43 protein-coding genes (2 of these 43 cut by a window edge) are annotated in these 57,671 nt (G+C 45.1%); 20 read left to right on the top strand and 23 right to left on the bottom strand.

Annotated elements, in window-relative coordinates; genetic code table 11:
- The 3 genes from SIO70_RS18710 to SIO70_RS18700 all read right to left on the bottom strand — a co-directional run.
- A protein-coding gene (locus SIO70_RS18710) for a TonB-dependent receptor plug domain-containing protein (RefSeq protein WP_320573194.1) crosses the window boundary here: on the bottom strand, positions 1–1,891 show its 5' portion. The gene continues 44 nt to the left of window position 1, outside the view; only the first 1,891 of its 1,935 coding nucleotides appear in the window; it begins with the start codon at positions 1,889–1,891; its stop codon lies off the left edge, out of view.
- 128 nt (positions 1,892–2,019) lie between these two features.
- The gene (locus tag SIO70_RS18705; RefSeq protein WP_320573193.1) at positions 2,020–2,835 is read right to left on the bottom strand and encodes a hypothetical protein; all 816 of its coding nucleotides are present in this window, start codon (positions 2,833–2,835) and stop codon (positions 2,020–2,022) included.
- 184 nt (positions 2,836–3,019) lie between these two features.
- Complete coding sequence (locus SIO70_RS18700; RefSeq protein WP_320573191.1) at positions 3,020–3,343, bottom strand: hypothetical protein; 324 nt, start codon at positions 3,341–3,343, stop codon at positions 3,020–3,022.
- A 221-nt stretch (positions 3,344–3,564) separates the two neighbouring features.
- Between SIO70_RS18700 and SIO70_RS18695 the strand changes: the two genes are divergently transcribed.
- The 5 genes from SIO70_RS18695 to SIO70_RS18685 all read left to right on the top strand — a co-directional run bounded on the left by SIO70_RS18695 (position 3,565) and on the right by SIO70_RS18685 (position 7,255).
- Positions 3,565–4,149, top strand: a complete 585-nt coding sequence (locus tag SIO70_RS18695; RefSeq protein ID WP_320573189.1) for a hypothetical protein — start codon at positions 3,565–3,567, stop codon at positions 4,147–4,149.
- A gap of 558 nt (positions 4,150–4,707) precedes the next feature.
- Positions 4,708–6,345 carry an FAD-dependent oxidoreductase gene (locus tag SIO70_RS18690; RefSeq protein ID WP_320573187.1) on the top strand — a complete coding sequence of 546 codons (1,638 nt, stop codon included), beginning with the start codon at positions 4,708–4,710 and terminating at the stop codon, positions 6,343–6,345.
- Positions 6,346–6,463: 118 nt separating this feature from the next.
- Positions 6,464–6,709: a hypothetical protein gene (locus SIO70_RS33435; RefSeq protein ID WP_414017932.1), complete on the top strand. Its 246-nt coding sequence runs from the start codon at positions 6,464–6,466 to the stop codon at positions 6,707–6,709.
- The gene (locus SIO70_RS33430) at positions 6,651–6,776 is read left to right on the top strand and encodes a hypothetical protein (protein ID WP_414017931.1); all 126 of its coding nucleotides are present in this window, start codon (positions 6,651–6,653) and stop codon (positions 6,774–6,776) included. The genes SIO70_RS33435 and SIO70_RS33430 overlap by 59 nt, the downstream gene beginning before the upstream one ends.
- Entirely contained in the window at positions 6,773–7,255 is a 483-nt protein-coding gene (locus SIO70_RS18685) for a GNAT family N-acetyltransferase (RefSeq protein WP_320573185.1), read from the top strand. Before SIO70_RS33430 ends, SIO70_RS18685 begins: the two co-directional genes overlap by 4 nt.
- Positions 7,256–7,624: 369 nt before the next feature.
- Here SIO70_RS18685 and SIO70_RS18680 read toward each other — a convergent pair whose 3' ends face one another.
- The 5 genes from SIO70_RS18680 to SIO70_RS18660 form a co-directional block, all read right to left on the bottom strand.
- A complete protein-coding gene (locus SIO70_RS18680) occupies positions 7,625–9,724 on the bottom strand; it encodes a glycoside hydrolase family 97 protein (protein ID WP_320573183.1) in 2,100 nt (699 codons plus the stop codon).
- A 132-nt stretch (positions 9,725–9,856) separates the two neighbouring features.
- On the bottom strand, positions 9,857–10,474 hold the full coding sequence (locus SIO70_RS18675; RefSeq protein ID WP_320573181.1) for a hypothetical protein: 618 nt from the start codon (positions 10,472–10,474) through the stop codon (positions 9,857–9,859).
- A 259-nt stretch (positions 10,475–10,733) separates the two neighbouring features.
- Positions 10,734–11,480, bottom strand: coding sequence for an SDR family NAD(P)-dependent oxidoreductase (locus SIO70_RS18670; RefSeq protein ID WP_320573179.1), 747 nt, complete (start codon positions 11,478–11,480; stop codon positions 10,734–10,736).
- Between the two features lie 70 nt (positions 11,481–11,550).
- Complete coding sequence (locus SIO70_RS18665; protein ID WP_320573177.1) at positions 11,551–12,333, bottom strand: AraC family transcriptional regulator; 783 nt, start codon at positions 12,331–12,333, stop codon at positions 11,551–11,553.
- 359 nt (positions 12,334–12,692) lie between these two features.
- A complete protein-coding gene (locus SIO70_RS18660; protein WP_320573175.1) occupies positions 12,693–13,154 on the bottom strand; it encodes a TlpA disulfide reductase family protein in 462 nt (153 codons plus the stop codon).
- 130 nt (positions 13,155–13,284) lie between these two features.
- Between SIO70_RS18660 and SIO70_RS18655 the strand changes: the two genes are divergently transcribed.
- The 6 genes from SIO70_RS18655 (at position 13,285) to SIO70_RS18630 (ending at position 18,114) form a co-directional block, all read left to right on the top strand.
- On the top strand, positions 13,285–13,725 hold the full coding sequence (locus tag SIO70_RS18655) for a MarR family winged helix-turn-helix transcriptional regulator (protein WP_320573173.1): 441 nt from the start codon (positions 13,285–13,287) through the stop codon (positions 13,723–13,725).
- A gap of 348 nt (positions 13,726–14,073) precedes the next feature.
- The gene (gene dapF / locus SIO70_RS18650; protein WP_320573171.1) at positions 14,074–14,865 is read left to right on the top strand and encodes a diaminopimelate epimerase; all 792 of its coding nucleotides are present in this window, start codon (positions 14,074–14,076) and stop codon (positions 14,863–14,865) included.
- A gap of 49 nt (positions 14,866–14,914) precedes the next feature.
- Positions 14,915–15,802, top strand: coding sequence for a hypothetical protein (locus SIO70_RS18645; protein WP_320573168.1), 888 nt, complete (start codon positions 14,915–14,917; stop codon positions 15,800–15,802).
- Between the two features lie 48 nt (positions 15,803–15,850).
- Positions 15,851–16,789, top strand: a complete 939-nt coding sequence (locus SIO70_RS18640) for a magnesium transporter CorA family protein (protein WP_083730205.1) — start codon at positions 15,851–15,853, stop codon at positions 16,787–16,789.
- Between the two features lie 124 nt (positions 16,790–16,913).
- Entirely contained in the window at positions 16,914–17,378 is a 465-nt protein-coding gene (locus SIO70_RS18635; RefSeq protein WP_320573164.1) for a hypothetical protein, read from the top strand.
- 280 nt (positions 17,379–17,658) lie between these two features.
- Positions 17,659–18,114, top strand: a complete 456-nt coding sequence (locus SIO70_RS18630; RefSeq protein WP_320573162.1) for an NUDIX hydrolase — start codon at positions 17,659–17,661, stop codon at positions 18,112–18,114.
- 144 nt (positions 18,115–18,258) lie between these two features.
- Here the strand turns inward: SIO70_RS18630 and SIO70_RS18625 are convergent, their stop codons facing one another.
- Complete coding sequence (locus tag SIO70_RS18625) at positions 18,259–19,041, bottom strand: queuosine precursor transporter (RefSeq protein WP_320573160.1); 783 nt, start codon at positions 19,039–19,041, stop codon at positions 18,259–18,261.
- A 387-nt stretch (positions 19,042–19,428) separates the two neighbouring features.
- Between SIO70_RS18625 and SIO70_RS18620 the strand changes: the two genes are divergently transcribed.
- On the top strand, positions 19,429–20,364 hold the full coding sequence (locus SIO70_RS18620; protein WP_320573158.1) for a glycosyltransferase: 936 nt from the start codon (positions 19,429–19,431) through the stop codon (positions 20,362–20,364).
- Positions 20,365–20,447: 83 nt separating this feature from the next.
- A complete protein-coding gene (locus SIO70_RS18615) occupies positions 20,448–22,916 on the top strand; it encodes a YfhO family protein (RefSeq protein ID WP_320573156.1) in 2,469 nt (822 codons plus the stop codon).
- A gap of 180 nt (positions 22,917–23,096) precedes the next feature.
- On the opposite strand, the gene SIO70_RS18610 is transcribed toward SIO70_RS18615, so the two are convergent.
- Genes SIO70_RS18610 through SIO70_RS18600 form a run of 3 tightly spaced genes read right to left on the bottom strand, consistent with a single transcriptional unit; the run spans position 23,097 to position 25,509 of the window.
- The gene (locus SIO70_RS18610) at positions 23,097–23,540 is read right to left on the bottom strand and encodes a hypothetical protein (protein WP_320573155.1); all 444 of its coding nucleotides are present in this window, start codon (positions 23,538–23,540) and stop codon (positions 23,097–23,099) included.
- A gap of 4 nt (positions 23,541–23,544) precedes the next feature.
- Positions 23,545–24,549, bottom strand: a complete 1,005-nt coding sequence (locus SIO70_RS18605; RefSeq protein WP_320573153.1) for a glycosyltransferase family 2 protein — start codon at positions 24,547–24,549, stop codon at positions 23,545–23,547.
- Between the two features lie 3 nt (positions 24,550–24,552).
- Positions 24,553–25,509: a glycosyltransferase family 2 protein gene (locus SIO70_RS18600; protein ID WP_320573151.1), complete on the bottom strand. Its 957-nt coding sequence runs from the start codon at positions 25,507–25,509 to the stop codon at positions 24,553–24,555.
- A 152-nt stretch (positions 25,510–25,661) separates the two neighbouring features.
- Here SIO70_RS18600 and SIO70_RS18595 point away from each other — a divergent pair, with 152 nt between their 5' ends.
- Positions 25,662–27,161, top strand: coding sequence for a lipopolysaccharide biosynthesis protein (locus SIO70_RS18595; RefSeq protein ID WP_320573149.1), 1,500 nt, complete (start codon positions 25,662–25,664; stop codon positions 27,159–27,161).
- Here SIO70_RS18595 and SIO70_RS18590 read toward each other — a convergent pair.
- Both SIO70_RS18590 and SIO70_RS18585 read right to left on the bottom strand, forming a co-directional pair.
- On the bottom strand, positions 27,158–28,048 hold the full coding sequence (locus SIO70_RS18590; RefSeq protein WP_320573148.1) for a glycosyltransferase: 891 nt from the start codon (positions 28,046–28,048) through the stop codon (positions 27,158–27,160). The two genes, SIO70_RS18595 and SIO70_RS18590, sit on opposite strands and share 4 nt — an antisense overlap.
- Positions 28,049–28,166: 118 nt before the next feature.
- Complete coding sequence (locus SIO70_RS18585) at positions 28,167–28,817, bottom strand: C40 family peptidase (protein ID WP_320573146.1); 651 nt, start codon at positions 28,815–28,817, stop codon at positions 28,167–28,169.
- A gap of 154 nt (positions 28,818–28,971) precedes the next feature.
- Between SIO70_RS18585 and dnaE the strand changes: the two genes are divergently transcribed.
- From dnaE to mqnE, 4 genes are all read left to right on the top strand, one after another.
- Positions 28,972–32,610 carry a DNA polymerase III subunit alpha gene (gene dnaE, locus SIO70_RS18580; RefSeq protein WP_320573144.1) on the top strand — a complete coding sequence of 1,213 codons (3,639 nt, stop codon included), beginning with the start codon at positions 28,972–28,974 and terminating at the stop codon, positions 32,608–32,610.
- A gap of 265 nt (positions 32,611–32,875) precedes the next feature.
- Entirely contained in the window at positions 32,876–33,193 is a 318-nt protein-coding gene (gene trxA, locus SIO70_RS18575) for a thioredoxin (protein ID WP_146969342.1), read from the top strand.
- Between the two features lie 395 nt (positions 33,194–33,588).
- Positions 33,589–35,739, top strand: coding sequence for a M43 family zinc metalloprotease (locus SIO70_RS18570; RefSeq protein ID WP_320573140.1), 2,151 nt, complete (start codon positions 33,589–33,591; stop codon positions 35,737–35,739).
- A gap of 2 nt (positions 35,740–35,741) precedes the next feature.
- Positions 35,742–36,923: an aminofutalosine synthase MqnE gene (gene mqnE / locus SIO70_RS18565; RefSeq protein WP_320573138.1), complete on the top strand. Its 1,182-nt coding sequence runs from the start codon at positions 35,742–35,744 to the stop codon at positions 36,921–36,923.
- Positions 36,924–37,124: 201 nt separating this feature from the next.
- Here mqnE and SIO70_RS18560 read toward each other — a convergent pair whose 3' ends face one another.
- Complete coding sequence (locus SIO70_RS18560) at positions 37,125–39,509, bottom strand: c-type cytochrome (protein ID WP_320573136.1); 2,385 nt, start codon at positions 39,507–39,509, stop codon at positions 37,125–37,127.
- Between the two features lie 255 nt (positions 39,510–39,764).
- Here SIO70_RS18560 and SIO70_RS18555 point away from each other — a divergent pair, with 255 nt between their 5' ends.
- Complete coding sequence (locus SIO70_RS18555; protein WP_320573134.1) at positions 39,765–41,027, top strand: NupC/NupG family nucleoside CNT transporter; 1,263 nt, start codon at positions 39,765–39,767, stop codon at positions 41,025–41,027.
- A 116-nt stretch (positions 41,028–41,143) separates the two neighbouring features.
- On the opposite strand, the gene SIO70_RS18550 is transcribed toward SIO70_RS18555, so the two are convergent.
- Both SIO70_RS18550 and smc read right to left on the bottom strand, forming a co-directional pair.
- Positions 41,144–41,539 carry a DUF4259 domain-containing protein gene (locus tag SIO70_RS18550; RefSeq protein ID WP_320573132.1) on the bottom strand — a complete coding sequence of 132 codons (396 nt, stop codon included), beginning with the start codon at positions 41,537–41,539 and terminating at the stop codon, positions 41,144–41,146.
- 229 nt (positions 41,540–41,768) lie between these two features.
- Positions 41,769–45,299: a chromosome segregation protein SMC gene (gene smc / locus SIO70_RS18545; RefSeq protein WP_320573129.1), complete on the bottom strand. Its 3,531-nt coding sequence runs from the start codon at positions 45,297–45,299 to the stop codon at positions 41,769–41,771.
- A gap of 430 nt (positions 45,300–45,729) precedes the next feature.
- Here smc and SIO70_RS18540 point away from each other — a divergent pair, with 430 nt between their 5' ends.
- On the top strand, positions 45,730–47,964 hold the full coding sequence (locus SIO70_RS18540; RefSeq protein ID WP_320573127.1) for an FUSC family protein: 2,235 nt from the start codon (positions 45,730–45,732) through the stop codon (positions 47,962–47,964).
- A 65-nt stretch (positions 47,965–48,029) separates the two neighbouring features.
- Here SIO70_RS18540 and bshC read toward each other — a convergent pair whose 3' ends face one another.
- The 6 genes from bshC to SIO70_RS18510 form a co-directional block, all read right to left on the bottom strand.
- Positions 48,030–49,622, bottom strand: coding sequence for a bacillithiol biosynthesis cysteine-adding enzyme BshC (gene bshC, locus SIO70_RS18535; RefSeq protein ID WP_320573126.1), 1,593 nt, complete (start codon positions 49,620–49,622; stop codon positions 48,030–48,032).
- A gap of 199 nt (positions 49,623–49,821) precedes the next feature.
- Positions 49,822–51,123, bottom strand: coding sequence for a TolC family protein (locus SIO70_RS18530; RefSeq protein ID WP_320573124.1), 1,302 nt, complete (start codon positions 51,121–51,123; stop codon positions 49,822–49,824).
- Positions 51,124–51,133: 10 nt separating this feature from the next.
- A complete protein-coding gene (locus tag SIO70_RS18525; RefSeq protein WP_320573122.1) occupies positions 51,134–54,199 on the bottom strand; it encodes an efflux RND transporter permease subunit in 3,066 nt (1,021 codons plus the stop codon).
- A gap of 21 nt (positions 54,200–54,220) precedes the next feature.
- Entirely contained in the window at positions 54,221–55,303 is a 1,083-nt protein-coding gene (locus SIO70_RS18520) for an efflux RND transporter periplasmic adaptor subunit (protein WP_320573120.1), read from the bottom strand.
- A 455-nt stretch (positions 55,304–55,758) separates the two neighbouring features.
- A complete protein-coding gene (locus tag SIO70_RS18515) occupies positions 55,759–57,030 on the bottom strand; it encodes a glucose-1-phosphate adenylyltransferase (RefSeq protein ID WP_320573118.1) in 1,272 nt (423 codons plus the stop codon).
- An 86-nt stretch (positions 57,031–57,116) separates the two neighbouring features.
- Positions 57,117–57,671 carry the 3' portion of a glycogen synthase gene (locus SIO70_RS18510; RefSeq protein WP_320573117.1) on the bottom strand. The gene runs 870 nt beyond the window's last position, so only the last 555 of its 1,425 coding nucleotides appear in the window; its start codon lies off the right edge, out of view; its stop codon occupies positions 57,117–57,119.

The following is a 57,671-nucleotide window of genomic DNA, read 5'->3' as shown; positions in this document are numbered from 1 at the left end:
GCGGAATACGATTCCAATCTGCAAAGGTGGTGTAATTCTTATCAAGCATATTCTCGGCGCCTGCTTTTAATAGCAGGGAATTAAACTGGTAAGATGCGGATAGGTTAAAAATAGTATACCCGGGCAAAGCCTGTTCTCCAAATTCAGGATTATATTTATCCTGCGCAGCAGCACCATTGGCAGTGATATTTGCTGAGAAGGATTTTTGACGGAATGTGAGTCCGGAGCTATAGGTGAATGGTTGTATTAATGGGAGGTGCTTAATATGCTCACCTGTTCCCCTGCGATAACTTACTTTATTTGTCCAGCTAAAGTGTGTACTAAATTTATAATCTGCATCAAGGGCGCAATTGAAAATATTGGCATAGGCCAATTGTTCGTATACCTTCACACCTGCTGCACCAATGGTCATTGCACTTAAGCCTGAATTGGGCTTCCCTATAATATAATCCATCAGGTGAAAATAAGAGCCGGAAACTTTTGCAGAAAATCGGGACGTGCGGAATAGCAAAGCGGTGTTCAGGCTAATGGATTTCTCATTCTTCATGCCAGGGTTGCCGATGTAATCATATTGATCAAAACTATTGTATAAATAATATCCATAGCCTTCAGACACACTGGGTGCGCGTTCTCCATAGGCAGCACCAATGGTGTATTGCCATTTTTTGTGATCGTAACTAAACCCGGTGGAAAGCCTTTTGAGAAGACGGGTACGGCTGCGGTCCATGTTGGGATAGAAGATTGTCAGGCTTTCATACCCCTGTTGGTTATCTACTACATTGTTCTGGATACCCACTCCCCCATTGAATGTTGTATGCCATTTTGAAGAGAGCGTGTAATTATCTTCGCCGGAGATCTCTCCATAATATGTAAGTACCCCGGGCCAGGTAAGCATGTACATGTCTTTCTCGCCTGCTGTGCTGGAATACATGGTCATATCAGCGAGTGATTTGTTGAAATGACCGTTTATGTTTGCTTTCCAGTGATGGTTTTTTGTCATTTTTTGTATGGTGGAATAGAAGCCTGCGGTCTTACTCCAACCGGGCATATCCATGCGGATAGCAACGACAGGACGTTTACTGTCATCCATCACATGGGTGATGGTGTTGTAGTATATTTTAGTTTGCCATCCATGACGAATATAAGCAACGGATGCAATGATCCCCCTGGCCAGCCCTACATCCATCGTGAGTGCAGGGTAGCCTACATTTACTGCACGGTCGTAGATGAGGGAAGCTTCCAGTTGTGCATGTTCGTTGAGCTTGTATCCTGCAATCGCGGATAGATTGTATTTGGTATATTGGGAGTATAACACTTCTTCTCCCCCACCGGCTTTGTAATTGTCCGCATGACGGTAAGTGAAATCTACATTAGTGAATAATGTTGGCTGTGTGAAGGACAACGCACCTCCAATCACCCGCTGACTACCGTTGGTTTCAAAGCCGGCAAATGCCATACCGGAACGTTCTTTTTCCCCAAAGGTGCCCTTTTTTCTTACGAGGTCCATCGTCCCTGAAATGGCGGGTCCACCGGCACTATGTACGTTTATTGAAGAGAGGTTGGTCGTTTCTACATAGGAAGTAACCGGGTCCATTTTGTCGGTACAGGCGGCGTAGATCCGCATGCCATCGATGGTGACTACGCTACGTTCTGAACTCATACCATTCAGGTAAGGTTCCCATGCGTATGCGCCACGTCTGATCATGTTGACGATGTCGGATTTTTCAAGATATTTATCCAGGGAGGAAAGCGGCTTGTCTGTTTTATCAGATAAGGAACGTTTATGAATGATAACGACTTCTTTGAGCAGGTCGGTTTTTATGCTGTCGGTTTGTGAATACGCGGTGATGGCGGACAATAAGGCGATACAAAGTATAAAAAATTTATGCATACAACCAGTTTGAATGATAAGCAATAACTTTAACCTCACTTAACCCGGTTGGATGATAACACTGAGCATTTCATTTACGAAATGCTCATTGCTATCATTTCCCTTTCAAGGCAATCTCTAATGCTGGTTTAGAATTCCAATTCAAAATAGATACTGCTACCTTCGTTAGTATCGGTGACAGCTTCACCTTTTACGATCGTTTCGCTGGCGTCCTGCAGTTGTAAATTGATTTTCCAGTAACCTGTCATCGTCAGACTAAGTTTGCCATAATACATCTTATCTGTTCCCTGCGTCAGGTTTACATTATTGGGAGAAGTATGGTTGCCCATGCTGGTCATTCTTGGATCTATTTTGATGGTGTAGCCATCTACTATGACGAAACTGGTCATAGATTCCATTTTGTACAAAACCATGGAGATGTCATTGACAGCGACGGCTGGGGTAGTTGGGTTGACCAATGCTAATACATAGGTATTATTGTCACTACCGGTGAAGGTTTCTACTACCCGTTTGGCGGATTCGGAGACTGCGATGGTATCTGTGACGGTATAGGCTATATTGCCGATGGTGTAATCTATTGTAAGGGTCCAGTATTCATCGTCAGTACCAGCCATTTGGAATACAAGGTAGCCTTTGTTGTTGGAAATGGCAGAAGCCGGACAGGAATGAGTCTTACCCATCATATGCATGGTGGGTGTCCATGATATGCTTGCGTTGTTTACAACGGTGCCCGCTGTGGTTTTTACCTGAACATAAGTAGCATTGTAACCGGTTTGGAATTTTCCACTGGAAGTATAGAGTGCTATCTTATGGGTAGTATTTGAAAGCGTTGTTACAAGTGTTAAGCCATCGAGGTCGTTTGTAACTACAGGGTCGTCATTTTTAGTACAGGATACAAAGGTGGAAAAAGCAAATATTATGAATACAGATTTAAGTAAGTTCATTATTGTTGTTTTTGATAGTATACATAGATAGGCCCTTATATGCGGTCTTTTTGTAAAAGCACGCACATTTATGCACAAGGCATTCAGTTTTCAGGAAAGAAATTCATTGTGAAGAATTCATGACAATGAAGTTCCTGGCGATGAAATTCATTGCAAACAAATACAGTCGTGAAAGTAAAGTAGCTTATGCTTGTGGGGGTTTCTTACGCGGATCGCTAAAGAGATAAGAATATTTAGGATGTGTAAAGACAGGATAAGTCTTTTCGGTGAATTCATCCACTTCCTGTTTTGCAAAGTCAATACCGGATGGGATGGGGCAGGCCAATGCCTCTGATTGCAGTTCTTTTAATAAGCGTTCTGTTTCATTATCCCGCTGTTCTTTCTGCATCTTTGCAAGCTGACATTTACCATTACAATGTAACTCCGGCTTATCTTTATTTTCGCAAAAAGCTTCGACAAAGAGCTTAGTATCATATTCATACACCGCATATAATATCGAGTTCTTCATACTTCCCAGGAAGACGATGATAAACAGGAGAGGACTTAATATGACGGCCGCTTTTCTCAAATGGAGGGTGATAGTTGCTGCGAAATTATTAAATTTTATCCGGGGAAGGAAGAGTGACCTGCATTATTTTACTGATTGTGGTCAGATGACAATGCTACTTTCGAAGGGTTTGCATTGTACGGGGCTAAATGGTACCTTTGCGCCCTAACTAATAGCACCCGATGATTCAAATTAACCAGGAATATTCTTTTCCTCTTGAAAATGTATTGTTCTCTTTTGCACTGGCAGCGGAAGCAGCAGAAGTATTCGAAAGTCATCATACACTGATCACAGGGATTGGGAAGGTAAATGCCGCCTACGAACTGACGAAAGCGATACAGATCAAAAGACCGGCATTGATTGTAAACCTGGGATCTGCGGGAAGCAGTTTCTTTCAGAGAGGTGAAGTGGTTTGCTGTACAAAATTTATACAGCGTGATATGGATGTAAGAGGTCTGGGATATGAGTTGTATGAAACGCCGTTTTCAGGAATGCCGCCATTGCTTGAGTACGGTTTAAAAATGGATGGAGTGAATGAAGGTATTTGTGGTACGGGAGATAATTTTGAAATGGGACATTCCGTTACTGCTTATAATGTGGTTGATATGGAATCGTATGCGATAGCGATGATTGCCATGAAAGAAAAGATACCTTTTCTTTGCTTGAAATACATCTCTGATGGTGCAGATGATAACGCGGCGGAGGACTGGCTGGTGCAGGTGCACAAGGCCGCTGTGGCGTATGGGGAGTTGCTACAGATCAAATAATAAAAACATTCAGGAAAGAGGGAATGAAAACCATTTTCCGAAAAAAACATTCATGAAAGAGGTTATTCACCAACGGGGGATGAAAACCATTTTCCGAAAAAAAAGGGTGTATCAATGTATGATATTCCCTTTTTTTTATAGCAGCTCCTCAGGTAAAACAGCATTATGATTTGACATGAAACCAGCACCCAACATAATCCCCGCTCCAAACAGAAAATTCAAATCCTGCAGAAAAAACAGGCGGCATTATATGACGAAGATTAACCGAAATCCCAGATTACCCGTTTCCCAACAATAAAAACACCCGCACTACCAGTCCTAATAATGGTACAACCACCTGCCATGGCTAGGGTTATTACAAACCGTGAATCATAATTTTTCCCGGCAAACTTTTCCGAAGTCCTGATTTTGGGCATAATCTAATATCACATAATGATAAAAGTCATTAGACAACAGGATTATAGCCCTATGTAACAAAAGTTACTTTCACCATCTTCGCCTGATGATAGTTTTGTCTCCAGATGAAAACTATTTAATTAAAAACCACCATTTTAATTTATGAAGTATCTGATTATTGGCGCAGTAGCAGGAGGCGCATCAACTGCCGCCCGGTTAAGAAGATTAGATGAGCATGCTGAAATTGTTATATTTGAAAAAGGAGGGTACATTTCCTATGCGAACTGCGGACTACCTTACTATATCGGTGATGTGATCAAAGACAGGAATAAACTGTTTGTACAAACGGCTACCTCATTTTCAAAACGTTTTAATATCGATGTGCGGGTCAATTCTACTGTGACGGATATCGATCCCCACAATAAAACTGTGAAAGTATTTCACCAGCCTTCGGGTAAAAAATACGAGGAGACCTATGACAAATTAGTTCTTTCCGTAGGTGCGGAACCAATACGCCCTCCCCTGCCCGGCATCGATAATGAAGGCATTTTTACATTGAGAAATGTCAATGATACAGATAAAATCAAAACTCACATTTCACAGGCGAATATTAAGAAAGTAGTGATTGTAGGTGCGGGTTTTATTGGTCTTGAAATGGCGGAGAATATTCATGGACTGGGCATACAGGTAGAGATTGTTGAAATGGGTGCGCAGATACTGGCGCCGGTCGATTTTCCTATTGCAGCGATCATCCAGCAACATATCCGTAAAAAGGGTATCACCTTACATTTAAACACCGCCGTGACTTCATTCAATAAAAATGAAGTAGTATTGAATAACCGGGATGTGATCAACGCCGATATGGTAATTTTGTCCATCGGTGTGAAACCCGATCTGCAACTGGCGAAAGCAGCTGGCTTAAAAACAGGCAAAGGGGTTATTGTCAATGAGTACCTGCAAACCTCTGATCCAAACATCTATGCTGTGGGCGATGTGATCGAGTTCGAAAACCCCGTGACAGGGATTTCTATGAATACCTTCCTTGCAGGACCGGCGAGTAAGCAGGGACGGATTTGTGCGAACAACCTGGTACATGGTAATGTGCAACGATACAATGGTTCTATCAATACCGCCATTGTAAAGGTTTTTGATATGACAGTGGGTGCTACAGGGCTTGCCTCCAAACACCTGAAAGCGGCTAATATAGAGCATATTGTATCTACCACACATGGTGTATCTCATGCAGGGTATTACCCGGGTTCCAGACAGATGACGATTCAGATCACTTTTTCCCCGGCCGACGGGCAGTTATTCGGTGCGCAGATTGCAGGCTATGATGGAGTGGATAAAAGACTGGATATCTTCTCATCCCTGATCCAGCAAAAGAAGACCATATACGATCTGGTTGAATTTGAGCATGCATATGCGCCTCCATATTCTTCTGCAAAAGATCCCATCAATATAGCGGGTATGGTGGCAGAAAACATACTACTGAAGCGATTGCAGGTGATATACTGGGATGACCTGGAGAACCTGGATTTCTATGAGGATGTATTGATTGATGTGCGCACAGCGGATGAATATGAAATGGGGAATGTAAAGGGATCTATTAATATTCCGGTAGATGAGATACGAAATAAGCTATCGTCTATACCGATTGATAAAGATATTTATATCTATTGCGAGGCAGGATTAAGAGGATATTTAGCGCAGCGTGTGTTATTGCAAAATGGGTTTAACAGGGTTTGGAATATGTCTGGCGGATACAGGACATGGAAGACCTGCGTGAATGAAAGTTAAGAAGTTCCCGGAAGTAGCTGCCTGAGTGAATACATAACCTGATATTACAATCCGAAAGAGCGTGCTGTGTGACTAAATTGACAATAGTGATATATATGTAATGGCAGTATGAAAATCTATAGGTATCTTTTTACTGGCAGGTAGCTGTGAAAGAGGCGGCTACCTCATCCGGCTCTGGATACGGGAAGGGCAACCCTTATGGTATGGGATTGCAGGAGGAATTATCCTGGTATTATATGGCATGGTCGCGACTTTTACAGATAGCCAATTTTGCGAGGATATATGCAATCTATGGTGGAATTTTCATTGTTCTGTCTTTATTATGGGCCTGGACAACAGATGGGGTCCGACCAGACAGGTATGACATTATTGGAGCAATTATTGCATTGATTGGCGTTTGTATTATCTTTTATGCACCGAGAAACATATGAAATTCAGAATCGCAACCCTAACCGACTTAGATAAGATCACCGCGCTTGAACACATCTGCTTCCCTCCTAACGAAGCCGCATCCCGCGAGTCATTCATCAAACGACTCGAGTTTTTCCCCGGCCATTTCTGGGTATTGGAAACCGAAAGCCAGCTGGTGGGTTTCATCAATGGTATGGTGACTGACAATGAAACCATTGTAGATGAGATGTTCGCCGACGCTCACCTGCACAACGAAGAGGGGAAATGGCAAAGCATATTTGGCCTTGCCGTATCTCCTGATTTCAGGAACCAGGGGTATGCCGGACAACTGATCCGTCATTTTATAAATAAAGCAAAGGAGCAGGAAAGAGCGGGTGTCACGCTGACATGCAAAGAATATCTTGTGCCTTTTTATGAAAAGTTTGGGTTCAGGGACCTTGGGGTTTCTACATCCGTACATGGCGGAGCGATTTGGCATGATATGACAATTCAGTTTTAATGCTATATACTCATCGTTATAACCTTCTGCTCTGTAGAAGGGGCCACACCTAATCGTATGGCATTTGCATCGAAGTTCGGATACTTTTGGATCTTTCCATTTGAAATAGTAACCCCTTTTTCCAGCTTTCCTAAAATAATGCCCTTGAAATAGCCCGCCAGTTAAACACTCCTGGGATTATGGTAGTTGGTTTGCTGATTTTTGGCGCCACTATCATTTCAGAAATAAAGTTAAAAAAAGACTAGCTGTTCCTATCGGGGGTAACTAAAAAAGGGGGCGTCCTGAAGTTTTGACGCCCCCTTTTTATACTGGTACCTGATAGAAAGAATTATACAATTCTCATGGTCTTCCTGTTATTGATGATACAACTTACGGTTTTACACTTATCGCCACACCTCCACCTGGTGCCAGCTTTTGCTTCAATACCGTCTTATTCGTCACTACCATTTTCTTAATCGTATACTTCTGTGGATTTACTTTCCAGCTGATATCTTTATCATCTGCATACACAGTCGCCGTATACTTCTTCCCTGCCGGTAAAAAATCAAATTTAATCATTGCCTCGCGTGCATTTTCATCCGTAATACCACCAATGTACCACTCCTCTTTTGCCTTTGCCTTCCGTGCAATCGTGATATAATCTCCCGGCTCTGCTTCCAGCACATAAGTATTATCCCAGTCTACCGCTACATCTTTAATAAACTGGAATGCATCGGCAAACTTATTATAATTCGCAGGCAGATCCGCCGCCATCTGCAACGGGCTATACATAGTTACATACAGCGCCAGTTGTTTTACCAGTGTAGTGCTCAGCTTTGCCTTATTCTTACCATACACTTCCAGATTCCCTTCAAAGATGCCTGGTGTATAATCCATTGGTCCACCCATCAATCTTGTAAATGGCAGCACACAGGTATGGTCCGGTCTGTTTCCACCAAAAGACTCAAACTCAGTTCCTCTTGCAGATTCCTGTGCTAACCAGTTCGGCCAGGTACGGCATAAACCAGTGGGACGCACTGCCTCGTGAGAGTCTACCATTATTTTATACTTAGCCGCCAGCTGCGCCACATGCAGGTAATGGTTCACCATATACTGTCCATCGTGGTATTCGCTATGTGGCTGAATAGGTCCTACATAACCTGTCTTCACGGAATTATAACCATTGTCTACCATGAATTGAAATGCATCTTCCAGCTGACGTTCGTAATCCGTTACGGAAGAAGTCGTTTCATGATGCATAATAATCTTCACATTCTTTGAAGCAGCATACTTGTGCAACTCCTGTACATCAAAGTCAGGATATGCTTTCGTAAAACTATAGATATGTTCCTTTGCATTTGCCGTACCATCTTCCCAACCTTCATTCCAACCTTCCACCAGCACAGCATCAAAACCATTCGTTGCCGCAAAATCAATCATCTCTTTTACATGAGCAGTATTTGCACCATGATGTCCATTAGGTTTTAATGTCTTGTAATCTGTTTTACCAATGATGATATCCTGGTTATCAGTATACTGCCAGGTAGAACCACCACCGGTAAAGTATTCCCACCACACACCTACATACTTCACAGGGTGGATCCAGCTGGGATCTTTAATGGCACAAGGCTCATTCAGGTTCAGTATCATTGTAGACGCCAGTATCTGCCGCGCATCATCACTCACGATTACCGTTCTCCATGGACTGGTTTTCCCTGTCTGCACAAATCCCCTGTTGCCCAGTTTATCCGGAGTCAGGTGTGCACTAAAGATAAAATGCTGGTCATCCACATTCAGACACATAGCCGGAAAATCTACCAATGCCGCTTCATGAATATTTACATACAAGCCATCATCTGATTTCAGCATAAGGGGTGTTTGCACCGCCAGATTGGGCGTTGGAGAATTGGCGGCCATTCGCTCTCTCGCCTTGTCAATCAGTGAATGGATCTCTGAGATTTTAGACGTGACCGTTTCAAACTCATTTGTATCGTAATCACCCGGCAGCCAGAAGGCCTTATAATCTTTAGCCAGGTTAAACTCAGTCACTTCATTCTGGATACTGAGATGGCGCAGATTTGGTTGAACAGGGAATTCATACCTGAAACCCAACCCATCATTGAATAACCGGAAGCGGATATCCAGTTCTCTGCCAGTAGCCGCCTGTGTAAGCTGTACGAACAATTCATTGTGAAGATCCCTGATGTCTTTTTGCTGTCCCCAAACCGGTTGCCAGGTCTGGTCTTCCGATTTGGAAGCAATCCCCTTAATGGAAAAGTCCTTACTGAATGAACCCAGTTGTTTGAGTTCAAAACCCAGTTTACTTTCATTGATCACGGTCTTACCTTTATACTGTAATGTATAAACAGGCACCCCGTTGTTCACTTTAAACGCTAAAATGAAATTCCCATCTGGTGATCGCAACTCCTGTGCATTGACTGAAAGCACGCACAGGAGCGCACATAGGCATGATAGATAAAAACTGCGCATAGTTTAAAATATTGACCTTGTATAACTGATAAAAGTATTGTCCACCCTCCTTACTTATATATAACAGGCATCACCTCCCGGCCTGATGGTGATCAGTACCTTACTCTTACAATTTATATGAACCGGGAAAAGCTATTCCTTCACTTCGTCGTCCTTCAGTGCATCGTTGAACTTCTTCACTGCTTTCTTATCTTCTTCAATAGCTGCAGGCAGGTTTTTACCATGACATTGACTATATGGTTTCATACTTCCACAATAGCACTTGGCCCCTATCTTCTTTCCTTCTGACAGGAAGAGCAGCAGGTTATTGAACAGGGCATCGTAATGGTTATATACATTACCGGTATAGGTATTGAAATTCACTTTACCATCTTCCAGCACGGTTCCATATTGCACAAGAAAATCCTTCAGATTTGCCAATGCGATCAGGTGATCTACCAATGGGTTATTACTGGTGCTGACACGAACATGCTTTTCATCCCCATTAATATTGTTATCAGGAATGAACATCATTTGTGCGATCGACGCGGGAGCGGGTGTCACAGCCATCAGATCGCCATTTTCATTCTCCCACACTTCTGTTGGTGCTGCTTCGCAGATAAACTCACTCAGCCATACCGCCCACCCGGGTACCATGCGACCACCATCCACTACCTGTGGTTGTACAGGAATAATTTCGTAGTCATATTCTGACCCTACACGATCGATCAGTTGTTGCACAGCGGGTGTAATCTCAATTGGACTTGTCATACATTAAAGTTAAAAATCCCTGCAAGTTAAGGTAAACAAAATATTTTTGCACAAATGATTCCATTGCCGTGCCAGGTGGAGATTGACGAGGGTGGTGCGTTACGGGTATAGGAACATGAATAATAATTAAAATATGACAAGCCCAGGTTGGTGTTTTTTTTATTTCTACAGAATTTCCACAGAATTCCCTTCTACCTTCGCCATTCGTATAAATAACAATAATTAGAAGGGAAAACAGCCTGTCTTCTGCCGGGCTGGATTATATTTCTTTCTCCATGGCCGCCTTTGTAGCTTTATCTATCCATCTTTCCGGCAATAACGAAATCAGGAATATCTGCAATGCATGGGGCCAGTAAGGGATGATCCTTTTCTTTCCAGATCCCACTTTTTTTAATACATGCTTCGCAAAAGTAGCCGCAGACGGCCGCATAAAGGTCACTGGCTTTTTATTGGACGCCGTATGTACGCTGCCGACAATCAATGACATAACTTTCACATTTTTCAGTTCACGCGCCAGGGCAATGGAGAAAGCATTATTGTATGCCTTTGTACCGGCATATACAGCCAGGTAAGGAGGTGGCATCAGGGCTGCATAAGAAGATATATTTAATATCAACCCCGGGGCCTTCATCAGGGGTAATACATACCTTGTTAATTTTGTAGGGAAAGTTACATTCAATGCTATTGTACTTTCTATATCCTGACTGGTGATAAAGCGTTCTATTGGCCCAACACCTACATTATTCACCAATACGGTTAAGGGAATTTCAGCAGGGAGGTTCCATTCACCATGCATGAAAGGAATCACCTTACACGCAGGATTGACAGCTATCAACTCCTGTTTTACCAGCTCAAATTTCTCCTTATTTCTTCCGTGGATGACCAGATTAAACCCGGTTTTCGCCAGTTCAACCGCTATTGCTTTCCCAATACCATCAGTAGCACCTGTTACCAATGCAAAGGCACCAGGAACCAGGTATTGCTTCAATTTAAAAGAATTGCCCATGTAAATATTTTAGGCAAAGGTGGGCATAGGCGGAACAATATAGAATGGATGAATTATGGTGCGCTATGGATTATTTGCGGTTCCGGGATCTAAATGCCAGAGGCGGTTCTCCGGTAGCATTTGTAAAGTATCGGGTAAAGTATCCCTGGTCATTGTACCCGATAGAAAAGGCGATTTCTTTGATCGACAGATCAGTACCTGATAATAACCGCTTTGCTTCTGCTACAACTGCCTGTTGTACCCAAAAACTTACAGGGGAGCCAGTTGTTTCTTTTACTACTTCATTTAAATATGAAGGGGTGATGTATAATTTAGCCGCATAATCGCCGGCGCTTTTCATTTCTCTGAAATAAAGCAATAAAAGCCGTTTAAAGGCTTCAGAAATTTCCCGCCTGCGGGAGGTCACATCAGCAGCAGGAACAGCTGTATGATAGATGGCAGCGATCATTCCGATACAGGCATCCAATAGGGATATTCTGACGGCTGAAAAAGAAGGATTCATTTTATATAATAAGGTAAAGCATTCTCCAAGATGTTCCGCTACTTCATCTTCTACAGGAAGCGGTGCATAGGGGAAATAAAATTTAATATGCTCCACTCCTGCTGTTACAAGCCATGCGGTGGTATTTTTACTGACAGCTATTGTTTCATGCACCTGGCCGGGGCTAATACACAATACCATTTTACCAGATAAGATCAGCTCAACCTCATCTACAAGCAGCACACTTCTACCTGTCTGCTGAAATATAAACAGGAAATGATCATTCCTTCTATGAGCAGGTTTATTTTCTAACCCGCCATCAAAGCGATATACCTGAAAATCCCCTTCTTTCAATACAACGGGTATACTCATCTGATTCATTTTTTCTTCTTGCAGGGCATTCTTTAAATCATCTTTCTAAACTACATTGGCGTCACTTCTATCTTCTGTTTAACAGCGTCGTAAAATGTGCCGGATATTTACACCCTAACTGATGCGCCATCTCAAACACCTTATCCTGTATATATACTCCTGTGGAGACCGTCCCAATCTTCAAAATAATTCGTGGACAAATTCAACTGCCCCGCACACCACGCCACCGAAGGCAGCTGCGCCTGATCCGTCTGTATCTTTTGTTATAATGCACACATGCAGGGCATACATCAACAAGTAAAAAGATAGCCGGAGATATATTGAAGGTGTACCTGGGACACACTTCTGATAGAAGGAATTTACGAATCAGTAAGATCTTTCAATCCTTTTATCACCTCTTTGGTAGAATAATCCATACTTCCTTCAATATGGCCTACCATACGCCCTTTCTTGTCAAGGATCACAGTGGTGGGCACTGCATTTCCCAGGAAGTTGGAAGGTATCGGACTTTTAGGCGCATACACCGGCAGGTCATACTTATGTCGTTTCATAAATGCTTTTGATTTTGCCAGATCACCATCTACGTCTACAAAGAGGAACACAATTTTATTATTATCTCTGAATGCCTGTTTCAGCTTGTGAATAGAGGGTAGTTCCTGTTTGCAAGGTCCGCACCAGGTAGCCCAGAAGTTGATAAAAACAACTTTGCCTTTGAGGGCATTCAGGGATATTTCTTTGTTATTTTCATCTTTGAAAACAACATCGGGTTGTACGGTGCCGATAGCGAAGGTCAGGTAAAATAAAACGGGTAGTAAAGACATAGTGTTAAGTTACAGAATATCTGCCATCCTGCAATTGGTACAGAACAATTCTACTGCATGATCGCCTTGCCGGTAAATCTCCAAAAATAAGTTAAACACTTAACCATTAAAACCTTAACTTAGCCCCCGCATGACTAAAAATCAGACGTTTTCAGATTTTACGGATTCACTCGGGATATTAAAGGGGGCTTTCAAAGCGCGGATACGTGCGGCTTTCAAAGAAAATGATATTCCACTAACCACTGAGATGCTGCAGGTCATGCGCGTACTTTGGAAAAAAGACGGCGTGAAACAACAGGAGATCGCCGACGCTATTTCAAAAGACAAAGTGAGTATTGTGTACCTGCTGGATAATATGACTAAAAGGGGATTTTTGGAACGCAGGGAAGACATTGCCGATCGTAGAAATAAGATCATCATTCTTACAGCCGAAGGCAAAAAAATGCGCAGCATTGTGGAGCCATTGCTGAATGAACTGATGGCAGATGCAGTACGAAATGTGTCAAAAGACGATCTGGCGAAAGCGACGGGCATTTTTCAAACGATTATAAAAACATTACAGGAAGGGTAATGCTTTTTTTTGCCCATACAGTTAAATGTTTAACGGTTTAAATCACCACTAAAGAGCTTTGTTAGCTAGGAACACTAGTGTAACAGTTGTAGGTTTAAATACGACCGGGGGAATAGTCTTATTTCCCTGGTTTTAAAATTCAGTGCTGTTGTACCATTTTGTACATCTACCGAATGTAGGCATGAATACCGGATGGACTGCTATACCTATGCTTACCAGATGGTTACAAGTGCTGTAGTACCATTTTGTACATCTACCGAATGTAGGCATGAATACCGGATGGACTGCTATACCTGTGCTTACCGGATGGTTGTATAATATCTTCAATATGATTACATTTGCTTTATTATGTCAGCAATACATTTTTACAAATACCAGGGGACCGGCAATGACTTCGTCATTATGGACAATCGCAATGGCCAATATGATTTTCTCACTGAAGAACAGGTGCATTTTCTCTGTGACCGCCGCTTTGGCATCGGTGCAGATGGTTTGATGCTATTGAACAGGCAGGAAGGCTATGACTTTGGTATGAAGTATTACAATGCTGACGGCCGGGAAAGTAGCATGTGTGGCAATGGGGGCCGTTGCCTGGTGGCTTTTGCCCGTAAAATGGGATTAGATAGCGAAGTGCTGAGATTTATAGCTATTGACGGTCCGCATGAAGCGACCATGAAAGGTACTGATTGGGTAAACCTGAAAATGCAGGATGTGAATGGCGTGGAAGTAGGTAATCTTTATTTTTACCTGAATACCGGTTCACCACACTTTGTAAAGTTCGTGGAGGATGTGAAAGCCCTGGATGTATTTGAAGAAGGCAGACAGATCCGCTATAATGAGCGTTTTAAAGCGGTGGGAACGAATGTAAATTTTGTTCAGCCTATTGATAATGGCATTTTTGTTCGTACTTATGAAAGAGGTGTGGAAGATGAAACCTACTCGTGCGGAACTGGCGTTACTGCCGCTGCGCTGATGACTTCCGGCACGGAAGAGAAGACTTATACCGTTCCTGTTCAGACCCTTGGCGGTGGACTGGAAGTACGTTTTACCAAAACCGGCGAACGAGCTTATGAAGACATCTGGTTGTGTGGTCCTGCTACCCTTGTATTTGAAGGAGAGATCGATATACCGGCTAAATAAAGTAGCTGGTTGTACGGTACTTTTACCTTTGTTTTTGAAAGAGAGATCTATGATTCGACTATGTGAGATAGCCGGGTGTAGTGTGCTGTTGCCTTCAGTATTGGAAAAGCGGTCGTTGTACCGGGTGGGTGGAATATCAGGATGTGCGGTGTTGCAGCCTTTGGGTTTAAAGAAGGAAGAGGCTGAATGTGTTGTGTTGATGCCTGCGGCTTTGAGGGAGAGGGAGTTACGTCCTGTAAGAGGGACATATGGGTGTACGGTATTGGTGCCGTGGGTGTGGGAACCTTCGTTGTTATTGGGGGAACCGGTATTGAGTTTGACAGGGGCTACAGAGGAAATGATAAAGGAAAGTTCGGTGAGTTTGACAGGGGCTACAGAGGAAATGATAAAGGAGAGTACGGTGAGTTTGACAGGGGCTGCAGAGCAAATGATAAAGGAGAGTACGGTGAGTTTGACAGGGTCTACAGAGGAAATGCCAAAGGAAAGTTCACTAAGTTTGACAGGGTCTACAGAGGAAATGCTAGAGGAAAGTACGTTGAGTTTGACAGGGCCTGCAGAGGAAATGCTAAAGGAAAGTTCACTAAGTTTGACAGGTTCTACGGTGGCAATGCTAAAGGAGAGTACGTTGAGTTTGAACGAATGTATGGTTTCGCTGCCGGCGATTTTGGAGGAGACTGCAATATCCGGAGGCAAGGGACCGCAAACTTCGTTTGCCGTAACAACTTCAATACTTGAAAACACCCTTCCGCTCAATTCCTTTTTAGAAGAAAAGGCGCTTACCATCGCTGAATGTATCGTTCCGCTATCCGTTATTCTAAAAGAAACCACCACCCTCCCACAAATAAACCCACCATCCATACCCGCCCGCAAAATCCGATACCCGCGATTTTTGACCCGCCACAAAACCGCCCGTCTGGCAGAGCACGCTGTTAATTAATAATTAAGCAATATGCTTTCTTACTAATTATTCTACCTTTGCGCCCGGATGATCCAATACTTCAAAAATATAGACGCACGGACAGTTGAGATTAAAACCCCTGAAAACGGAGTATGGGTGAATATTACCCCTCCCCTAAAGCAGGCCGAGTTTGAACAGCTCTCTGAAGAGCTGGATATCCCGCTCGACTTCCTCACCGACTCCCTGGATATTGATGAAAGGTCCCGCTATGAGATTGAGGATAATGTGAAACTCATCGTTATCAAAACCCCGACGGAGAACAATTCTTTCAATGAAAGCGATGCTTATTATATCACGATTCCAATTGTGATCATTCTGACGCATAACCAGATCCTGACAGTCAATTCTTTCGACAACGCTGCCATCAATAAGTTCCTCAACACCTTCCATAACCGTCATCCTGAAAAGCGGAATATGATGGTGCTGAAGATCTTTGAGAAAGTAGTTATGAACTTCCTCGACTACCTGAAAGAGATCAACCAGCGCAGAAATGTATTAGAACAGAAACTCTACGACAGTAACCGAAATGAGGAGCTGCTGTACATCATGCGGATTCAGAAAAGCCTAGTGTACTTTGTGACAGCACTGCGGAGCAATGAGTTGTTGCTCATGAAACTTGAGCGAACCAACATTCTCGGGTTGAATGAAGATGAAAAGGAGTTCCTGCATGACCTGATCGTAGATACTTCCCAGGCCCTTGAAATGGCGAATGTATATACGAATATCATGGGTAGTTCTATGGATGCATTTGCAAGTATCATTTCGAATAACCTGAATATTGTGATGAAACGGCTGACTTCGATTACGATCGTGCTGACGTTTCCTATGCTGGTTGCGAGTATTTATGGGATGAATGTGGATATTCCGTTTCAGCGGAATGCACATGCGTTTTATATACCGGTGATGATTTCGATTATTATTTCGGTGATCATCAGTTGGTACTTTATGAAGAAGAAATGGTTTTAGTTGCCATAATATGTGTATAGAAGGCCGCAGGGGTATCCTCTGCGGCCTCTTTTATAATAACATATGGATCAATGGTTTATGGGTTTAGCATCGGGGTTGTTCCTCTTTAGTAATCTTTAACCATATGAATCAGAATAATTACACGCGCAGGCAGATGGCAACCGGACTGGGCGCCAGCATTGCTGCTATGGCCGTCAGTCCGGTAATCTCCAGGTCAGGTTCTATGCCTTCAGCACCTTCTGTGGCGAATAATCATGCTACCGGATTGGAAAATCCGCTCAATAAATACCCTAAGCCTACTTTTCAACCGCAGTCACAGCCATGGCCGGCATTGGCTTCGAAGATGATACCGAAACCGGATCATGGGGAGGCGTCATATAAAGGAAGTGGCAGACTGGCAGGCCGTAAAGCATTGATTACTGGTGGGGATTCCGGGATGGGCCCAGCGGCGGCGATTGCGTATGCGCGCGAAGGCGCGGATGTAGTGATCAATTACCTGCCGGATGAGCAGCCGGATGCAGATGAGCGGCAGGTGGAGGGGGGCAGCCTTAGGTGTAGCTTCGATGTTGCGTTGGTAAATATTAGGTGATTCTTGGATGATTCCCCGACGCTTCTTTGGTGCTCCTTCGATGCTTCTTCGACGCAATACTTTCGTTATAAGGCTACTCAAAAAAGGCAACTCAATATTCAGGGATATTGAGTTGCCCTTTTTGGGTTACATCTTGATTACGATTCTATATCGAAGCTATGCTATATCCAGGGTATATATGCTTGCCAATGATTCCGGAACGCCCTGCCTGCATGAGTGGTCGGCTTGTATAAACAAACTATTTTTTTACCCTACATTTGCCCTATACAACATTTTTTATATGGCAGCTATGTTCAACGTACGGGTTTATGGCATTATGATCAATGACAAAAAACAAGTACTGGTTAGTGACGAATATATAAAGGGGAATTATTTTACGAAATTTCCAGGTGGTGGGATGGAGTTTGGCGAAGGAACGCTGGAATGTATTGTACGGGAATGGAAAGAAGAGTTGAATCAGGATGTAGCTGTGGTCGAGCATTTGTATACGACCGACTTTTTCCAGATCTCTGCGTTTGACAATGAGACACAGATTATTTCAATTTATTATCTTGTCACGCCACTATCGCCATTTGTAGCGCCTTTATCGAAAAAGCCATTTGATTTTGAAGTACCGGAAGGTGTGACAGATGTGGAAGCTGCCCGGTGGATTGATTGGGAAGATTTTTCTGCGGAGGCAGTACATTTGCCGATAGATAAGGTGGTGGCTACGTTGGTGAAGACGAAATATCCGTAGGGTACAGACCATACAAATGATGAAAGCAGGGGCGCCTCGCCCCTTTCCTTAATCCCATTTCCTTGACACATTTCTTTATACCTCTTCACTTACATCTATTCCCTCATTCCCGTTTCCTTATCACATTTCCTTATTCCTCTTCCCTTATGCCTCTTCCTTCCCCATAGCAGCCGCCTTCATCCTGACCGTCGTCTCCTTGCCCAAATATTTTTCCACCCGTCCCTCTAAAAAGTAAATTAACGGGGTTAGCGCAATCGCCATAACAAATTTATACGTATAATTCACCACACAAATCGCCAACACCTGCTGCCAGCTCCAGTCTTTCCCTATTTTAAAAGCTATAAATAATACGATAAAACTATCCACCAGCTGACTAATTATAGTAGATCCCGTAGCCCTCAGCCACACATGTTTCTCCCCTGTGGCTCTCTTAATACGATGAAACACCGTCACATCCACAATCTGGCTCACCAAAAACGCCATGATACTCGCAAAGATGATCCACATGCCCTGACCGAATATACTTCCAAATGCATCCTGCATATTCGGTACCCCATCCTGTGCGCTGGAACCCAGCCACCAGTCAGCCGGCGGCACCTTGATCGCGATATAAAACATGAGGAAAGCATAAGAAATTAGCCCCACAGCAATATAAGAGATCCTTCTTACGGCCTTAGGCCCGAAATACTCATTCACCACATCCGTCAGCACAAACTCTAATGGCCATAACAACACCCCACAGGTAAGATTGAATGACAACCCGGGATACCCGAAAATTGTGAAGGTATGCACCGGCAGGCCTAAAAGCCTCTCAAGAGAGAAGATCTTACCACCTATACACTCAGCTATCAATGCATTCGCCACGAAGAAACTACAGAAGATCAGGAATAGTTTCGTCGGCTTATCTTTCAGTAAATTGTTTATCATCAGAAAAGGAAGTAGAATTGAAGAAGTAAGATAAGAAGATTTATAATAAATACGAACGGTGGCAGCTGGGCCACGCTCAGCTTATGTCTGACCAGCATAATAACCGCGATGATCAAAGTGATCAGATTCAGCGGAAACGCCACAAACATCCCCATCGGCAGCACGAATTTCAATAATTCGCCAAAATTATCCTTTATATCAAGGTATCGGGACACCTCAGCAAGCACGAAAAACAGGTTGCAGATAAAAGCCAGTTTTAAAAAGAATCGTAACCTGTCCATGTTGAAATTTCGGATAAATTACAGTTATTTTGCTTTCTTCAAAAAAAATTTGTGATTGGCATGGTTTATTCTGTGCTGACCAGAATTCGAAAAAACACAACTGCCCATGCAAATTGCCATTTCCATAGTCATATGCTCTTATAACAGGGAGGCCTATATTATACAGGCCATCGATAGCCTATACCAGCAGGACCTTGACAAGAAACTGTATGAGGTGATTGTGGTGGACAATAACAGCCAGGATAATACTGCCGAAAAAGTAAGGGAATACATTGCTACCCACCCGGATATGCAGCTCTCCTACCACCTGGAAAAACGTCAGGGCGCTTCGTACGCCCGTAATACCGGGGCGGAACTGTCTACCGGCAAATTGATCTGCTGTATGGATGACGATGCTGTGGCCATGCCGGGGTATTTGCAGAATATCATTACTTTCTTTGATACGCATCCGGAGGCCACCGGTCTCGGCGGACGCATTATTCCAAGATATATACCTGCTGAGCCAAAGTGGATGTCGCATTATGTATCTTCCCTGGTGGGGAATTTTGATTATAGTCCGGAGACGAAGCCGTTCGACAACGGGCGTTATCCATTGGAATCTAATATGATTGTGAAAAGGGAGGATTTCTTTGCGGTGAAAGGGTTTAATACCAGTTTGCCGGGGGTGAAAGGGACTTTGAGGATTGGTGGTGAAGGAAAGGAGTTCTTTTATAAACTGATTGAGAGAGGTGGCGTGATCTGGTATGATCCGACGGTGATTGTACATCATGTGGTGGAAGTGAAGAAGTTAACGGCTGAGTATATGTACAGGGTGGCTTCCGGGATTGGCCGTGGGGAAAAGGTGAGGATGAAGGAGAAAGGTGGCGGGGCGACTTTTAAGAAAGGGATAGAGTACTTATTTAAGCTGGGTGCTTCGGTAGTGATTGGGGGGTATTATTTATTGCAGGGAAGGCCGGCGAAGTCATGGCCGGTGATTCAGTTCAGGATTGATGTATTGAAAGGGTTCTGGGAACCGGTACATTTGCCGGAGGCGCATTCGTAAAGGATTACCACCCACCATCACCAACTTATTATATATTCCATAATATATTACCTTTACGCACTCATAAACAAGTACATAACTATATGAAACCTGATTGGTTCAAGAAATTTCTGCCACATATCATCGCAATCGGGATACTCCTGTTGCTGGCAATCATCTATTGTAAACCAGTGCTGGACGGACAGGTCCTGACACAGGGCGATAATATCCAATGGCAGGCTATGGCCAAGCAATCGCTTGATTACAAAGCCGCCCATGGCGAAGCCCCTCTATGGACCAACAGTATGTTCGGCGGGATGCCTTCCTACCAGATCGTATTGGAAAGCCGCGAGCCCTTCAACATTTCCGACCTCGGAAAGGTATTCACACTCTGGATGCCTAAACCGATCAACTTCTTCTTTCTCGCGGGCCTCTCCTTCTACCTACTTTGTATGGTACTGGGTGTCCGCTCCTGGATCGGCCTTCTCGGTGCTGTCGCCTATGCCTATTCCAGTTATGACCCCATTATCATAGGTGCGGGTCACGACACCAAGATGATGGCCATCGGTTACCTGCCTGCTGTTCTGGCGGGTATTATCATGCTCACGCAAAAGAAATACATCAAAGGGGTGGCAGTCACTGCACTGTTCATGTCCCTCCTCATAGCTTCGAACCACATGCAGGTAACTTACTACTTCCTGTTGCTGCTGGCCGTACTGGGGGTTGTATTTGCCATATATACCATCCGTGCAAAGGATTATAAACACCTCATTATTACCGGGGTGCTGGTTATAGCCGCTACAGGTTTAAGTATGGCGGTAAATACCATGGCTATGTGGACGACCTACGAATACTCCAAAGAGACCATTCGTGGTGGTAAATCAGAACTCACACAGAAAGCTGCCGATACCAAAGGCAGTGGCCTGGATAAGGAATATGCGTTCCGCTGGAGCTATGGTATTTTCGAGACGTTTACGTTCGTAGTACCGAACCTGTATGGTGGTAGCTCACAGGGCGAACTGACAGAAAGTTCCGAGACCTATAAGACACTGAAATCACTGGGCGTGCCTGACCAACAGGCCAACCAGATGATCAAAGCATGGCCGCTTTACTGGGGTGAACAACCGGGTACTTCCGGTCCGGTGTACCTGGGTATTGTGATCTGCTTCCTCGCGATCTTTAGTTTCAGACTGATCAGGTCATGGCATAAATGGTGGATCCTCGCGATTTCTATATTGGCAGTCCTCATGAGCTATGGTAGTAACCTGGCTTTCTTCAACTATGCGCTGTTTGACTACCTGCCGTTCTACAATAAATTCAGAGCGCCAAGCATGGTGCTGATTATCCCACAGCTGACACTGGTCATACTGGCGGTGCTGGGTCTGCAGGCTTTGCTGGATCCTACATTGAAGAAAGCAGACCTGGTAGCGAACCTGAAGCGCTCAGGCATCGTGATGGGTGTGATTTTAGGCGTGCTGTTAGTACTGTCTGTAACCCTGGGCTGGTCTAATAATTCAGATCAGATGATGGCACAGCAGTTCAAGCAGATGGCGGGAGGTAGTGATGATATTGCAAATCAGCTGATGCGTGCATTGCATGCGGACAGAGCATCCCTGTATAGAAGTGATGTGTTCAGAGCAATCATTTTGTTTGCGCTGGCATTTGGACTGATCTGGTATTACCTGAAAGATAAAATCAGGATGCAGTGGCTGGCTGGTGGTCTAATCGTACTGGTGTTGTTTGATTTACTGCAGGTAGATACCCGTTACCTGAATTCCGATAATTATGTAGAGGAATCCAAGTACCAGGGTAACTTCAGTCCTTCACCTGCCGATCAGCAGATTGCAGAAGATAAAGATCCTTATTTCAGGGTGTTTAATGTAACGAAAGGTGATCCGTTTAGCGATGCGATGACTTCTTATTTTCATAATTCAGTGGGTGGATATCATGCGGCAAAGCTAATATTGTACCAGGACCTGATTGAGAATCAGATCAGCAGGAATAATATCAATGTGCTGAATATGCTGAATGCAAAGTATATCGTGGCACCGGGTCAGCAGGGACAGCCTGTGGTACAAAGGAATCCGCAGGCGTTGGGGAATGCATGGTTTGTAAAAGATATCGTGTGGGTACCGAATGCTGATGCGGAAATGAAGGCGCTGGACAATCTGAATACAAAGGATTCTGTGGTGATCGATCAGCGTTTTAAAGCTGCGGTGAAAGCACAACCAGTGTACGATTCGGCTGCGACCATCGCTTTGGTGAAGAATGATGTGGATCAGATAAGTTATACTTCCAATGCGGCTACGCCACAATTTGCAGTGTTTAGTGAGGTGTATTATAAGGAGGGCTGGAAAGCGTATATTGATGGTGTGGAGACGGAGTATGTGAGAGTGGATTATGCACTGAGAGGGTTGTCTGTACCGGCAGGAAAACATGAGATTGTGTTTAAGTTCCATCCGAAGAGTTACTATTTAGGGGATCAGATTGGGTTCTTTAGTTCTCTGATAGTGATGTTGTTGTTGATTGGCGCGGTGGTAATGGAGTTCAGGAAGAAGAAAGTGGTCGCTTAAAATAAAAAAGCTTGAATGAATAAGCCCGAGTAAAGGAATTTAAATAAAAGAGCTTACATGAATAAGCCTGAATAAAAAGTTCTACTAAAAAAGGAGATCGCCGAAAGTGATCTCCTTTTTTTAGTAGAAATGGTTTTCATACCTGTTGATGAATTCCCTTTTTCATAAATGCATTTATATCTAATAGATGATTGCCTGTATGATTATCCTGCTTGTATTTTCCTGATCATCTGCTTGAATACGTACCCACTCATCGTTTTTTATTACATATCCTTTAGGCGGTTTCTTCTTTTTTATTTTCCTGTCGTAAAGGGCGGCATATAAGGTAACCACATCCCGGGTCTGACCGGTTATTTGTACAGAAATAATCCTGGAATCTTCATAAAGCTGGTAATCGAGAGTGAGTTTGTTGCCATTATCCGCTCTTTTATAAAAAAACTGCTTTAGGGTCGGTGCTATCATAGCCGTATCCCTCACCAGGTGAAGCACCCTGACCACATCCGCATTGAACTTTCCGTAAACATCGTTATAATATTCATGCACCACCTTCACGGATGTTTGCGCAAAAACAGAAGAAACACTGGCAATACCCAACAGCAATACAAAAACAAGTTTAGCTTTCATGTGCCTACAATACCTTATAAAAATGCGGTTTATTCCTGATAATGATCGGACTGAATTGCCACAAAGCAAAAACATTCTTTGTTAGTCCCCACACCTGCGGCATATATTTAAACGGATTACGGCCCTTCAATAAGTTCTCTATGATGCTACCAAAAAAGAACACCGGCACCGCAAAGGAATAATTCAATAATAAAAACAAAAACCAGAATACGCCGAACTGTTTCCGTACTCTTACATGATTGGAAAGCATTACCTGCAGGGCTTTTCGGTCAAATAAACCCTGGTAGCCTTTGTCTGCCGAATCAAAAGCCTCACCCGTCGTCTCGCCCTGTAAATGGACAATATTGATATCACCGAAAATGGCGAGTTGACCGATCTTTTTTATCCTGCTACACCACTCTACTTCTTCTGCATACAAAAAGAAATCTTCATCCATATAGCCCGCTTTTTCCAACGTACTTCTCTTAATCATCAAAAACGCTCCACTGATCCAATCTACTTCGTGCACACTGCTTGCCTGTTGTACATTCGGCACTTTCGTCTTCATCTTAAAAGCGACCCATCGTAATACCTTGCCCCAATAAGGTAAAGGCAATAAATGATTCAGTCCCCCTATCATAAAGTAATTACCAGAGATTTGGGTGGTATGGTCCGCATTCAACTGCTGTACCCCACAAGCCGCAAAATCACTGGTGCTGAAGCGTTGCACACATTTATCCAGGGCGCCGTTCAGGATCAATGTATCAGGATTCAGTAACAGTAAATAGTCGCCTGCAGCCGCCCGCAACCCCGCATTATTCGCCCTTGAATATCCGCCATTATAGCCCATCTCAATAGGTTTAACAAACGGATGCTTTGATACAATCTGTGCTAAACTACCAGCAGCCGACTGATTATCTACTACGATGACTTCATAACTAATCTCCTTTGTCTGACTCACAATCGTATCAATACAATCATTGATCAGGCCATGGCTATTATAATTTACAATAATGACAGACAGCTGCATGAATTACACTTTAGGTTTAGGTGCAAATAAAAAAGAAAATCCCATCGTCAGTTTAGACAATGGCCCGAACTTCAACCATCCCGCAGGGAAGATACGCTGCCACCTCAACACATAATTCGTGACAAGTGGCAAAGGCCCTTCATAGCCCGCGTTGCGGATATCCATTACACCTTTTATTTTCATATTTCTCATCAGGCGCCAGAAAAAGTCGTATACCAATATACTTCTGAAAGGCCCATCCCCCATCTTCTGCAACACATAAAAATATTCAGGGATAAACACTTCTTTCACCCCATGTACCTCTTCGGTAATCTGCTCCTTACCCATACCCACATAGCACAATGGTTCCGGAATATATGTAAACCCCGGATGCATATTCAGCAATCGGATGTAGAAGTCTACATCCACCGTCCAGCGTACCTTTTCGTCATAGCGATAAGCAGGTTTGTTACGATGAATGACCACACTTGGCGGACCTACCAGATTATCAAACAATACATTTACCGGTGCTTTTGCAAAGGCTTTCCTGAACCACCCCGGGGAGGTCATTTCCTTTTTTTCACCGGTAAAAAGATAGTAATTATAGAAAGCGGAATAAGCGAAATCGTGTGTGGGATGGTCATCCAGCGCCTTGCAGAGGGTTTCCAGGGAATGCGGATGCATAAACCAGTCGTCATCGTGCATGATCTTGATATAATCTCCCTTTGCCAGATCCAGGCAGGTATTCCAGTTGCCCGGCATCCCCCTGGCAGGCACATTTCTATAGTAGCGGATGGGTAACTTCTGCACATACTCATTTACCACCTGCTCTACGGTATGATCTGGACTATCGTCTGTAATTACTACTTCCAGGTTCTTCATCGTTTGTGTCACTAATGAATCGAGTAAACGACGCAGGTAATCTACCTGTTTATAAGCAGGAATACATATCGAGACTTTTATCTGTTCCGGGTTCATCATGTTCAGGTTCTCTTTAAAAATACCTCTTATACTTAAGGCATCAAATTTGTTGACAGACCGCAAGATATAATAATCCGAAATTATGAATACCTTTAATTTTTGGTAGCAAAGGATTTTGGATCACTTTAAAAAATACAGCGGGCTTTTAATATATGAGTACCATCAGGAAAAAAGGTATCATCACTACAGTTTTCATTTATGCCGGATTCTTATTAGGAGCGCTGAATACTTACCTTTATGCCAAATATTTTCAACCTGACCAAACTGGTTTAACCCGCGTACTGCTTGACATTGCGGTGCTTTCGAGCAGTTTTGCCCTGCTGGGTACAAACAGTGTGGTGGTCAAGTTTTTCCCTTATTACAAAAACTTTCATAAGGAGAATAAAAGTGAGCTGGTCACCATCTCATTTGTCCTTTCCCTGATTGGCTGCCTGATCGTATTCATGAGTTTCAGCACGTTCCTGAAACCCTTTATTATCAAGAAGTTCATTGGAAAAGCGCCATTGCTGGTAGAATATTTTTACCTGGTATTCCCACTCATGTTGTTCCTCACACTGTTCCAGGTGCTGGAAGCACAGACCTGGACCATTCAGAAAGGGCATGTGGCCAATTTGCTGAAAGAAGTACTGTTCAGGGGGATGAATACCATACTGAACCTGCTGTTCATCGGTGGAGTGCTTACATTCCCACTGTACGCCGATCTATTCAGCTTTCAGTATTTTGCCATCTTTGCGGCGCTGATCATTTACCTGCTATGTATCAGGCAATTAAAAATGTCGTTCCGGATCAGCAAACTCACCAAGCGATTGTGGAAGAGGATAGTGCCATATGCATTGTTTGTACTGGGGAGTAACGTGATTTCCCTGATGAGTACTACCATGGATGGTATTATCATTTCGAGCCTGATGGGGTTGAGTTTCACATCGGTGTTCATTAATACACAGTATATTTCGAACTTCATTGTAGTGCCTTACAGGGCGGCACTCAGTATGGCAGCAGGCCCTATTTCCCAGGCCTGGAAGGATAGAGATATCCTGAAGCTGGATCGGATTTATAAAAAGACTTCATTGAACCTGCTCATCGTATCCAGTTTTATTTTTGCGATGATCATGCTGAACTGGGATGATTTGCTGGATTGGGTAAAACCGGATCCCATTTATCATTTGGGGAAGCCCGTGATGTTTTACCTGGGACTTTACCAGGTGATTGAGTTGGGCACAGGTATGAACAGTGCAATTATCCTTACTTCCCGAAGGTGGAAATTTGAATTGTATTCGAATATTATCCTGTTGTTACTCACCCTGCCGCTGACTTATTTCCTGATCAAGCATATGGGAATGATCGGGGCAGCGCTGGCTACCCTGATATCAAGGACTATTTTTAATTTTATCAGGTATGTGTTTTTGTATAAGGTCTATAATTTACAACCGTTTACAAAGAAGACAATACTAGCCTTACTGATACCGATAGTAGTGTATGTACCAGTGGCTTACACTATCCACCTGCACGATCCACTGATGGGATTAATTGTAAGATCTACAGTGTTTACAGCAGTGTATGCACTGTTGCTGTTGCAACTGAGGGTATCCGAGGACGTGATGCAGGTGTTTGAAACGGTAAAGAAACGTATGGGAAAACTGATAAATCGTTAAGAAATCAATTCCTTCAATTTCATCTTCGCCTGCTTCAGATAAGGGAAATAAAAACCTGCCACTGTTCCCCACAAACCGGGGAAATCCATTGCATGCCCCGCCTTCACCCACAACTTCCTATTCTCCCAGCTGATCTTTTCAATCCTTAATCTCCTCAGCCACGACTTACACACATGCGCTTCTGCATTTTCTGCAGGCGTATCCAGACTTACTGGCAATGCTACTTTATTCACCTCTTCGTGAAAGGAGATCGCTCCCCTCACCCACTCGTCTCCAAAATTCCCTTTGGAAAAATGCACAAGGTCTATATCGTACACTACCCCCACGGTATATATCTCTGATATTCTCAAACTGATATCCAGGTCGTAAAAATGAAACCCTTTCAGGTCAGCTGTATTAAACGGAAACTCCTCCCATATGCGCTTGCGGGTACATAACCATACCCCATCCAGACTTTTCACAGGCACAATCACCCCGTTCTTTCCCGCCGGGCGCAGCAGGAACTTCCTGTCTTTGCCTTTAAGATTACGTTGGTAGATATTACAGCAATCAGCCGTAGCCTGGTTCGTCCACCAGCCGGAGATGGTTTTGCTTTTGTACCGGCTGCCGGCAATACCGATCAGGCCGAGGTTGGCATCAGATTTAAAATGGGAAAGTACACATTGGCCCCAGTCAGCTTTCAGGAATTCAATGTCATCATGCATAAAGCAGATGGTATCGTATCTGGCACGGGCCGCACCGGTGTTATAACCGGCCCCCATTCCACCTAACTCTTTTGCATTATTAATGATGATCACTTCATGTTCCACGCCAATGGTAGCATGGATATTTGCAGTGACCGTTCGAACCCGCTCAGGATCGATGGAACAGATAATGATTGACAGCATGCAGTAGTAACAAATTTAATTTTAACAATTGTAGGTGGAAATAAGCAATTAGAGTACCGATTTAGGTAGTCGGTTTAAAAGGCATCTATATTTGGTTACATTTTCGCAAAGGTAATTATTAGTTCATTCTCCCTGCACCTACAAAATACTTCTTCCAATAAGTTTCGTTCAGATCACTGATCATCACCCCTGAACTTGTAGAAGCATGTACAAATTTAGAATTATCCAGGTACACCCCTACATGCGATACCTGCGCCTGGTTGATCTTAAAAAACACCAGGTCTCCCGCCTTCATCTGGCCGGCACTTACCTTTTTAGACTTATCGTACAATCCTGAAGAGGTACCGGAAGAACTGATCCTGAATACGGTGTTTAACAACTGGTTGGCAAAATTACTGCAATCAATACCCGTCTTCGCTTTTCCGCCTAAATGGTAAGGCGTGCCCCACCAGTCTTCTATAAAATAGAACAAATTGGCATTGAGCACCGTCTCTACGGGTACATCCAGTAACTGTGCATATTTAAATTGCCACAAAGGAGCGTTTTCGACATAAGTACTGCTGGCCTGGGAGAAACTCACTTTTGCATAACTCACACTCGTGGTCTTTGCATTGCTGGAAGTGGTAAAGCCTTCGAGGAATTCCGGGGAACGGCTGGAAGAGCTGGTAGTGGATTTTTTGGCGGTAGTATTATTTTTAATAACAGCACACGAACTGACTGTTAACAGAAAAATACCGAGCGCCCAAATAAGTCCATTTCTTCCTGCCATATGTACTTTTGATTATAATTTGAGCTAAATTACTAATAATAATTGTTTTTAAAGTGTTGTAGGCCAAAAAACCGGAAGCCCCGCTGCGGGCGCGTTCACCTGCTGTGGATAATTTTTAATTAACTTTGTCCCTGAAGAAACGGAATTTTGTGCCATGAATTTCTCCCACTTACACGTTCATACTCAGTACTCCCTGCTGGATGGAGCCGCAGATATCAAGTCACTGTATAAAAAAGCAATGGCCAGCAACCAGCCAGCCCTTGCCATTACAGACCACGGAAACATGTTCGGCGTATTCCAGTTTGTGGCAGAAGCATATAACCATCGACTCAACCCTGAAGATCCAAAAGATAAGCGTCTGAAAGTAAAGCCCATCGTAGGGTGTGAATTCTACGTGGTAGAAAACAGGTTTAAACGCGCCTTCACCCGTGATGAGAAAGACATCCGTAACCACCAGGTGTTACTCGCCAAGAATGAAGAAGGTTACCGCAACCTCATCAAACTTTGCTCACTCGGGTACATTGAGGGGCTGTACGGTAAATATCCCCGTATTGACAAAGAACTCGTTCTCCAATATCATAAAGGTCTGATTGCCACTACTTGTTGTCTCGGTGCCTCTGTTCCCCGCGCCATCCTGAAACATGGAGAAGAGGCCGGCGAAAAGGAATTCAGATGGTGGCTGGACATCTTTGGGGAAGATTTCTATGTGGAAATGCAGCGCCATGGTATTCCTGAACAGGAAAAAGTGAATGTGGTGCTCCTGAAATTTGCAGAGAAATACAATGTAAAAGTGATCGCATCGAACGACTCCCACTATGTGGACAAGGAAGATGCGAACGCACACGATATCCTGCTCTGTATCAACACTGGTGAGAAAAAATCTACCCCGACCAACAAAGAATTTAACGAAGATGAAGGGGGTAAGAAAAATACCCGCTTCGCATTCTATAACGACGAGTTTTATTTCAAGACCACGGACGAGATGTCACGTCTCTTCCACGACCTGCCACAGGCCATTGACAATACCAATGAGATCGTGGACAAGGTGGAACTGCTGGACCTGAAAAAAGACATCCTGCTCCCCAACTTCCCGATCCCTCCGGGCTTCTTTACGCAGGATCAGTACCTGCGCCACCTGACCATGGAAGGTGCCCGTAAGAAGTATACGGAGATTACGGCAGAAGTGGAAGAACGTCTGAACTTCGAACTACAGGTAATTGAGAACATGGGGTTTGCCGGTTACTTCCTCATCGTATCTGACTTTATCAAGGCAGGTCGCGATCTGGGGGTATTTATCGGTCCCGGCCGTGGATCGGCTGCGGGATCGGCTGTGGCGTATTCCATTGGGATTACCAATATTGATCCGATTAAGTATAACCTCCTGTTCGAGCGTTTCCTGAATCCGGAACGTAAGAGCATGCCCGATATTGATACGGACTTCGATGATGAAGGCCGTCAGAAAGTGATTGACTATGTGGTAGACAAATATGGCAAGAACCAGGTAGCGCAGATCATTACCTATGGTACCATGGCTGCCAAAATGAGTATCAAAGACGTGGCCCGTGTGATGGACCTGCCACTGGTAGAATCCAATATGCTGGCCAAGATGGTACCCGATAAACCGGGTATCCAGCTGGACCGAATCTTCAACGCCCCGATCGATGAGGGCGAGAAGAGCCTGGCAGAGAAAGAGGGACTCGGACCCGAAGATCTTGAAAACGTAAGAAAACTCCGCGAGATCATCAAAGGCGACGACCTGCAGGGCGAAGTGCTCCGCGAGGCCTGCGTACTGGAAGGGTCCGTGCGAAATACAGGTATCCATGCGGCGGGTATTATCATTGCGCCAAAGGATCTGTACGACCTGATACCGGTGTCTACAGCGAAGGATTCTGATCTGCTGGTGACACAGTTTGAAGGTAGTATCATTGAAAGCGCCGGTGTAATCAAGATGGACTTTTTGGGTCTGAAGACCCTGACCATCATCAAGGGTGCGCTGGAGCTGATCAAAATGAACCACGGGGTCGAAATCTCTATCGACGATATTCCGCTGGATGATGCGCGTACTTACGAGTTGTACCAGAAGGGTGAGACGAACGCAACGTTCCAGTTCGAGTCGCCCGGTATGCAGAAGTACCTCCGTGAGTTGAAGCCCGATAGATTTGATGACCTGATTGCGATGAACGCCTTGTACCGTCCGGGACCACTGGAGTATATTCCATTGTTCATTCGTCGTAAACATGGCCTGGAAGAGACGGTGTATGACCTGCCGGAGATGGAGGAATACATGCGTGATACGTATGGTATCTCAGTATACCAGGAGCAGGTAATGCTGCTGAGCCAGAAGCTGGCGAACTTCTCCAAAGGTGATGCGGACATACTCCGTAAAGCCATGGGTAAGAAACAGAAGGCGGTACTGGATAAAATGAAGAAACAGTTCATGGACGGTTGTGAAAAAAACGGCCATGATCTGAAGATATGTGAGAAGGTGTGGACGGACTGGGAGGCATTTGCATCCTATGCGTTCAACAAATCGCACTCTACCTGTTATGCATTTGTGGCGTACCAGACGGCGTACCTGAAGGCCCACTACCCTGCTGAGTACATGGCGGCGGTACTGAACTGTGCGAGCAATATTGAAAAGATCACCTTCTTCATGGAAGAAGCCAAGCGTATGGGTATTGACGTATTGCCGCCGGATGTGAATGAATCTTTCAAGGGTTTTGCGGTGAACAAAATGGGGCAGATCCGTTTTGGTCTGGCAGGTTTAAAAGGTGTGGGTGAAGCAGCGGTAGAGAACATCCTGGAAGAGCGTAAAAAAGAGGGCATCTTCAAGGATATCTTTGACCTGATCAAGCGGGTGAACCAACGTGCAGTAAATAAGAAATCGCTGGAAGCCCTGGCGATGTCCGGCGCGTTTGACTGTTTCCCGGCGTTGCATAGAGCACAGTATTTCTTCAAGCCGGAGAATGATATGACGACGGGATTGGATAAGATTGTGAAATTCGGGAACCAGGTAACTGCAGGGTCTTCTAATATTGGTAGTTTGTTTGGCGATGAAGATATGCCGGCGATAGAGCCCCCGAAACTGCCAAATTGCGATCCCTGGCCATTGATCCTGAAGCTGAATAATGAGAGAGAGGTGACGGGGATCTATATTTCCGGGCATCCGCTGGATGATTATCGATTTGAGAGCAGGTTCTATAATATGAATAAGGTATCGGAACTGGTTGAATATCAAGCGGAGATTACAGCTCCGGGGGGTGGTAAGCCAGGCCGTGAAAAGAACTTCAGGCTGGCGGTATATGTAACGGGGGCGCAGGAGCGTATATCCCGAAACAACAGACAGTTTGGCATTATGACGGTAGAGGATTATAGCGGGAAGTTTGAGTTCGCACTGTGGAGTGAGGACTTTATCCGGTTTGCGCCTTATTTGAAAACCGGGTTGTGCCTGTTTATCAATGGAGGGTTTAAAGCAAGACGATTTAATGATAGTGAGTATGAGTTTAAGGTGGGGAGTATACAGTTATTGCAGGAAGTGAAGAAGACGCATACGAAGAAGGTGGGGTTAGTGACGATGCCGAAGTTCATCACGCGTGACCTGGTGGACTTTTTAGTAGATAATATTAATAAGTACCCGGGGTCGAGTGAGTTGTTCTTACAGTTGGTGGATAGGGATAATGATCTGCAGGTGAAGATGCATACATTTAATAAGCATATTGAGATGAATGATGAGCTGGCGCATTTCTTATCGAAACAGCCTGATCTGGATGTGTATATAGAAACGGCGAAATAAGAAACTTTAAATACGTTATAAACGTAAGTATTTCAGTGCAGGATAGAGAAATAACCAATAATGCGGACAAAAGAACCAATTCGCCGGAAGTTGATACTCATATAGATACTATCAATAAGTAGGCGAATAAAAATGATTTAACTTGCATCGTAAATAATCGATATAACGATTTGCAGAACATGCCAAAAAAGCAGTAATTTGCGCCCGGTTTGATTCTTGCATAATAAATTACAGGAATTTAAAAATTTTTATAAATACTAATAACATGGCATTAGAATTCACTGATTCCAACTTCCAAAACGAAGTGTTGAGCTCAGATAAATTGAGCGTAATTGATTTCTGGGCAGAATGGTGTGGTCCTTGTCGCGCTATCGGTCCAGTGATCGAAGAGCTCTCTAAAGATTACGCAGGTAAGGTTAATGTTGGTAAAGTAAATGTTGACCAGAATCCTCAGTTGTCTATCAATTATGGAATTACAAGTATTCCTGCGATCCTTTTCATTAAGAATGGCCAGGTAGTTGATAAGCAAGTAGGTGCAGCCCCTCGTTCAGTATTGGAAAAGAAGATTCAGGCGAACCTGTAATCTTTGGAAATAAATTTAGTAAAAGGGCGGCTCTGGTGAGTCGCCCTTTTTTATTGAAAATGGTTTTCATACCCTGTTGGAGAACTCCCTTAGTCATGAATGTTTTTATTGTGTATTTGTTCAAAATTCCAATAAATACGAAATATACCAGGAATGCGTTTAAACAATTTGAAAAAATCGCGGTCAAACAGTCGAGAGCCAATCAATTGTTACAGAAGGACTTTCCTGAAATTATGGGTCCCTTTTTGAATAATTTCCTCCTATAAATAGTTAGGAATACATTCAAAATGACTCCCTAATTTTTGAAAAATATCTTTAAAGTGTGTGACAAAAGATTGTAACTTTCCCCGAATTTTCGGACAACAGCCGCTAATTTTAACTTTCAAACTTGAACTTTGCGCAATTTTACCCTTTTTATCCTAACCGTCTTCCTATCATTACCTGCCTGGGCCCAACGTCAGTGTGGCACCGAAATAGCTGTTCAGGAACAGATCAAGGAAAATCCATCCCTGCAGGTACTTCGTGATAAGATTGAAGCACGCAACCGCTCAAAGATTTCTGCTATCAAATTAACCAGAGCAGAGGCCAAAACGACCGCTACATACAACACCGTTACCATTCCGGTAGTCGTTCACATTGTACTGCAAAACCCATCTGCCGTTACCGACGCACAGGTACAATCACAGATCGATGTACTGAACAGGGATTATGCTGCATTGAACACCGATACCAGCATTCTGCCGAGTGTATGGAAAACACTGGTTGGAGACGCCAAGATCCAGTTTTGTCTGGCGCAGCGAACCCCATCAGGTGAAGTAACAAGTGGGATAGAACGCGTAACTACCACAAAATCAAGTTTTAGCATTACTTCCGCTGCCAAGGCCGTAAAGTTTGCCAGTTCCAGTGGCGCTGACCAATGGGATGGCACTAAATACCTGAACATCTGGGTATGTCACCTGGAAAGCGGGTACCTGGGGGTCGCTACTTTCCCTGGATTGTATGCAGACAACCAGCAGGGCGTTGTAATTGATTATACTGGTTTCGGTACTACGGGTACCGCTGCCTCTCCCTATAATAAAGGCCGTACTGCCACGCACGAAATAGGTCACTACTTCAACCTCCGTCACATATGGGGAGATGAAGATGCCTGTGCGGCAGATGACGGTATCGACGATACCCCTAAACAGGCAAAGGCCACTTATGGCTGTCCGGCATGGCCACAGGTTGACCAGTGTGCGACCAGCAATCCGGGGTATATGTTTGAAAACTACATGGACTATTCTGATGATGCCTGCCTGGTGCTTTTTACCTCAGACCAGGTAGACGTGATCCGTGCTACCCTCACCGACGACAGGGCTTCGCTCCTTACCTCCGACGGCTGTACGCCACTGAATCTGAAAACACTGGATGCCGAAGTGGAATCCGTGATCACCCCGTACAACCAACAGTGTGATGCGAGCATTACCCCTACTGTGATCCTGAAAAACTTTGGTTTGACAACGCTGACCAAAGTAAATATCAACTACCAGGTAGACGATGGTACCGTGTACACGACTGCATGGACGGGTAGTCTGGCCGCTTTGAAAACGGATACTGTGAGTCTGACGAACAGCACACTCGATGTAGGCGAGCATATACTGAAAGCCTTCACGACCCTGCCGAATGGCTCCGCAGATGACGATGCGACCAACGACACTGCATGGACGACTACAAGTTATTATAACAATATTACGTTCCCGCTGAAAGAAGGTTTCGAAAGCTCCACCTTCCCTCCTGCAGGCTGGGAGATCTCAAACCCGGATGGTTCCTATACCTGGGAAAGGACGGCGGTAACCCGTGGCGATAGCAGTTACTACGCGATTGAGATGCGCAACCTCGCTTACGATGTAAATGGTGAGATAGACGATATCCGCACACCGACCATCGATCCAAGCGGCGCGGATTCTATTTTCCTCTTCTTCGATGTGGCGGCGGCTACTTACTCCGATGTGAATAGCAGTACAAATGATTTGTGGGATAGTCTGCTGGTAATGACCACTTCCGACTGTTCACAGACCTACGATACCCTGTATAATAAATGGGGTAAGACGCTGGTAACGACCACCACACCAATGACTTCTGAGTTTGTACCTACGGCTGCCCAGTGGCGCAGGGACTCCATCAACCTGACTCCTATCATCAAGAAAGGGCAATTCAGGGTGGTATTCAGAAATGTGAGCAATGCGGAGAACAATATTTACCTGGATAATATCAATATCATAACCCGGTCTACCCCGGCTTACCTGAAGGAAAAGGGTATTGCAGTAGGGCCGGTTCCGACTTCGGGGCAGGTGTATGTGACCTTCCTGGAGGTGCCGGACAACCTGGATTTTATAGGCGTTTATAATACTTCGGGGCAGTTGATCGCTAAACAGCGCGGCTCCAATATCGATGGCAGCAATCGTTTCACTTTTGATTTGGTAAATGAGCCAAATGGTGTTTATTTTGTAAAGTTAATTTACCGAAATAGTAAGGCAAAGACTTATAAGATAATAAAAGTGAATTAGAGATGATAACTCAAAACGATTATCCTGCAGTAGAAACGCTGTTGCAGGATTCCAGGCTGGATAAAGCATTGAAGACCATTGGTGAAAAGGTGATCGCGCGTGAGCGGTTGACTACTGATGAGGGTATACTGCTGTTTGAAAAGGGCGAGCTGGGCTATGTGGGCGCGCTGGCCAATTTCGTGAGGGTACGTATGCATGGGGATAAGACCTATTTCAACAGGAACTTCCATATCGAGCCGACGAACGTTTGTATTTTCACTTGTAAATTCTGTTCATATTCAAAGCTTTATAAGCATAAGGAAGAGGGTTGGGAATTGAGCATTGATCAGATGCTGGATATTGTGAAGAAGTATGACGGGCAGCCGGTGACGGAAGTGCATATAGTGGGTGGGGTGCATCCAAAGATGAACCTGGATTTCTTTGTGGAGCTGCTGCAGAAGATCAGGGCGCATAGACCTGATCTGCATTTGAAAGGGTTTACAGCGGTGGAGTTGGATTATATGTTCCGCAAAGCGAAGTTGAGTGTGGAAGAAGGGATGAAGAAGCTGCATGATGCCGGGTTACAATCATTGCCTGGTGGTGGTGCGGAGATCTTTAATGCGGATATCCGGGCGCAGATCTGTCATGATAAGGTGGATGCGGATGGATGGTTGAATATTCATAGAGCGGCGCATAATTTAGGCATGCATACGAATGCGACTATGTTATATGGGCATATTGAGCAGTATTGGCATAGGGTGGATCATATGGAGAGATTGAGGCAGTTGCAGGATGAGACACATGGGTTTAATACGTTTATTCCTTTGAAATTCAGGAATAAGGATAATGAGATGGAGCATGTGGGTGAGGTTTCTGTGATTGAGGATCTTCGTTTGTATGCGATAGCTCGTTTGTATATGGATAACTTCCCGCATTTGAAGGCATACTGGCCGATGTTGGGCAGGCAGAGTGCGCAATTAACGCTGTCATTTGGGGTGAATGACCTGGATGGAACGATAGATGATACGACGAAGATTTATTCAATGGCGGGTGCTGAAGAGCAGAATCCGAGTATGAATACGGCGCAGTTGGCGATGTTGATTAAGCAGGCGGGAAGAAGGCCGGTGGAGAGGGATACGGTTTATAATGAGATTAAGGATTATACGGATGTTGTTTTTTCTGATGAGGAATTGATGGCGAAGTAGTTTTCTTCTTTAAATAATTGCAAAAAAGATGGGCTGATTGCTACGCAATCAGCCCATCTTTTTTGAGGGGATTTTAATTGTGGTTGGACTGGCGTCCAACCACAATTAAAATCAGAGATAGATAGTTTAGATATTCTATGCTTAGTTTAGTTCTTTATTGCTTAGTTCAGCTTAGCTTATTTTAGTTTAGCTCTTTAATGCTTAGTTCAGCTCTTCTATGGTGAACGGCTTTTGTCTGCCTTTATACTTCTTCCTTACCTCCTGTATATCCTTCTCCGTTACCTTCGGTGCCTGGTTACTCCAACAATTTCTGATGAAGCTAAGCACTTCGGCGATGTCCTGATCATTGAATTCGTCATTGCTACCTATGCCGGGCATATCGGCACTGATTTCGGGCGCTTTGTAGTGTTTTCCATTTACATCAATAGGTCCGGTAAGGCCATATAACACTATGGAAATCAGTCGTTTCTTATCGCCGGTAACGAGCTGCGACTGGTTGAGCGGAGGGGCGAGTGATTTGATACCTTCTCCATCTTTTCCGTGGCAGGTCTGGCAGATATTGGCGAAAAGTTTGGCGCCTTTTGGGTATTCTTTGACAAGGGCGTCGGTGATCTTTGCTTTGCGATGTGTCTCGATATCTTTGATGATGGCTTCGAGATGACGACGCATGGCAAGGGTGGTATCAGGATTTATTTTTATTAGTTGAGATAAGAGTTGGGATTCTTTGCCGCTGTTATTATTGATGATCGCATCTGCTACATAACGGTCGTTTGCATAGTGGGTCATTAGTTTTGTTTGCAGGTCGGAACTGTTAGGGAGGTAAGGCAACACCAACGCGATGTATGGCGCGAGGAATACATTATTCTCTAACGATGTTAAGGTAGCGGTAGCTGCGGGAGGTGCTAAAGTGGTAGCAACTTCATTAGATATTAAAGTGGTGGTAGCTGAACCAGATCTCAATGCAGTAGTCGCTCCAGGAGATGCTATAGCGGTGGTAGCCGGACCAGATCTTAAAGCAGCAATCGCTCCAGGAGATTTTACCGATGGCAGCGCGGAAATTGCTGCGGCCTGCAGATAAGGATTTTTCTGGTGTAGCAGGAAATCAATTTCATTATATGATAACGCTCCTAAACCTTCCAGTGTCCATAAAGCATGAATAGCGCCGTAGGTATTCCCTTCCTGATGCAGGCGTTCTTTTAAATGTGGAATGAGCTGGGTATAACGATGATCAACGATCATCTGTTGTGCCTTATCCCTGATCCAACCGTTGGGATTCTCTAACAGCGCAAAGAGCTTGTCAGGATTATTGTCCAGTGCCATCGGCTTCATTTTGGCGCCGGCAGGGACAATGCGGTAGATACGACCACAATTGAGTGGGTTGGTGAGGTTCCGGCTTTTGATCTCGTCTTTGAGATACGGCGTCAGGTATGTTTTATGCTGGATGATGCCACGGTACATATCGACGATATAAAGGGCGCCATCGGGAGCGTCGTAGAGACTTACCGGGCGGAAACGCTCATCATCGCTGGCGAGGAATTCCTTTTTCTGGTAGGCCTGCCGACCTTTTACAATATAGCCGCTATCCTGGATGATGTTGCGTTTGATCAGGTTACCGCAGGGCTCAGCGACAAAGATGTTGTTGTCGTATTCCTTGCCTAAGAGACTACCCCTGTAAACGAGGGGACTACAGGCAGCGGTCATTTCCACCAGGCGTAGACTATCGTCGAGGATCCCTTTCATATAGCCACGGTTCACGCCGGGTGTCGGGTGAATGGGATAGACCCGGTTGTCGGGCACGATCTTCTCGTCGTAACCAGCAATTGTTTTCTGGTTAGGATTGCGGGCGCCAAGTCCGGGTGGAAAGTAATCGCCGAGTACGTTTTCCGAGTTATTGTTAGAGAAAAGACGTCCAAAGTTATCCTGGCTCACCCCCCACTGACCACGGAAGTGGGTATCCTGTTTCACCCATTTGCCATTGATCTGGCGGTAGCGTTTATCTGATTTTGCATTGTAGATCCAGTTGTCCATAGCGCGGAGCAGGCCATTTGGCTGGTGCTCAACGTTGCCACCTTCGGTGTATTTGTCATCGATCAGGACGCGCTTGCCGGCGATGTCGTTTTTGACCGGGACGAACCAGAGTTTGGGTGGTTCGGCCAGCAGAAAGCCACCGGGAACAAGACAGATAGCACGAGGCAGGATCAACGAGTCCAAGAGTACTTTGCGGGTGTCGGCAATTCCGTCATGGGTAGTATCTTCTAAGATCACCACTTTGCCGTTGGGCACATCCTCACCCGTACCTACGGTATCGGGCATATATCCCATCATTTCGACTACCCACATACGCCCTTTGTCATCGAAGGTCATAGCTACCGGTGTTGTGATCAACGGTTCCGACGCTACGAGTTGTACTTCGAGTCCCTTTTCCACCTGCATGTGTGAGATAGCAGTAGTAGCATCCAGTACGGGGGATGGGCCGAGTTTTTTTCTCATGGCCGTGGAATCTGATTGTTGATCTTTTGCCGGTCCTGGGCTTGTACAGGCGGAGAGCCAGTAGGCGGCTGCCAGGAAAAGTGTCCAGTTTTTCATTTATGTAATCGATTGAAATTACAATTTAGATATAAAATTAAATTTATAAGGCGCATTTTTGATAGGGGGCAAAGGGGAATTCGCTCCTTATCACATGTGATTTAATTCTATATATTACCCTTATTCCCACTTCATTCATTCCCCAACTAAAATCACCTTTTTTATAGGTGTAAACCTCTTAACTACCACCAAAATCCCCCTATAAATTTCCTTAATGTTTTTTACCTTCGCTCCTTACTAGATCTAAATTAGCTTATGGGACGTTTTCAGGGCCTTTTTGGTATTTTACTCATCCTGGGACTTGCTTACTTATTTTCCAACAACAAAAAGAAGATCAATTTCCGTCTTGTATTGAGTGGTATTGGCCTGCAGATAATAATTGCCCTGCTGGTATTCAAGGTACCACCGGTTTTCAGATTTTTCCAGTTATTAGGTAAAGCGATGGGTAAGCTGGAACAGTTTGCCCGTGAAGGTGTGGCTTTTGTGTATGCAGGCATTGCGGTGAAACCTACCCCTGATACGGTCAGTGATTATGCCCAGAGTGGTTTTGTGTTTGCGTTCAACGTAACTGCTGCGATCATTCTAGTGTGTTCGCTGGTGGCGATATTCTATCACTTTGGAATTATGCAGCGGATAGTGGCAGTGATAGCCAGGGCAATGAATGTGATTATGCGGGTGAGTGGTGCGGAGGCGTTGAGCAATGTGGCAAGTGCGTTTGTGGGGCAGATTGAAGCCCAGGTAATGATCCGTCCTTATTTGCCATATATGACCAAGAGTGAGTTGCTGGCATCGATGAGTGGTAGCCTGGCGTGTATAGCGGGGGGTATCCTAGTGGTGTATTCCAATATGGGATTGGCTGCGGGCATGGACCTGGCACCGATGCTGATCACGGCGAGTCTGATGGCGGCGCCGGGAGCGTTGGTGATATCGAAGATTGTGTTTCCGGAAACGGAGGAATCACAGACCATGGGCGTTGTGAAGCTGGATGTGAAGAGTCATTATGTAAATGTGATTGATGCGATTTCACATGGTGCGAGTGATGGGTTTAAGATTGCGATGAATGTGATTGCCATGATCATTGGGTTTATTGCGTTGATTGCGTTTTTAGACTGGGGGTTGCTGAAGATCGGGCATATTTTCAATCCGGGATTTGATTTGAGCCTGAATTACATATTTGGGAAGTTGTTCTATCCGGTGGCTTGGGCGATGGGTGTACCGAATGGGGATGTAAATAATGTGGCGACCTTGCTGGGACAGAAGCTGACGGTAAATGAGTTTATTGCATTTAAGCATTTGACGGATAAGACGATCCCAGTGGTATCTTCTAAGGGGTTGTTGATTGTGAGTGTGGCAATTTGTGGGTTTGCTAATTTTAGTAGTGTGGGGATGCAGATTGGGGGTATTGGTGTGTTAGCGCCAGAGAGAAGAGGGGATTTGGCAGCGTTGGGGATGAAGGCGTTGTTTTGTGGAACGCTCGCTTCTTATTTGTCAGCGACGATAGCGGGGATTTTGATCTAAGTAAGTTTAATTAAAATAATCAGTTAAGAAATTTAACTCCTTTTAAGCGTAAATAGATAAAGCCTCCCGGAATTAGCATCCGGGAGGCTTTTAATTAGGTATTTTGCAGGTTGTAATTAGCTCAGTCTTCTAATCAGCTCATCCTGTACAGCAAACCACGCTTCTACCTCTCCACTCTCTGTATACGTCTGCTTCATTTCAGAATTCAGCTTGATCTTTTCAATCACTGAAACCGCCAGTTTTCTTAATGCCAGGGTAGCCAGAACGTTTAAAGAATCCAGCTTTTCCAGTGGAGTTTCAGGATAATCTTCACTGGGTTTACCTGTAAGCGCGGCTACTGTTTCAGCGGCTGCCAATGCGTCTTCGCATTCAGAAGTGTCGAGGAGACCGTCTTTGTTCAATGAGAACTGCAAGGTATCAGAGATCAAGCCTCCATCCTTAGCATCAATCATTTCAAATACCCAGTCTAGTGAACCATCATTTTCAAAATTTCTGGTACCCCATGTGCCCATAGCTATGTAAGTTTTTTGTTTGGTTGCGTAAAGTTAGTGCAGAGATCTGAAATCTAAAAGTTAGGAAATCTAAAAGTTGATAGATCTGTAAGTTAATAGACCTAAAAGCGAGTAGATCTGAAATCTAAAAGTTTGAAAAACTACCGGATTAAAAAGCTCCTACTGCTTATTTCACAAAAAGGAACTTGTAAAATCGATCATCTTTCTTTGGCTCTTTCAATTTCTCCCTCTAATTCAGACTCCTGAAATCCACAGGAACAAGTTTACTTACACCTGGTTCCTGCATCGTCACACCATAAATCACATCTACCGATGCCATCGTCTGCTTATTATGCGTCACAATGATAAACTGTGAATTATCCGAAAATTTACGAATCATATTAGTAAACTTCCCAACATTCGCATCATCCAGCGGCGCATCCACCTCATCCAATATACAGAACGGGGCTGGTTTGATCAGGTAGATAGCAAACAGCAGTGCTGTTGCCGTCAGGGTCTTCTCTCCCCCACTCAGCTGTGTAATGGCTGCCGGACGCTTTCCTTTCGGTTTTGCGATGATTTCAATTCCTGTGTCTGCCAGGTTTTCAGGATCACTCAGGATCATGTCACACTGGTCTTCTTCTGTAAACAGCGCCTTAAACACTCTAACAAAGTTTTCCTTCACCTGGTTAAAGGTTTCGAGGAATTTCTGGTTGGCGGTCGCTTCTACTTCCTGGATGGTAGCCATCAGAGATTCTTTGGCGGTCACAAGGTCATTCTTTTGTTCCAGAATGAACTCATAACGTTTCTTCATCTCCTGGTAGGCTTCAATTGCCGTAGGGTTGATCTCACCCATGTTTTCCAGCCGCTTCTTGAGTCGCTCAGCACTACCCTGCAATTCATCTGCCGGCAATACGGAGCTACGTTGTTCGTCGATGATTTCATCAAGATTTACCTTGAATTCTACACTTAAACGCTCCTTCATGGAGGCCAGTTGTAACTTCAGTTCGTTCACCTTGTCTTTGATCACGGTGAGCTGGCGGTCCAGTTCCTCACGCGCACGGGTGCGGGTACGAAGACTGGTTTCCTTTTCCTGCAACTGGTTACGGAAGTTATAGTATTCCTGGTCTTTTTCGTTCAGTTCCTTCTCCTCTGTTTCCTTGCGGCGGAAGAGTTCTACGAGCCCATCTTCGGCAGTGCCCAGTTTGTCTTCGGCAGCGGCGATGTTGGCCACGGCGTCTTCCAGCTGGGATTTATTGCTGGTGATCTGGTTGTGCAGATCGGTCAGTTGTTTACGTTTGAAATCCAGTTCCTGGCGCAGGGCCGCTACTTTGGATTGCTGGCGGGTTTGCTGTAAGTTCTGGTTGTTGAACTGTACGTTCGCCTGGTTGAACTGGGCTTCGGCGTCGCTGGCAGCACGTTCTGCGTTGATAATGCTGTCGTGCAGGGCGTGTACCTTTTCGTTCAGATCTTCCAGTTCTTCTCTTACACCGGCTATGCTTTCCTGGTTTTGTTCCAGGGATTGCTGCATTTCGGCCAGTCGTTTATCGCCGGAATCGATCAGGTGACGGAAGTTCTCGATCCTGTTCTGGAGACCAAACACCTGGTTGTTCAGCTGGTTGATCTTCTCCCGCTGCTGGTTGATCTTGTTTTCATTCAGCTGGGTGTTGAAGCCGAGTACCTGGTTGTGCTTTTCCTGTATCTGTTCCCGCAGGGTAGCGACGATGGTTTCCAGTGCACGGATCTCTTCATCCAGTTTTTCGAGGTTCTTGGCACGACCGAGTTTTTTACCTTCGAAAGCGCCCACGCTACCACCGCTCATGTTGTATTTACCACGTACGATGCGTCCGCTCTTTTCGATCACGAGTACATCCTGGTCAGCAAGCTGGTCCCATTCGATACCGGTTACATTGTCAGCGATGAATACTTTGCCCAGGAGGTAGTTGCCGAGACCTTTGTAACGTTCGTCGATCTCTACCACATCCAGTGCCGGGATGGTATTGGCTGGGGTAAAGAGCTGCCCGCCCTGATGATGGAACTGGTCGAGGATAAAGAAGTTGGCTTTACCCTTTTTGTAGTCATCGAGGAGGTTAATGGCCTGAATGGCTTCGGCGGCGTTGTTGACTACGTAATAGTTCAGGTAAGGTTCGAGCAGGTTCTCCACGCAGGTGCGGTAGTCTTCACGACAGAAGAAGATATCGCTTAGTATGGGTGCCTTATTGTTCCAGTCGGTATTTTTCTTGAGGAATTTGATACTGTCGGGGTAGCCTTCCAGACTGTCAACCAGTGATTTCAGCAGGTCGTACTCGTTCTTTTTCTGATCGAGGGTACGGTTTTCATCCACGAGTTTATCGCGGAGTCCTTCGATTTCGCCCTGGGTGCTGAGGATCTTGCCTTTGGTCTCTTCCTGGAAAGCGACCATATCTTCCAGGTCAGCTTTGCTATCCAGCAGGGTATCCTGGAGGGAGGCCTTTTCTTCTTCCAGTTGCGTGATCTGCAGCTGGCGGTTGGTTTTTTCTTCCTGCAGCTGTTGGATGCTGCGTACCAGGTTTTGTACCGAGGTATCGGCTACGGCCACTTTTTTCTCTGCTTCGAACTGCTGGCGTTGCCATTGTTGCTGATCGCGGCGGAGGGTTTCGAGGGCCAGTTTCTTTTGGTTAAAGGATTCCTTTTTCTCATCGACCATGTCCTGCAGGCCTTCCAGTTGATCCTGGAGGGAGTCGAACACGTCCTGTTCTTCAGTAACCTGGTTTTCAGTAAATGCGATGGAGTCGGTGAGGCCTTGCAGCTGTCCCTCAGCGTTGGCTAGGAAGTGGCTGATATTGCGTTCTCTTTCCTTTAAGTAAGTGAGTTGTTGTGTAGCGAGGTTCTTGTCGTTTTCCTTGGTACGGATGGTGGCTACCAGTTCGTTGAAGGATTTTTGGAGGACAGAGAGTTCGCGTTCTTTGGCTACGAAGTGGAGTTTATCTTCTTCGACGGAGGCTTCATCTTTGGTGATGTCGGCTTCCAGGGCCAGTTTTTTGTCTGATTCGGCTTGTTGCTGGTCGGTGAGGTCTTTAAATTCGACATTAAAGCCTTCGAGGGCAGCTTTGGCCAGTTCTATAGAGACTTCGCGGTATTCTTTCTTGATTTCGTAGAAGCGTTCTGCTTTTCGGGCCTGGGCTTCGAGGGTTTTGAGGTTGTTGTTGATTTCAAATAACAGGTCCTCAATACGGTTCAGATCCCCTTCGGTGGCGTCGAGTTTGGATTTTGCTTCTTTTTTACGGGTTTTGTAGATGGAGATACCGGCGGCTTGCTCAAGCATGCGGCGGCGGGAGTTCTCTTTATCTTTGATGATATCATCCACCATTCCGAGTTCGATAATGGCATAGGAGTCGGTACTGACACCTGTATCCATAAAGAGATTATGGATGTCTTTGAGTCGGCACGCTACGTCATTGAGGCGGTATTCGGAATCGCCGTTCTTGTAGAATTTGCGGGTGATAGTGACAGTGGTAAACTCAGTAGGGAGTACATTGCGGGTATTCTCAAACGTGAGGCTTACTTCAGCCATCCCGCTGGCGGAGCGGGTTTTGGAGCCGTTGAACACCAGGCCTGATTGGTTTTCAGAGCGGAGATTGGAGATCTTATGCTCACCGATAACCCATCGGATGGAGTCGATAATATTACTTTTGCCACAGCCGTTGGGGCCTATAACCCCGGTTACACCCTCGTCGAAGTGTAAGACAGTCTTGTCTGCAAAACTTTTGAAGCCTTTGATTTCTAATGTTTTTAAACGCACAATTGCTCCTCTTTGTTTTTTTTAAGCCGTCAAAGATAACTATGATTTCTCTGATTTGGCGTATCAGATTTTAACCATTCACAGCACAATTATGTTTCCAGGTCATTATTTGTTCAAAGAAAGCAGTAATTTATAATAGATAGACATGTCGGGGGAAATTTAATTATACACAGTTGTGTATAAATTTCAGACAGGTTGCTGAAGATCATTGCTTAAGTTGAATATAATGATGGGTTAGCCGATATGGTAAGGACTAACAGGGGACACAAATTAGGGATTTTTTCTATTTTATGAAAAATTATAAATGGCCTGCGGCTGCGGGAATGAAGGTTTTTTTGGCGGACGCCATTGAGGAGGAGGTAGTTGCGGTCCATTTCAGCCGGAATGGTTTAATCTTTGAATTCATATCTTTGTAAATATTAATTTCTACATGCGGCATTGGATCCAGGAAGTCAGGAATTTCATCTACAGCTATCATTTTAGTACCGGTTTGCGTACCACCATCAGTGTGGTCGTGCCTTCTGTAGTCTGCTCGATGCTGGGCAACCTCCCGCTCGGGATCGTCATTTCGCTCGGCGCCCTCGCTACTGCCCTCTCGGACGTACCAGGAACTGCCATTCATAAGCGAAACGGGACGCTAATTGCCATCGGTTTCATCTGGTTTACCGCCATTACTACCTCTCTCATTATGCCGTACCCGGTATTGATGACCTTTTATATACTGGCGTGTTGTTTTATGAACTCCATGTTGCTTATTTATGGCAACAGAGGGGGGAATATCGGGATCGCCTGTATGCTGGTGATGGTATCTATACTGGGGGAAAAGGCGGTGTCCCCCTACGAAGCAGTCATTCACAGTCTCTATATATTATTAGGTGCAGTTTGGTATGGGCTCCTGGCACTGTTACTCTGGCAGATACGGCCTTATTTAAGTGTACAACAGATGCTCTCTGAGTGTATTACGGAAACGGCGGATTATTTACTGGCAAGGGCGCGGTTTTATGAGCCGGATGCTGGTGATAAAATTGAAGAAATTTATAAAGATGTACTGGCACAGCAAGTCGTGGTGAGTGAGAAACAGGAGGCGGTGAGAGAGTTGTTATTAAAAAGGCGTTCTCACCAGGAAGGTACGACCAGTATTAATAAGGCATTAGTGCTGATCTTCCTCGATATGGTGGACCTGCAGGAGCAGATTATGGCGGCGCAGACGGATTACCAGGCCTTGCATGAGTCATTTGACGGGGCGGGGGTGCTGGATAAATTTCATACACTGATATTGGAGTTTGCAGGCGAGTTGAAGATTATAGGCGAAGCAGTAGCGGCCGGACAACGATCTTTGCCGAAGGCGAACCTGCGGTATGAGATTGTAAAAGTGCAGACGGCTGTGGATGATATCAGGAAAACTTTACCAACAGTTAAAGAGCGGTCACGATTGCTGGTGCTGTCAAATATCCTGCATAACCTGGCGGATATGGCGCAAAGGATCTATAACCTGCACCGGCTTACAAGGCTGGAAAGGGTGAAGGATGAGATTATTGATCCAAGATTACAATTATCCAGTTTTACGAACCATGGGCAGTATGATGCGGAGACATTCTTTAATAACCTGACTTTTCAGTCGCATATATTCAGGCATGCACTGCGTGTAAGTCTGGCGGCGGTGACGGGGTATGTGATCGGCCAGTTATTTCACCTGGACAGGATCTACTGGATATTGCTGACAATAGTGGTGATATTGAAACCAGGTTTTAGTATTACGAAAGCCCGTAGTTATCAAAGGATATACGGAACAGTGGCGGGGGCGCTCTTTGCGGCGGTGATCCTGTTCTTTACGATGAACAATACAGTGATATTTATATTTATGTTGCTGTGTATTCTGGGAGCGTATAGTTTTATGACGCACCAGTATACATTGAGTGTGTTTTTTGTGACGCCGTTTGTGATATTCCTGTTACATTTTCTGCATCCGGCACATTTTTATAATGTGGGTTGGAGAGTGATGGACACAACGATTGGGGGAACGATCGCGTTCTTTGCGAATTTGTTGTTGTGGCCGAGTTGGGAGAAGAATACGTTGCCGAGTCATATGATAAAGATGGTGAAGAGTAATGCGAATTATTTTGAGCAGGTGATGCATTTGTATACACAGGAGACTTTTGTGGTGAATGATTATAAGTTGGCAAGGAAGGATTCGAATGTGAGTGCGGCGAACCTGATGTCAGCGTTTCAGCGAATGCTGTCAGAGCCGAAGAGTAAGCAAAAGAATGGGTCGCAGGTGTATCATTTTGTGGTGGTGAATAATTCGATTATTTCGCATATAGCGGCGTTGGCGAATTATGGGACGACGCATAATGGGGTGAGGTTTCATCAGCCGGAGTATAAGTTGTTGAGTAATAATCTGCAGGCGTATTTTAGTTGTATATTGGAGATGTTGGAGCGGCCTGGGGAGAAAGTGGTGGCGCCGCCGGCGACTGTGGAGGCGTTTGAGACGTTGGATATGAAGTTGGAGGCGATGTATCAGAAGAGGCAGGAGGAGGTGAATAATGGGCAGGGGGATACGGTGTTGAGGCAGGAGATATTGGAGGTGAAGCAAGTGAGGGATCAGTTACATGCGGTGATGAGTTTGTTGAAGGATATGAAGAAGACGTTGGAGCAGAATAGTTAGCAGAATTATCAAAAAAAACGCCTGGACCAAAGGTCCAGGCGTTTTTTTTCGAGGGGCAAGAAAATTTAATCCGTATAAATAATCCCGAATTGATCGGTGATTGGATCCAGATGTTCCAGGATCAGATCAAAGAAACCCGGTCCCTGCTGAATATACCAGGGCATAAAGTTCTCTTTACGCTCCTGTAGACTATTAGCCGGGAATAACTTCTGTTTGAGTACCCGGATCTGGTCCGTCTGCCAGGCGAATTTCTTTTTCTCTGCACGGAGGAACTTATGTTCCAGCTTACCAATGGATTTTATCGCTTTGGATCGCTCTGATTCCACTGATTTCACCAGGGTAATATCAATATCTGCTTTTAAAGACAATTCATCAAAAAGCTTTTCGATCGCCGTGTATTCATCTTTTAAGACCAGTGCGGCATTGGTATGTTTTTGTACAAAATCGTTGACCAATGATTCTACATCCCTGAACAGATCCGGGACTTCCAGGCCCAGTTTGTTTAAACGGGCTAAGGAGGGCATATCTGCCAGCAGGAAGGAGTTGCGCAATAGCAGTACCGGGAATGGAACTTTGTAATGGGCGAAGAGGTCCTGTAATTCAATCCAGTAGGCGATCTCCCCTCCCCCGCCGATAAAGGCGATATTTGGAAGGATGGTTTCCTGGTAGAGGCCTCTTAATATAACGTTCGGGCTGAATCGCTCCGGGTGTTCCTGTAATTCCTTTTCCAGCGTGTCGCGGGTGAACTCGACCGGCATGTGCAGCACTTTCCAGGTATCACCTATCTGAACGATGCGTTCGCGGGAGGTCGGGGTCAGGTAGAACAGGTTGATTTCGCGGGGATTGGCCTGTACTTTATAATGTTGAGAGAGCCGGGTGAGGGTCTCATTAACGATTTTATGGGAATGCTGGTGCAGCAACTCATCCCGCATGACGGGGATGTAGAGTCGCTTCAGCGCCGGGCTGTCAGGGACTAGCACAACAAGACCGAAACGGCCAAAGAGTTCATTTACAAGGTATAAGGTGGCTTCCTGGATGTTTTCGTGTTCGAGGTAAGCCTTTTTCATCATGTCCATAAGTTCAGCGGTGTAAGGGCCGTAACCAAGGGCGGACTCGATGGTGGTGAAGAGATCGGCGAAGCCTTCGGGCTGCATGCGGCCTACGGCGCCTTGCTGGGAGGTGGCCCAGTTGATATTTTTGCCGGCGAGGTAGATGTGGCCGAGTTCGTCGAGGTCAGCATCTTCACTGCCCATGTAGTAAACAGGGACGAATTTATATTGCGGGTACTTGTCTTGCAACTGGCTGGCAAGCTTGATGGCTTGCAGGATCTTGTATACAAAATAGAGGTAGCCCGTGAAGATGTTAGGCTGGTGAGCGGTGGTAATAGTGAAGGTATTCGCCGAGCCTAAGGCATTGATGTTGTTTTTGACGTGATCAGTGATATGAAGGCCCTTGTATTGTTCCTGCAGGGAGGAGACTAATACCCCACGGTTTTGTGGCTGGGATTTTTTGGCGGCGATAGCGGCTTCAAAATCAGGGGATAGGGAAGAATGTTTGTAAAAGGGACGGAGATGCGGATGATCTGCCAGAAAGTCGATTACTAGTTGATTGAAATACCCCGTCTGACTATACGTTATATTGCTTACAGGTTGCTCCATACTACACTCAAATGATCTTTTGAATGCACGAATTTAGGGGAAAAGGGGGATAATTTGGGGGATATTTCATGAGTGGTAAGTTGGGAGGTGGGCGAAAAAGAACGCCTTGACCTTCGGTCCAGGCGTTCTTTTTCGCGGGGCCTGTACCTGCTGGCTTGCGACAGCAGGTACAGGCAGCAGATAAATGACAGCGACAGCGTTATAGCTGGCTGAGTTGATTGCCGTAATATTTCAACCTGATCTCCGCAGATTTTGCGGCGAAGCTTACGTTTATTAAAAGATAACCGGCATTTTCGAAGCTTTGTTGCGCGGTTTTGACATCAATGATCGTCGCTTGCTTGAGTTGAAAACGCTGCAGGACAAGATCCAGCAATTTTCCTGACAGATCGTAGTTGTCTTTGGCAGTTTGTAATTGCTGCAGGTTATTATTATACGCCTGCCAGCTCTTGACAATATTGCCGGTGTAGTTGATGCCGAGCGTATCCCTGATCAACTTGTCATTGGAGGTATTGATACCAGCGATTTCCTGTCTCCTTTTGTAAACAGAACCATTGAAGATCGGGATATTTACACCTACACCGACATATGGACCATAGTTCTGGTTCAATAAGGAGAATCCATCACTGTTCTTGGTATAATTATAATTATAGCCGGCATTGCCTGTCAGAGAAGGATAGCGATATGCAGCCGTTTCCCTTTCAAGGTACTGATCGATCTGCACCTGTTTGCCTGCGGCAATCAGGTCAGGATGTTGCTCCATGGATTGGAGGATGGGTGCCAGCTGGAGATCCGTGGCTACGATAATGGTGTCTTTGATCTGAATGAGCGAGTCTTGTTTTAAGGTCAGGACAGTCAGTAAATCGGTTTTGGCCTGATCGATCACCAGTTGCTGCGCCTGCAGGTTTTGCATTTGTGTGTTCAGATCTACCTGGGCCTGAAAGAGGTCTGCATTGTTGGCCACGCCCACACTTTGCTGTGCTTTTACGATATCCAGTTTCTGACGGGATACTTCCAGTGAGCGTTCCAGAGTGGCCGCATAGCTCTCCTGCCGAATGATGTCGTAATATTTAATCATCACATTGTAGGTGATGTACGCAACGCGGGATTTGAGGTAGTCATTGCTCATAGACTCAGCAACATCCAGACGTTTGCTGGCATTGGAGATCTTACTACCGCTGTAAATTGGAACGGTGGCGCCCAGGCTGGCAGAGAGTTCGTTAGAGCGGACGTTATTGCTCGATTTGTTGTTCGCAGCGTTTGCGTACTTCTGCTCAAGACTGGTGAGCTGTTCTACATCGGAGCCGGAAGCACTGATTACAGGCATACCACCAGCTATACCGTAGTTGTTATTTTGCTCCGCAATCTTCACATTATTCTCCGCGATCTTAATGCCTAAGTTTTTATTTAAAGCAATATTCACAGCATCCTTCAGTGTGAGCTGCTGCGCATGCAGCAGCCTCGGAAGTGAGAAAAAGGTTAGATATATAATAAATCTTTTCATGAATTTTGTTTTATTCTGCCACATCAGGTATGTGTGCCTTGTGCTTACTACTCACAAAGGTATATATTGCCGGAATCACGAACAGGGTCAGGATCAGTGAGAACACAATACCACCCACTACCACGATCCCCAATGGTACACGACTTGTGGATGCCGCTCCCAGGCTCATGGCCAGAGGCAATGCACCCAATGCCGTAGCCAGCGATGTCATGAGGATCGGACGCAGACGTTGTGATGCCGCCTCTACTACCGCATCATGTTTGTTCATACCCATCTCACGCTTCTGGTTTGTAAACTCTACGATCAGGATACCATTCTTCGTGACCAGTCCAATCAACATGATCATACCGATTTCGGAGAAGATATTCAATGTCTGGCCAAAGATCCACAGGCTCAGCAATGCACCTGCCAATGCCAGCGGCACCGTGAGCATGATGGTGAACGGATCGATAAAGCTTTCAAACTGTGCGGCGAGTACCAGATAGATCAATACCAACGCAAGCAGGAAGGCAAATACGATATTGGAAGAACTTTCTGCATAGTCACGGCTGGAGCCGGACAATGCCGTATGGAAGGTTGGATCCAGTAGCCTGTCTGCTATCGCCTGCATGGCTTTGATGCCATCACCAATGGTATGACCCGGTGCCAGGGATGCAGAAATGGTGGAACTCTTGAAACGGTTGAAGTGATACAACGTAGCCGGACTTGTACTGGTCACTATTTTCACGACTGCATCCAATGGAATTTTATCTCCACTTGCATTGCGTACATAGATATGACTGATATCCGCAGGTTCATTTCTCTCCGTTCTTTCCAATTGTGCAATTACGTAATATTGGTAGCCGTTCATGATGAAATACGCCAGACGGCCACCACTGAAAGCAGCCTGCATAGCAGAGATCACATCATTCGTAGATAAGCCGAGATCCTTGATCTTCATACGATCGAACGTTACTTCCAATGTAGGTTTTGTAAATTTCAGATCTACGTCTACGTTAGCGAAGGTTGGATCTTTACGAGCTTCTTCAAGGAATAACGGAATCGTCTTTTTAAGTTTATCTAAATCCTGATTTTGCAGGATAAACTGTATGGGTAAACTGGTCTTGGAACCGGAACCCACCGCAATTGTCTGTTCCTGTATCGTGAAGATACGTGCATCATTAAAGCGCTTCAACTTCCTGTTCAGGTCATTGGCAATCTCTGCCTGACTACGATCACGCTCTTCCGGCGGTACCAGGCCAATACGTGGCTGAGAACTATTGATCACGGAACCCGCAGGTGTTCTTGCGAATACGAAGGCTCTTTCCGGTACTGAGTCATACAGGTAATTCGCTATCTTGTCACTCACAGCCTGGGTATAACTATAGCTCGTACCTTCAGGTAAACTCACCGTCATACGGATACTGCTTCTGTCTTCAAGAGGTGCAATTTCACTTTGAATACTACTTAAGATCAACCAGATCATACCTGCACACACCAGAATGATGGCCACTGCGACCCAGCGCACTTTCATAAATGCTTCCAGCCAGCGCTTGTAGCCACTTTCCATCCCCTGGAAAAATGGTTCTGTTCTTTCATAGAACTTGCCATGACCAGCATCTTTCTTATTCAGGTACACATTTAATACTGGCGTAATCGTTAGGGATACAAAGGCAGAGATCAAAACCGCTGTGGCAAGTACGACCCCGAATTCACGGAATAACCTGCCTACAAATCCCTGCAGGAAGATCACCGGCATGAATACCACGGCCAATGTCAATGATGTAGAAATGACCGCAAAGAATATCTCTTTACTTCCTTCCAGCGCAGCCGTACGAATGCTCATCCCCTGCTCCAGTTTACGGAAGATATTTTCCGTGACCACAATACCATCATCCACCACGAGGCCTGTAGCCAGTACGATACCTAACAGCGTTAATATATTAATGGTAAAGCCCGCGAGGTACACCACAAAGAAGGTGGCGATCAGCGAGATGGGAATATCTATTAATGGACGGATGGCAATCAGCCAGTTTCTAAAGAAGAAGAAGATCACTAATACCACGAGTGCAAATGCAATGATCAGGGTTTCCTTTACTTCGGCCAGTGACTGTCTGATATTGCGGGTATTATCTACCAGCACACTGAATTCAATATCGTCTTTGTTGGATTCCCTGATTGCCTCCATACGTTTTTTGAACTCATCGGCAATGGCGATGTTGTTCGCGCCTGGTTGTGGAATGATTGCCAACCCTACTGCATTTACACCATTGTATTTCCAGCCCTGTTCTTCTATCTGCGGACCCAGTTCCACACGGGCTACATCACTGAGACGAACAATGCCTGTGCTGTCTTCACGGAGAATGAGGTCACGGAAATCTTTTTCTGTGGTGAGGCGACCAATGGCGTTAATAGTTAGTTCAGTGTTGTTACCATATACTTTACCGGCGGGCAACTGCACGTTTTCATTGCTAAGGGCCGTGCTGATATCATTATAGGCCACATTGTAAGCATCCATCTTTGCTTCATTGAGCCAGAGGCGCATGGCATAGCTTTTATCACCAAAAATGTTCACAGAGCTTACCTGGTCGATGGTCTGTAATTGTTGCTGTAGTACGTTATCGACATAGTCACTCAGTTCCATGAGCGACTTGGTACGGCTTTGAACAGCGAGGATCAGGATCGGGTCACTGTTCGCATCGGACTTGGTGACAACCGGTGGTGCATCGATGTCCAGCGGCAGACTTTTAGTTGCCTGACTCACCTTGTCACGCACGTCACTGGCAGCGGCTTCGAGGTCGATACCCAGGTTGAACTCCACCGTGATCACGCTGCTACCCAGGGAACTATTGGAAGAGATGGTACGGATACCGGGAATACCGTTGATCTGTTTTTCCAGTGGTTCGGAGATCTGGCTTTCCATGATATCCGGGTTCGCACCTGTATAAGAAGTGGTTACTGTAATAATAGGAGGATCGATGGCAGGGTAGTCTCTCACTGCCAGGAAATAGTAGCCAATCACCCCAAACAGTATAATCAGGAGATTCATCACTGTCGCAAGGACAGGCCGCTTCAATGATAGTTCTGATATATTCATTTGTTGAATTCCGTTGGGTGATTATTGCTGTGCAGCCACGAGTTTTTCCAGTGTCTTCACTTGTCTGACTTTCACAGGCGCATCGGGGCGGGCGAAGAGCACGCCTGTCACCACGACGGTATCACCTACAGCGATGCCGCTGGTGACTTCCACATTATTGGCTTCCCGCACGCCGGTTTGCACGGTGGTGAGGCGGGCCTTGCCGTCTTTGACGAGTACGACCTGGTTATTTTTATCATTTGGAATGAGTGCATTGGTAGGGACCATGATGGCTTTGGTATCCGCACCGGCATTTAAGTAAACTTTTACAAATGCGCCGGGGCGGCCTTTGCCGTCGGAGAGCAGGGCGCGCACTTTTACGTTGCGGCTCGTCTGACTCACCTGTGGTTCGGTAGCGATAATAGTGGCTTGCTTGCGGGTGCCATTGTTCGCATCGCTTACTACTTCAACCACACCACCTTTTTTGAGGTTGTGGGCGTAGTTTTCAGGTAAGGTGAAGTCGACCCGCATTTTGTCGGGCGACTGGATCGTGGCGATCAGGGTCGCTGGTGTGGCGTATGCCCCGATGCTGACCTGACGTAGGCCGATAGTACCGGTAAAGGGGGCACGGACAGCGGCTTTGTCTATCTGGGCCTGGGTGTATGCCATATCGGCTTTGGTGCCGTTCACATTGTTCAATGCCAGGTCGTAGTCGGCCTGGTTAATACCGTTAATGTCCAGGAGTTTGCGGTCGCGTTGTTCTGTTTTTTCGTAGAGATCCAGGAGAACTTTGGATTTTTCCAGTTGTGCCTGTAGGTCAGCATCGTTGATACGGGCAATGAGGGTGCCTTTTTCGACGATGGCGCCTTCGGGAACGTTGAGGAAAGTAATCCTGCCACTGATTTCGGGATGGAGTTCGGCGTATTCGTTGGGAACGATCGTACCGTTTGCCTCGATGTTATTGCTTACACTACGGGTGTCAGCGATAATGACATCTACAATGGTAGGTTGGTTTCCCTGAGATTTAGCATCGTCCTTGTTCTTTTTTTCATGGCAGGCGACTGATAATAACAGCAGACAACAGAGACCTGATATATGTATTGCCCTTCGATCCAGCAAGACCATCAAATTGATTTTTTGTTGAGTACCTAAAAAACAAATGTAGATTTCGGGAGAAGGAGGAACGTGTTATGTCGGCGAATGAGGAATATGTGTCGGTGATCAGGCAAAAACATGAGATGAACGGGCGGCAAGACCCGATAAAAGAAGGCAATATTTTAACAGTATTTAACGCTGTTATTAAGATTAATTTTTTTACATTCCGCTGGTCTGAAAGGCTTTGCTGGTGCGGTTTTTCAAAGAAATGGAAATAAAAACCACTTGTCAGTTTTAAAGTGAATTTTAACAGTTTTTTTGACCGCTAAACCAAAAAAAATCGCTTTTACCAATGGTAAAAGCGATTTTTTTGAAACCAGCCATCAGCGCTGTAAATCCAAAAACCGGATTCCACAAAACCAATCCTCACAAATCAAACTCTCTTAACCCAACTCTCTCAACACAACTCTCTCACCCCCACTCTATCAAATCACAAAACCATCCGGCAATACCATTCCATTCTTAATCACCACAATTCCATCCTTCACGGTGTACTGCTCATGCTCACCATCCGGCAATGTTTCACCTACATTTATCTTTACATTGTTGCCAATGCTTACATTCTTATCTATTATCGCATTATTGATCACACAGTTATCTCCAATCCCCATTGGCGGATGGCCTTTGGCCTTGGCCCTGGCCAGGTCTTCGAGGGTTTGGTAGAAATCGCTACCCATGATGTAGCTGTTTGTGATCACTGAACCACGGCCAATACGGGCACGGATACCCACAACACAACGTTCCAGGGTGCTATCTGAAATAATTGTACCGTCTGCGATGATGGTCTTGTTGAAGGTACCGCTCATCTTTGCCGGTGGCAGCATACGCGCACGGGAATAGATGGTCTTGCCTTCATCAAATAAATTGAACTGAGGGATCTCATCTGTCAATGACAGGTTTGCTTCCCAGAATGAGCTGATATTTCCGATATCCGTCCAGTAACCGGTGTATTGATAGCTCATTACTTTCAGATCTGCGTTGATCGCGTATGGAATAATCTCTTTACCAAAATCGGTGGCAGCCTCCTGTCCTTTCAGCAATTCATTGAGCGTGGATCTGCTGAAGATGTAGATACCCATACTTGCCAGGTATTCTCTACCTGCTGCATGCATCTCATCGCTTACAGGCGAAGCCCAGGGTGCCAGTACATCCTGTTTCGGCTTTTCTGTAAAGGAGGTGATAGTTCCTTTTTCATCAGTTTTTAATATACCAAAGTCAGAAGCGTCTTTAGCAGTGACCGGGATGGTACCGATCGTTACCTCTGCCTGTGATTCAATATGATGTTGCAGCATCTCCCTGAAATCCATCTGATACAGCTGGTCGCCGGATAGTATGAGCACATAGTCATACTCATAGTTCTCGATATGATGGAGGCACTGACGCACCGCATCGGCTGTACCCTGGTACCAGGTGGGGTTATCGGGAGTTTGTTCTGCAGCCAGGATATCTACGAACGCCTTACTGAAGTGGCTAAAGTGGTATGTATTCTTAATATGCTTATTCAGTGACGCGGAGTTAAACTGGGTGAGCACAAAGATGCGGTTCATGTCCGCATTCAAACAATTGGAGATGGGAATATCCACCAACCTATATTTACCGGCTACGGGCACAGCGGGTTTCGAGCGCCTGCGGGTGAGCGGGTATAGACGGGTACCGGAACCGCCTCCTAAGATAAGGGAGATAACTGCGTTAGACATATATTCTATTCTTTTGTTTCGTTGAAATAAATGATTACTATATGGAAAGTCCCGTTTACAAACTTACGTGGAAAGTTCCGTGCCAATTAAGGTCTGATTACTATTGATTCGTATAATTTTACATATTCTGCAGCGGCGCTGTCCCAGGAGTGATCGATCTGCATAATATATTCCTGGATTTCCTGCAATGCCTGTGCATCACGGTACAGCTCCACAGCGCGGCTCACGGCCTGGCACGCATCCCAGACTTCTGCCTGTATAAAGCGGATACCGAAACCACCCTGGTCTCCAAAATCCTTCACGGTATCTTTAAGGCCACCTGTGCTACGTACTATCGGCATTGTGCCATAACGCAGTGCATACAACTGGTTCAGGCCACAAGGTTCTACCCTGCTTGGCATTAACAGGAAATCACTACCGGCATAGATCCTATGCGATAAGCCCTCGTTATAACCATATTGTACATTAAAGTTTGAACCAGTCGTATTTTTTGTCTGGTGCAGACGCCACTCTGTATGCGGATCTCCACTACCCAATACAAGGAAGTTGAGCTGATTCTGTTGCTCATATAGTGAACGACCAATAATATCTGGTAACAGGTCGGCGCCTTTTTCGCCTACCAGGCGGCCAATGAAGGAGAA

The organism is Chitinophaga sancti, assembly GCF_034087045.1.
Taxonomy (GTDB): domain Bacteria; phylum Bacteroidota; class Bacteroidia; order Chitinophagales; family Chitinophagaceae; genus Chitinophaga; species Chitinophaga sancti_B.
The sequence above is the reverse complement of the archived record's forward strand: the minus strand, read 5'-3'. Positions and strand labels throughout refer to the sequence as shown.

Bases quoted from the DNA above. Each gene is read 5' to 3' on its own strand.
- SIO70_RS18705 (WP_320573193.1), bottom strand. From the start codon at position 2,835: ATGAACTTACTTAAATCTGTATTCATAATATTTGCTTTTTCCACCTTT.
- SIO70_RS18700 (WP_320573191.1), bottom strand. From the start codon at position 3,343: ATGAAGAACTCGATATTATATGCGGTGTATGAATATGATACTAAGCTC.
- SIO70_RS18695 (WP_320573189.1), top strand. From the start codon at position 3,565: ATGATTCAAATTAACCAGGAATATTCTTTTCCTCTTGAAAATGTATTG.
- SIO70_RS18690 (WP_320573187.1), top strand. From the start codon at position 4,708: ATGAAGTATCTGATTATTGGCGCAGTAGCAGGAGGCGCATCAACTGCC.
- SIO70_RS18685 (WP_320573185.1), top strand. From the start codon at position 6,773: ATGAAATTCAGAATCGCAACCCTAACCGACTTAGATAAGATCACCGCG.
- SIO70_RS18680 (WP_320573183.1), bottom strand. From the start codon at position 9,724: ATGCGCAGTTTTTATCTATCATGCCTATGTGCGCTCCTGTGCGTGCTT.
- SIO70_RS18675 (WP_320573181.1), bottom strand. From the start codon at position 10,474: ATGACAAGTCCAATTGAGATTACACCCGCTGTGCAACAACTGATCGAT.
- SIO70_RS18670 (WP_320573179.1), bottom strand. From the start codon at position 11,480: ATGGGCAATTCTTTTAAATTGAAGCAATACCTGGTTCCTGGTGCCTTT.
- SIO70_RS18665 (WP_320573177.1), bottom strand. From the start codon at position 12,333: ATGAGTATACCCGTTGTATTGAAAGAAGGGGATTTTCAGGTATATCGC.
- SIO70_RS18660 (WP_320573175.1), bottom strand. From the start codon at position 13,154: ATGTCTTTACTACCCGTTTTATTTTACCTGACCTTCGCTATCGGCACC.
- SIO70_RS18655 (WP_320573173.1), top strand. From the start codon at position 13,285: ATGACTAAAAATCAGACGTTTTCAGATTTTACGGATTCACTCGGGATA.
- dapF (WP_320573171.1), top strand. From the start codon at position 14,074: ATGTCAGCAATACATTTTTACAAATACCAGGGGACCGGCAATGACTTC.
- SIO70_RS18645 (WP_320573168.1), top strand. From the start codon at position 14,915: ATGATTCGACTATGTGAGATAGCCGGGTGTAGTGTGCTGTTGCCTTCA.
- SIO70_RS18640 (WP_083730205.1), top strand. From the start codon at position 15,851: ATGATCCAATACTTCAAAAATATAGACGCACGGACAGTTGAGATTAAA.
- SIO70_RS18635 (WP_320573164.1), top strand. From the start codon at position 16,914: ATGAATCAGAATAATTACACGCGCAGGCAGATGGCAACCGGACTGGGC.
- SIO70_RS18630 (WP_320573162.1), top strand. From the start codon at position 17,659: ATGGCAGCTATGTTCAACGTACGGGTTTATGGCATTATGATCAATGAC.
- SIO70_RS18625 (WP_320573160.1), bottom strand. From the start codon at position 19,041: ATGATAAACAATTTACTGAAAGATAAGCCGACGAAACTATTCCTGATC.
- SIO70_RS18620 (WP_320573158.1), top strand. From the start codon at position 19,429: ATGCAAATTGCCATTTCCATAGTCATATGCTCTTATAACAGGGAGGCC.
- SIO70_RS18615 (WP_320573156.1), top strand. From the start codon at position 20,448: ATGAAACCTGATTGGTTCAAGAAATTTCTGCCACATATCATCGCAATC.
- SIO70_RS18610 (WP_320573155.1), bottom strand. From the start codon at position 23,540: ATGAAAGCTAAACTTGTTTTTGTATTGCTGTTGGGTATTGCCAGTGTT.
- SIO70_RS18605 (WP_320573153.1), bottom strand. From the start codon at position 24,549: ATGCAGCTGTCTGTCATTATTGTAAATTATAATAGCCATGGCCTGATC.
- SIO70_RS18600 (WP_320573151.1), bottom strand. From the start codon at position 25,509: ATGATGAACCCGGAACAGATAAAAGTCTCGATATGTATTCCTGCTTAT.
- SIO70_RS18595 (WP_320573149.1), top strand. From the start codon at position 25,662: ATGAGTACCATCAGGAAAAAAGGTATCATCACTACAGTTTTCATTTAT.
- SIO70_RS18590 (WP_320573148.1), bottom strand. From the start codon at position 28,048: ATGCTGTCAATCATTATCTGTTCCATCGATCCTGAGCGGGTTCGAACG.
- SIO70_RS18585 (WP_320573146.1), bottom strand. From the start codon at position 28,817: ATGGCAGGAAGAAATGGACTTATTTGGGCGCTCGGTATTTTTCTGTTA.
- dnaE (WP_320573144.1), top strand. From the start codon at position 28,972: ATGAATTTCTCCCACTTACACGTTCATACTCAGTACTCCCTGCTGGAT.
- trxA (WP_146969342.1), top strand. From the start codon at position 32,876: ATGGCATTAGAATTCACTGATTCCAACTTCCAAAACGAAGTGTTGAGC.
- mqnE (WP_320573138.1), top strand. From the start codon at position 35,742: ATGATAACTCAAAACGATTATCCTGCAGTAGAAACGCTGTTGCAGGAT.
- SIO70_RS18560 (WP_320573136.1), bottom strand. From the start codon at position 39,509: ATGAAAAACTGGACACTTTTCCTGGCAGCCGCCTACTGGCTCTCCGCC.
- SIO70_RS18555 (WP_320573134.1), top strand. From the start codon at position 39,765: ATGGGACGTTTTCAGGGCCTTTTTGGTATTTTACTCATCCTGGGACTT.
- SIO70_RS18550 (WP_320573132.1), bottom strand. From the start codon at position 41,539: ATGGGCACATGGGGTACCAGAAATTTTGAAAATGATGGTTCACTAGAC.
- SIO70_RS18540 (WP_320573127.1), top strand. From the start codon at position 45,730: ATGCGGCATTGGATCCAGGAAGTCAGGAATTTCATCTACAGCTATCAT.
- bshC (WP_320573126.1), bottom strand. From the start codon at position 49,622: ATGGAGCAACCTGTAAGCAATATAACGTATAGTCAGACGGGGTATTTC.
- SIO70_RS18530 (WP_320573124.1), bottom strand. From the start codon at position 51,123: ATGAAAAGATTTATTATATATCTAACCTTTTTCTCACTTCCGAGGCTG.
- SIO70_RS18525 (WP_320573122.1), bottom strand. From the start codon at position 54,199: ATGAATATATCAGAACTATCATTGAAGCGGCCTGTCCTTGCGACAGTG.
- SIO70_RS18520 (WP_320573120.1), bottom strand. From the start codon at position 55,303: ATGGTCTTGCTGGATCGAAGGGCAATACATATATCAGGTCTCTGTTGT.
- SIO70_RS18515 (WP_320573118.1), bottom strand. From the start codon at position 57,030: ATGTCTAACGCAGTTATCTCCCTTATCTTAGGAGGCGGTTCCGGTACC.